41 protein-coding genes and 1 pseudogene are annotated in these 44,661 nt (G+C 56.6%); 32 read left to right on the top strand and 10 right to left on the bottom strand.

Going from position 1 to position 44,661, the window contains the following annotated elements:
• Positions 1 to 165: 165 nt before the first annotated feature.
• Both EXE50_RS17720 and EXE50_RS09270 read right to left on the bottom strand, forming a co-directional pair.
• Positions 166 to 339 carry a DUF5684 domain-containing protein gene (locus EXE50_RS17720; RefSeq protein ID WP_233561725.1) on the bottom strand — a complete coding sequence of 58 codons (174 nt, stop codon included), beginning with the start codon at positions 337 to 339 and terminating at the stop codon, positions 166 to 168.
• A 1,336-nt stretch (positions 340 to 1,675) separates the two neighbouring features.
• Positions 1,676 to 2,647 (bottom strand): DUF3592 domain-containing protein, encoded by a 972-nt coding sequence (locus tag EXE50_RS09270; RefSeq protein WP_137704888.1) that lies wholly within the window; start codon positions 2,645 to 2,647, stop codon positions 1,676 to 1,678.
• Positions 2,648 to 2,880: 233 nt separating this feature from the next.
• Between EXE50_RS09270 and EXE50_RS09265 the strand changes: the two genes are divergently transcribed.
• Positions 2,881 to 4,557, top strand: coding sequence for an ATP-binding protein (locus EXE50_RS09265; RefSeq protein ID WP_137704887.1), 1,677 nt, complete (start codon positions 2,881 to 2,883; stop codon positions 4,555 to 4,557).
• Between the two features lie 139 nt (positions 4,558 to 4,696).
• On the opposite strand, the gene arsN2 is transcribed toward EXE50_RS09265, so the two are convergent.
• Positions 4,697 to 5,140, bottom strand: coding sequence for an arsenic resistance N-acetyltransferase ArsN2 (arsN2, locus tag EXE50_RS09260; protein ID WP_137704886.1), 444 nt, complete (start codon positions 5,138 to 5,140; stop codon positions 4,697 to 4,699).
• Between the two features lie 660 nt (positions 5,141 to 5,800).
• Here arsN2 and EXE50_RS09255 point away from each other — a divergent pair.
• The 6 genes from EXE50_RS09255 (at position 5,801) to EXE50_RS09230 (ending at position 10,878) form a co-directional block, all read left to right on the top strand.
• On the top strand, positions 5,801 to 6,295 hold the full coding sequence (locus EXE50_RS09255) for a DUF3592 domain-containing protein (protein WP_137704885.1): 495 nt from the start codon (positions 5,801 to 5,803) through the stop codon (positions 6,293 to 6,295).
• Between the two features lie 155 nt (positions 6,296 to 6,450).
• Positions 6,451 to 6,678, top strand: coding sequence for a hypothetical protein (locus tag EXE50_RS09250; RefSeq protein WP_121601072.1), 228 nt, complete (start codon positions 6,451 to 6,453; stop codon positions 6,676 to 6,678).
• 200 nt (positions 6,679 to 6,878) lie between these two features.
• A complete protein-coding gene (locus EXE50_RS09245) occupies positions 6,879 to 7,295 on the top strand; it encodes an SHOCT domain-containing protein (protein WP_241982654.1) in 417 nt (138 codons plus the stop codon).
• 418 nt (positions 7,296 to 7,713) lie between these two features.
• Positions 7,714 to 8,565, top strand: a complete 852-nt coding sequence (locus tag EXE50_RS09240; RefSeq protein ID WP_241982653.1) for a hypothetical protein — start codon at positions 7,714 to 7,716, stop codon at positions 8,563 to 8,565.
• A 154-nt stretch (positions 8,566 to 8,719) separates the two neighbouring features.
• Entirely contained in the window at positions 8,720 to 9,835 is a 1,116-nt protein-coding gene (locus EXE50_RS09235) for a S49 family peptidase (RefSeq protein ID WP_137704883.1), read from the top strand.
• Positions 9,832 to 10,878 carry a hypothetical protein gene (locus EXE50_RS09230; RefSeq protein WP_137704882.1) on the top strand — a complete coding sequence of 349 codons (1,047 nt, stop codon included), beginning with the start codon at positions 9,832 to 9,834 and terminating at the stop codon, positions 10,876 to 10,878. Before EXE50_RS09235 ends, EXE50_RS09230 begins: the two co-directional genes overlap by 4 nt.
• A 127-nt stretch (positions 10,879 to 11,005) precedes the next feature.
• Here the strand turns inward: EXE50_RS09230 and EXE50_RS09225 are convergent, their stop codons facing one another.
• Positions 11,006 to 11,734: a DUF6498-containing protein gene (locus EXE50_RS09225; RefSeq protein ID WP_137704881.1), complete on the bottom strand. Its 729-nt coding sequence runs from the start codon at positions 11,732 to 11,734 to the stop codon at positions 11,006 to 11,008.
• Positions 11,735 to 12,487: 753 nt separating this feature from the next.
• Between EXE50_RS09225 and EXE50_RS09220 the strand changes: the two genes are divergently transcribed.
• Positions 12,488 to 13,357 (top strand): ABC transporter ATP-binding protein, encoded by an 870-nt coding sequence (locus tag EXE50_RS09220; RefSeq protein WP_137704880.1) that lies wholly within the window; start codon positions 12,488 to 12,490, stop codon positions 13,355 to 13,357.
• Entirely contained in the window at positions 13,347 to 15,017 is a 1,671-nt protein-coding gene (locus EXE50_RS09215; RefSeq protein ID WP_137704879.1) for a hypothetical protein, read from the top strand. Before EXE50_RS09220 ends, EXE50_RS09215 begins: the two co-directional genes overlap by 11 nt.
• Before the next feature lie 209 nt (positions 15,018 to 15,226).
• Here EXE50_RS09215 and EXE50_RS09210 read toward each other — a convergent pair whose 3' ends face one another.
• On the bottom strand, positions 15,227 to 15,595 hold the full coding sequence (locus EXE50_RS09210) for a hypothetical protein (RefSeq protein WP_137704878.1): 369 nt from the start codon (positions 15,593 to 15,595) through the stop codon (positions 15,227 to 15,229).
• Positions 15,596 to 16,096: 501 nt separating this feature from the next.
• On the opposite strand from EXE50_RS09210, the gene EXE50_RS09205 reads away from it, so the two are divergent.
• The 12 genes and pseudogenes from EXE50_RS09205 to EXE50_RS09155 form a co-directional block, all read left to right on the top strand.
• Positions 16,097 to 19,306, top strand: coding sequence for a PAS domain S-box protein (locus tag EXE50_RS09205; protein WP_137704877.1), 3,210 nt, complete (start codon positions 16,097 to 16,099; stop codon positions 19,304 to 19,306).
• 640 nt (positions 19,307 to 19,946) lie between these two features.
• The gene (locus EXE50_RS17430; protein ID WP_199241419.1) at positions 19,947 to 20,120 is read left to right on the top strand and encodes a hypothetical protein; all 174 of its coding nucleotides are present in this window, start codon (positions 19,947 to 19,949) and stop codon (positions 20,118 to 20,120) included.
• A 204-nt stretch (positions 20,121 to 20,324) separates the two neighbouring features.
• On the top strand, positions 20,325 to 21,080 hold the full coding sequence (locus tag EXE50_RS09200) for a glucose 1-dehydrogenase (protein WP_137704876.1): 756 nt from the start codon (positions 20,325 to 20,327) through the stop codon (positions 21,078 to 21,080).
• Positions 21,081 to 21,925: 845 nt separating this feature from the next.
• Positions 21,926 to 23,005, top strand: coding sequence for a glycerophosphodiester phosphodiesterase (locus EXE50_RS09195; protein ID WP_137704875.1), 1,080 nt, complete (start codon positions 21,926 to 21,928; stop codon positions 23,003 to 23,005).
• Between the two features lie 535 nt (positions 23,006 to 23,540).
• The gene (locus EXE50_RS09190; RefSeq protein ID WP_241982652.1) at positions 23,541 to 24,755 is read left to right on the top strand and encodes an ABC transporter substrate-binding protein; all 1,215 of its coding nucleotides are present in this window, start codon (positions 23,541 to 23,543) and stop codon (positions 24,753 to 24,755) included.
• 1 nt (position 24,756) lies between these two features.
• Positions 24,757 to 25,644 carry a carbohydrate ABC transporter permease gene (locus EXE50_RS09185; protein WP_137704873.1) on the top strand — a complete coding sequence of 296 codons (888 nt, stop codon included), beginning with the start codon at positions 24,757 to 24,759 and terminating at the stop codon, positions 25,642 to 25,644.
• The gene (locus EXE50_RS09180; RefSeq protein ID WP_137704872.1) at positions 25,644 to 26,531 is read left to right on the top strand and encodes a carbohydrate ABC transporter permease; all 888 of its coding nucleotides are present in this window, start codon (positions 25,644 to 25,646) and stop codon (positions 26,529 to 26,531) included. Before EXE50_RS09185 ends, EXE50_RS09180 begins: the two co-directional genes overlap by 1 nt.
• Positions 26,528 to 27,679 carry an ABC transporter ATP-binding protein gene (locus tag EXE50_RS09175; RefSeq protein WP_121601063.1) on the top strand — a complete coding sequence of 384 codons (1,152 nt, stop codon included), beginning with the start codon at positions 26,528 to 26,530 and terminating at the stop codon, positions 27,677 to 27,679. The genes EXE50_RS09180 and EXE50_RS09175 overlap by 4 nt, the downstream gene beginning before the upstream one ends.
• Positions 27,676 to 28,347: an HAD family hydrolase gene (locus EXE50_RS09170; protein WP_121601087.1), complete on the top strand. Its 672-nt coding sequence runs from the start codon at positions 27,676 to 27,678 to the stop codon at positions 28,345 to 28,347. The genes EXE50_RS09175 and EXE50_RS09170 overlap by 4 nt, the downstream gene beginning before the upstream one ends.
• Positions 28,348 to 28,372: 25 nt before the next feature.
• On the top strand, positions 28,373 to 29,149 hold the full coding sequence (locus EXE50_RS09165; protein ID WP_137704871.1) for a sugar phosphate isomerase/epimerase: 777 nt from the start codon (positions 28,373 to 28,375) through the stop codon (positions 29,147 to 29,149).
• A 109-nt stretch (positions 29,150 to 29,258) separates the two neighbouring features.
• A complete protein-coding gene (locus EXE50_RS09160) occupies positions 29,259 to 29,555 on the top strand; it encodes a DUF433 domain-containing protein (protein ID WP_137704870.1) in 297 nt (98 codons plus the stop codon).
• Positions 29,556 to 29,579: 24 nt separating this feature from the next.
• Positions 29,580 to 30,044 (top strand): annotated as a pseudogene (locus tag EXE50_RS09155) (transposase); the annotation flags it as partial.
• A 374-nt stretch (positions 30,045 to 30,418) separates the two neighbouring features.
• On the opposite strand, the gene EXE50_RS09150 reads toward EXE50_RS09155, so the two are convergent.
• The 3 genes from EXE50_RS09150 to EXE50_RS09135 form a co-directional block, all read right to left on the bottom strand.
• The gene (locus EXE50_RS09150) at positions 30,419 to 31,453 is read right to left on the bottom strand and encodes a transcription initiation factor IIB family protein (protein ID WP_241982651.1); all 1,035 of its coding nucleotides are present in this window, start codon (positions 31,451 to 31,453) and stop codon (positions 30,419 to 30,421) included.
• A 591-nt stretch (positions 31,454 to 32,044) separates the two neighbouring features.
• Positions 32,045 to 33,475: a Fe-S cluster assembly protein SufB gene (sufB, locus tag EXE50_RS09140; protein WP_137704868.1), complete on the bottom strand. Its 1,431-nt coding sequence runs from the start codon at positions 33,473 to 33,475 to the stop codon at positions 32,045 to 32,047.
• A 150-nt stretch (positions 33,476 to 33,625) separates the two neighbouring features.
• Positions 33,626 to 34,399 (bottom strand): SDR family oxidoreductase, encoded by a 774-nt coding sequence (locus EXE50_RS09135; RefSeq protein WP_053770095.1) that lies wholly within the window; start codon positions 34,397 to 34,399, stop codon positions 33,626 to 33,628.
• A gap of 511 nt (positions 34,400 to 34,910) precedes the next feature.
• Between EXE50_RS09135 and EXE50_RS09125 the strand changes: the two genes are divergently transcribed.
• The 3 genes from EXE50_RS09125 (at position 34,911) to EXE50_RS09115 (ending at position 37,414) form a co-directional block, all read left to right on the top strand.
• The gene (locus tag EXE50_RS09125) at positions 34,911 to 35,051 is read left to right on the top strand and encodes a DUF2080 family transposase-associated protein (RefSeq protein WP_137704867.1); all 141 of its coding nucleotides are present in this window, start codon (positions 34,911 to 34,913) and stop codon (positions 35,049 to 35,051) included.
• Positions 35,052 to 35,054: 3 nt separating this feature from the next.
• Positions 35,055 to 36,296, top strand: coding sequence for an RNA-guided endonuclease TnpB family protein (locus tag EXE50_RS09120; protein WP_137704866.1), 1,242 nt, complete (start codon positions 35,055 to 35,057; stop codon positions 36,294 to 36,296).
• 308 nt (positions 36,297 to 36,604) lie between these two features.
• A complete protein-coding gene (locus tag EXE50_RS09115; protein ID WP_053770094.1) occupies positions 36,605 to 37,414 on the top strand; it encodes a sulfite exporter TauE/SafE family protein in 810 nt (269 codons plus the stop codon).
• Positions 37,415 to 37,517: 103 nt separating this feature from the next.
• On the opposite strand, the gene EXE50_RS09110 is transcribed toward EXE50_RS09115, so the two are convergent.
• Positions 37,518 to 38,204 (bottom strand): SCO family protein, encoded by a 687-nt coding sequence (locus EXE50_RS09110; RefSeq protein WP_137704865.1) that lies wholly within the window; start codon positions 38,202 to 38,204, stop codon positions 37,518 to 37,520.
• A 96-nt stretch (positions 38,205 to 38,300) separates the two neighbouring features.
• Entirely contained in the window at positions 38,301 to 38,804 is a 504-nt protein-coding gene (locus EXE50_RS09105; protein ID WP_137704864.1) for a helix-turn-helix domain-containing protein, read from the bottom strand.
• Positions 38,805 to 38,918: 114 nt separating this feature from the next.
• On the opposite strand from EXE50_RS09105, the gene EXE50_RS09100 reads away from it, so the two are divergent.
• The 8 genes from EXE50_RS09100 (at position 38,919) to EXE50_RS09065 (ending at position 44,654) form a co-directional block, all read left to right on the top strand.
• Positions 38,919 to 39,278, top strand: coding sequence for a hypothetical protein (locus EXE50_RS09100; protein ID WP_137704863.1), 360 nt, complete (start codon positions 38,919 to 38,921; stop codon positions 39,276 to 39,278).
• A 188-nt stretch (positions 39,279 to 39,466) separates the two neighbouring features.
• Positions 39,467 to 40,096, top strand: a complete 630-nt coding sequence (locus EXE50_RS09095) for a nitrous oxide reductase accessory protein NosL (protein WP_053770091.1) — start codon at positions 39,467 to 39,469, stop codon at positions 40,094 to 40,096.
• Between the two features lie 119 nt (positions 40,097 to 40,215).
• Positions 40,216 to 40,701, top strand: a complete 486-nt coding sequence (locus EXE50_RS09090) for a DoxX family membrane protein (protein WP_053770090.1) — start codon at positions 40,216 to 40,218, stop codon at positions 40,699 to 40,701.
• Between the two features lie 238 nt (positions 40,702 to 40,939).
• A complete protein-coding gene (locus EXE50_RS09085) occupies positions 40,940 to 41,368 on the top strand; it encodes a CopG family ribbon-helix-helix protein (protein ID WP_053770089.1) in 429 nt (142 codons plus the stop codon).
• Positions 41,369 to 41,501: 133 nt separating this feature from the next.
• Positions 41,502 to 42,524 (top strand): ABC transporter substrate-binding protein, encoded by a 1,023-nt coding sequence (locus EXE50_RS09080; RefSeq protein WP_137704862.1) that lies wholly within the window; start codon positions 41,502 to 41,504, stop codon positions 42,522 to 42,524.
• Positions 42,524 to 43,366 (top strand): ABC transporter permease, encoded by an 843-nt coding sequence (locus EXE50_RS09075; protein ID WP_137704861.1) that lies wholly within the window; start codon positions 42,524 to 42,526, stop codon positions 43,364 to 43,366. The genes EXE50_RS09080 and EXE50_RS09075 overlap by 1 nt, the downstream gene beginning before the upstream one ends.
• On the top strand, positions 43,357 to 44,145 hold the full coding sequence (locus tag EXE50_RS09070) for an ABC transporter ATP-binding protein (RefSeq protein WP_053770087.1): 789 nt from the start codon (positions 43,357 to 43,359) through the stop codon (positions 44,143 to 44,145). The genes EXE50_RS09075 and EXE50_RS09070 overlap by 10 nt, the downstream gene beginning before the upstream one ends.
• Positions 44,146 to 44,243: 98 nt before the next feature.
• Positions 44,244 to 44,654, top strand: coding sequence for a CopG family ribbon-helix-helix protein (locus EXE50_RS09065; RefSeq protein ID WP_053770086.1), 411 nt, complete (start codon positions 44,244 to 44,246; stop codon positions 44,652 to 44,654).
• Positions 44,655 to 44,661 lie beyond the last annotated feature (7 nt).

Below are 44,661 nucleotides of genomic sequence, written 5' to 3'. Positions count from 1 at the left end.
GGGGGGGGGTGAGCGATGGGAGAGACTCAGCGACCGGATATTTGTTCAAGACCGCCTCCGGCCGGCGGCTACCTGTATCTAATACTGGGAATAGTATCAAGCCCGTAGCAGCGTTTCATCGGGAGAAACACGGCGCAGTTGGGCCTCAATCGGATTCTTTGAGTGTTAGGCCACGCTCCCAGTTGAGCCAGTGGCATCGTTATACTGGTAGCCACCGAACCCGAGAAGTGGGTAGAAAATGAACGATATGAAGGTGAGTCCGAGACCAAATAGAACCCCCTTATTGAATCTGCCAGCGACATCGATACTAACCTTCAGCGTGGCGAAGAAGTTGATCACCGGGACGAAGAACAAAGCAATACCATGCGTTTCCGCTCACCTTGACCAAGACGTAGAGATTGTATATCGGAACAATCGCAGCCCAGCCCGGTTTACCAGCTTTCTCAAATACTCTCCAAAGTCCGGCAAAAATCAAAATAATGAGTCCTAGTGTAACGAACAATTCAACATTGGTACTACCTGTTCCTTCTATCGAAACGGATGAACTCAATGCTGATCGCATCAATCACCGAATTCTCACACTTAATAAGAAATCCAAGTCACCGTTTCACGCTCTGAATTACGACCGGTAGAACGCTTATAAGCCGAGGTGTGCGTCACGTGTAATAACGGTATACCCCTGAACCGAGAGCACCTCGTCACGATACCGATTCGCGATTAGCTGTTGTGGGACACGTCGTAGTCCGAACCGTCGATTTGAGGTGTATGTCACGTCAATAGTTGTGTATTCACCCGAGCTGCTAATTGTCGACGTATATGTGGCCCATGGTTGGTCATCAACCGTAACTTCTGACTCAATTACACATCCACCACCTGCTGTCGAATCCGTTTTCGTGTGCACAGTCATGTCGACCGATCGAAGTCCAAACAGGTACGAAACGGAATATATTGCTGTGTCACCCTCTGTGAAGACCTTCTCCGCCAGACCCCATTGAATTGCGAGAACAGGCGGTAGGGGGCCGGAGAATTCGTCCATAACAGTATCAAGATCGTCACTAGTTCGAAGTCGGAACGTCCCATTTGACTGCAAAATAGGAAACCGAACCCCAATGATGAGGATGGCTGCGACGAGAACAGCTTGACCCAATGCTGTCACGAGATATGTGCCGACGAATACCAACCACGCGAGAACGACGACAAGTGCGTTGAGTGGACGTTCGCGTCTAAGATATTGCTGTGCGACATCAACCGCTTTTTCTGAGCGCTCAGAATCCGTGGAGGGCATCGTGGAAACCGTTGATGACAAGAAATGTTACTCTTATGTTTTGATACAACTTTTCAATATTAGGAGAGGTTGAAACGGTGAACACAGAACTAAAATAAAGCAAATGGATCTATTACCTAGCACCATCACTAACTGACGAATTAGGCGCCATCGTGGTGATTAGTAGACATGTTTGATGATATCTTTGAGTTCATCTTTGAACTACTGCTAGAATTGGTTCCAAACGTGATCTGGAAGGTTCTACTGAGTATGGTCGGGATCGCGATGACGGTCTTTGGCGCGACAAAAATCACAGAGTCAACACGACTAGGGGCCGCACTGATTGTCGTCGGTACATTTCTGTTTGTAGGCTCTCTCCTCTCGTTGTACCGATCGAGCTAATTCTTTTTATCACGACGCCGTCACGAGAACGAACGCGACGATACCGATGAGGAACACAATGAGTGCGAACACGAAGCCGGTCAGTTTCACTCGACGGCCATAGATATCGAGGTCGTCTCGGGAGTACATGATTGTAACGAGGCGAGACGGATGTCGGAACGGGCTCGGTGGCCGTGGGTCTGGAATGCGTTCACGCAGTCGTCTGTATTCGGTAAATGACCAAATGCCATAGAGTGTGAGCCCAAAGACAAACCCTAAAACCGATAGAAGGGCCGAAAAGAACGCGAATCCGACCGGGTCAGTCACACTGACCTGTAGTGATGATCCCTCCGAATTCAACAGAAGTGCCACTATAGTTACGAGAGAAAGGAAAAACACAGCTGGTGTAAACAACATGAGACGCTTACTAATTCGAGATAGTGTGTCCCGATTGAACCCGAACACCGTGTCATATCGAGTTGGCTCGCGTTCAGTTGTTTGACTGATCCCTACATTTTGGCCAGGGTTACGTGCCCCAATCGCATGAAGTGCTGTCAGGAGCGCCAGAAGACTCCCGAAGCCAATGAATCTGAACGGAGCAAATATCGTTTGTTGCTTGAGAAACCCTCCACTAGGGTTGTCGGGGGTAACGTAGGCTGTCGCTGTCTCGTCCGACTCGTACGGCTCAATAATACGTTGAGCGTCACTTCGTACGGTGTATATCGGCCCCGTTGAGCCTGGGAACACCTGTTCGCTCGTATATTCACGCCCCTGATATTCGTAGGTGTGCTCAACTGAGATGCGGTAGTAGAAGCGACGGCCGTTGGATCTGCTTATACTAGTGTCAACAACAGTTGTTTCGACAGCGACAGCATCGTGAACAGCGTTCGATTGCTGGACATAGTCATAAGCTCCATACCCAGCGATACCGAGTCCGAGAACGAGCGTGAGAAAAATTACCGGCGTGACCGTGACAGCCACTCCACGGACAGTAAACTCCATTTTACCTAAGCCTTTTCAAGAAGACAAACAAGAGTAAATGAAGTGTTTCACCGTTAGCAACAGCGGTCCGCTGCTCGATCGACGTATTTGTGTTTCCGGACCAGTAACAGACATAATCAAATTATGGATGAATCAGTTGAACAACCAGCGTGAGTGACCGCAATGACATCAGTAACTGTCCAGCGGTTCAACGCTGTTCCATCTAAAAATCCGAAAGCGAATGCCCTCCACCAATGCTGCTCTCATTAGGACTCTCAGTTGCCGTTGATGTCGCCGCTGTTGGCCTCCTGGCGTGGGTAACATGGCACACTGCGAAGGATCGATCCCCGCCAAATGCTGTCCCCTTTGCGCTAATGACCAGCAGTCTGTTGCTATGGGCACTGCTCTCGCTGATTTCTGAATTTCCGAACGCGTGGGGGGTCGGATCGAATTTGGCTGCCATCGCACAGGTTGTCCCGGTCGTGTTTCTTCCCGCGATGTGGCTGGTCTATGTCCTTGGATATATCGGCCGAGAGACAGGCTTTACTTCCCTCCGAGGGGCGTTGTTTGTTCTCCTTGCGCTTCCGCTGATTGGGGCAGCAGCCACGTTCGAGGGTGGCCCAACGCGGGAAGAGATCCGTCGCTCACTCGCGTCACTCGTCGGTACTGAACTGTTTTTATTGTTCATAATTTACGTCTACGCAGCGTTTCTCTTCCTCAGGTACGGTTGGAACCACGGGCGTGTTTCAAGGACACAGGTTGGGATCCAGCTGGGAGCAATCTCAGCACCATACATTATCGGGGGCTGGCTGGACGGGAGTTTGATTATCGATGGAGTCACTGGCGGGTTGTTAGTTTCGGGTGTGTTACTTGCCGTTGCGGTTCAACGCTATCCGGTATTGACGGGGTTCCCGAAGGCAGATTATGTCGCGCGGTCACGCGTCGTCGAATCGCTTCAAGAGGCGGTTGTCGTCGTCGACTGGGAAGCAAATATCCTTGATGCCAACGTGACAGCTGAAGGCTTGTTTGGGTGGGCGACACGAGATGTGATCGGGACACCACTCAACGTGGCTGTTGACGGATTCGACGGGATAGATCTGTCTGCTGGTACTACAGAGGTCGTCTCGCTTCAGACGACAAAGGGCCGACGTCAGTTTCAGTACACGGTCTCCGATGTCGAACGCCACGCGGGTGACAGCGACGAGGAACCCGTGGCGTGGACAATTGTTTTTCGAGACGTGACCGATCAGCGAACCCGTGAACAGCGGCTCTCAGTACTCAATCGAGTGCTTCGACACAACGTCCGGAACAAACTCGACGTGATCTTAGCGCATGCGGATCACGTAGAAGACGACACGCACCGGACAGTCATTCAAAATAGTGCCAGCGAACTCGCCTCGGTCAGCCGGAAAGCACGGGAAGCTGAAGCAGTTATGACCGACAGCGTTAGCGCCCCGTCAACGGTCGACATTGCTGCGGTCGCCCACGAAGTCGCCGCAACGGCCCGCGATGACTACCCGGATAGCAGCATCTCAGTCACTGCTCCGGAGCGGCTACAATTGACCTCCTATCGAACTGTTGTGCGACGGCTTATGACAGAACTCGTCGAGAACGCTATTGTTCACTCAGATGACCCCGCACGAGTCGATATCGAGGTCGAAACGACAACCGATGAAATCCCGCAGCTCCGCATCGCAGACAATGGGTCCGGGATTCCGGACCGAGAACGTGAGTTGTTGACCGAATCGAATGAAACGCAACTCGAGCACGGACTTGGTGTCGGACTCTGGTTCGTTAATTGGGCAGTAAGCCAATTAGGCGCTGAACTTGAGTTTCAGTCTACTGGTACCACAGGCACTACGGTAATCGTTCGTTTTCATCGGAACAGCGAGTCGATGCGGCAAGACTCAGACGGTAGTCACAGTAGGTAACAAGCGTATTGAAGCTGGAGTCTTAGCCGACGGTGGCTTTGTTGAAATCCTCAAAGAGTAATATATTGAACCGGGTCCTAGTCCGTACAGAAATCTCAAGAATCGCTCAGTACAGAGGGGCTAGAGAACAAATCTGGTGCTACAGAGTTTTCTTCATACAGGTGGCTGTTGAAGGGCAAAGGTCGTCGAACTCTGTAGTTTGCTGAATAGCTCTTGGAACTGTACTTCGATCTATTTCTACGTATCCTAGCTCGGTAAAGAAACCAGAAGTGTTCGTCGTCAACAGGTACAGCATGTCAACGTCGGCAGATTGCGCTTCCGTTTCCGCAACCGCACAGAGCGCTGTTCCGTATCCCTGGCCTCGCACAGCTTCTTCGACGACGACCGACCGTAGAAGACCGTCAGTGTCATAAATTTCGATACCTGCGGCGCCGATCCGTTCGTCTCCATCGTAACCGATGTAGAAGCAGTCGGGTTTCGACCGTACGTCCTGAGACGGCAAGCCGTTCGCTTCAAGTTTAGTTTCGACATAAGAGAGAGTGGCCTCGTCCGCTCGTCGGAGCTTGAGGGGTGCTCCATTCATACTTCGGAGGAGTATCCGAAGCATCTAATAGTTTCGTCAGGTGTGGTCCTGTTCAATACGCATTTCTCACCAACCGGCTGATTCATCGGTGTATGTGTCTGAATAATAGAATTCCAACAAAGCCGGCTAGCAGTGTTTCAGGACGAGCAACACCCCATCCACGCTGTTCGGATTCAGTCTTGGCGGGTCAACCGACAGGTCCCTGCTCGTGGCGACGATAGCCTGTCAGTTCCGATACCGCACCGCAGTCGTCGACCGTCGGCGTCGGCGGGACGTGACCGCAATCCATGGAGACCCATGCGTTGCCGCATTTCGTCCGGAGACGGTTGGTCCACAACTTCACATTAGCCATTACTCTCACAGATTGGGCTGCTATCCTTAGCGACTCTACATTGACGACGATTGGACAAAATATATCATCTGCCGAATAGCTTTTAACAGAGCCACCATCTTTAGTCACTAGGTGTTTGAAAAACGGCCTGATGTATTCAGTCCTCCAACAGAACGGTCTGACATTCGGACGACGCATACAGCGGGTATCGCTGCTTCGCCTGTTATACCGCTCTCGGTGGTGTGAACAGATCCGTCTACAGTTGGCTGAACCCCGCAGCAACGCCCGACATTCTCCTCATTGTACGCGGCCTCGTGGTGATTGATAGTATGAGCGACGATTCAGGTGTGACTATTAAAGGCCCCGATAGCCTCAAGGGTGCGTTACTGTATATTCTCATTGGGATTGCTATCATCAGTTACGGGGGATACGATTACGTTCAACAGACGGAGGCAGTCCGGGAATCAGTCGAGGTTGATGCGACTATCACCGAACTCGACATCGAGGCTGATAGCGGAACGTCATCAAATCCGGGCGCCGATTTCGATCCGGTGGTTGAGTTTGAGTACACGTATAACGGAACTGAATATACTGGGACAAAAATCTATCCAGCAGATATTGAGCAGAACTACGAAACCCAGTCAAGCGCCGAATCAGCCATTGAGGAGTTCGAACAGGGGACACAAACAACCGCATATGTTTCCCCTGACCAGCCGGGAGATGCGTTTTTGAAAGATCAAACGTCGAACGCACCGATCATTGCGATTGTACTCGGTGGACTATTCACCCTCTTCGCCGCATTTTCTGCCGTAAGGAAACTCTAGCACACTGAAACTGCGCTGAGGGTGATCCGTTGGCGTAGAGCAGAATGTATTCGTTGTTTGTTAGGAATAGTAAGGATAAAAGCTGTGAGCATTCTCTGTTTCTGAGCCAGAGAGTACAGGTAACATCTATACAATTGCCGGATGCTGGCTGAACTATGGACAGAAGCTCGAAGAGCCAGTTGTTGGTCTCCGGGGGAAGTCTTTTACTAGTATTCCAACTAATCGTGTTTCAAGGGGCGTTCAACATCGTCGAAACCCCTGGAGTTTCAGGTAGGCTGAGGGGTGTTCTCAGTGGTGGATTATTGCTCATCGCCACGATCTGTGTCGGTAGCGGAGCATATCTTCGGTATCAGCGCACGCTAGTTACACAGGGTCTACACTGAGCGCCTGAGCGTCGATCGATTTTTGTGAAATGATAGCATACGCTCAGTTGCTGATGCCCTCCGCAGATTACGGGGACGAGCCTCCTTTGAGGACCGGAGGGACAGGGGGCATCAGCCTTTTGTGTGCTGGTAGTACGCCTTTGATGGAGAACATTTAGCCGTATGTATTTCAGCTACGACCGCTAATTGTCGGCATGTATATGCCCTCCATCTTCAACCAACTAGACGATCACCCGGTCTCACTTGTGGCCGGATTTGTGACCGTCGCCGGAGTGTATGTACTCACTCCGGCAGTGTGGTATACGGCGTTGATCGCGGGAATGATCGTATCTGGCGTTCTTGAGTTCGCGATCAAGGAGGTACCGCCCGACACCGACGAGTACGATCCGGAACAGTACCCGCTGTGGGCAGCCGCGGATTCGGGTGATGCTCCAACCGACGGCCGCAACACCGACTCTACGGATGATGCGTTGTCAACACTCCAAGAACGATATGCCAGCGGTGAGCTCAACGATGCGGAATTTGAAGACAAAGTCGAACGACTCCTTGAGTCTGACAGAGATGACGCGCAATCGCATCTGGAAGAAGATTCTGTCATGGAAGAGTTGGAAAAGTAACTGTAGCCGGTTCCCGTACCTTGATTCTACAATTCCTCTCTGTGTTGGTTGATGAACACGCGCCTGACGGTTGTGCTTCCGAACCTGAAACACGTCTCCGAGCATTATCACCGAGCACACGTCTTCTGAAACGATGCCCTCCAAACGGACGTTCGCGAGGCGCTTAGGTGCGCTCGTGGCAACTGGGCTCGGTGTTAGTAGGCCCATTGGAGCACTGACTTCAGAACCCCCGCCCGCTGGAACGCTCGCAGTCAACGGAGCCGGTGAAACAGGACCGGCGTCTGGTAGCTCGGCCAACCACAGCTCTCCGCAGCAACTCCACTCAGCGGTTGCTAACGGGGAGTATAATCCGGCCGCAGTCACATCACGGGGAGTTGACACCGTGGTTACTGCGCGGTTTGATTCGAGCTTAGTAACGATGATGGGGGTCCCCCAGAAGGTTGCGGCTCCGACCCGAGACTTTCTTTCTCGGTACGACAGTGTATCGCTTGACCGACTCCAGCGGGTGGCTGGCGGAACCGCACTCACGACAGACGGCCCTGAGGGCTGTGGTGTCGTTGTCGGAGATATCGACGCACGGACACTCCGTCGAGAACTTGCCCGTGACGCCGATCTCATCCGAGAGCCAGCCACCAAGGCCGGCTTTACGCGGTTCAAATCGAAACGCGCTACCACGGCCCTTGGTGTTCGCGCGGATGAGATTGTCATCGGACACGCATCATCGATCAGCAGTGCGGTGACCCACCGTGACGCCGGTATCAGCGGCCTCGATGCGGGGCACTCACGGACAGAGACAGACTACGGACCGCTCCCGGCACGGCTCCGCGGAGACGCGACGGTCTGTGTTGACCTGGGGACAGAGACGCGGGAGTATCTACGACGTACGCTCTCGGACGCACCGGAAGCGCTCCGGACGGCGGTTGATGCGGCAACCGCAGTTGGCGTCGCTTGTAATGTGACCCAAGACAGCTCAAAGCATACGGAGTCTCTGTCAGCCACGCCTGCGACAAGCCAGCATGGCACTACCGATACTCTAACAACGACGTTTCGGTACGGCGCAGTAGCCGACCCGAAGCGGCTCGACAGAAAAACGGCAGAGGCGATTGCGCGTGCCGCCCACGAGGGAGAGTCTTCGTTTAGTGACGCAACCGTCTCCAGACACGGACGTACCGTGATACTGGAAACTGCCGCCGAGGGGGATATATTCGCGCCACATGCCGAACTAGCGGGGGTGACCGTTGGCGAAATCGAGTCGCTGTCAGACTCATGAACTCCAACATCGCGTCCACTCTCCACACACGGTATCGGTTTCAGTATGCCCCCAACGCAGCTACAGCAAAACGCTATCACCACGCTATCGATTCGACGATGCAAAACCGACACAACCTACAGATACGACCGCGGGACCGAGCGAGGATGGTATAATGAGTTCTGAGAAAGGCCCCGCAGAACCCTCAGATGAATCGACTCCGGATACGGACACGCGAACCGAGCATCACTCGCCGACGACCTCCGACCGCGTTCCGCCACGCTCCGAGTCGAGATCAGTTGTCGACCGGATCACCACTCGACACGCCGTCGGTGTCGCTGTGATGTTGGCGCTTGCTGCGGGGCTGTTCGTCGCTCCCAGCGTGTACGGCGCCGCAACCGATCCGGACGGTACTGTCGCTGTGATAGAAATCGACGGGGCGATAGACTCGTCGACAGCACAGCACGTCGAAGACAACCTCCGTGACGCCCGCATGAACGACTCCATCAAGGCGGTCGTCTTGGAAGTCGACAGCGGTGGCGGCCTGCCAGCTCAGAGCGAACGGATGTACGCCGCGGTTGACCGTACCGCCTCAGTGATGCCGGTATACGCCGCAGTAGATACGCTCGGTGCATCCGGCGCGTATCTTGCGATCGCGCCCGCCGACCGCATCTACGTTGCTCCGTCTGCGCAGGCGGTCGGCAGCGTCGGTGTCGCGGGGGCTGCGCCGGCTCCGAGTGGACCAAACGCAGGGACATCCGGGCCGGACAAGCGAGGGAGTGACCCTGATACGCAGCGAGAGCGGCGAGAAACGCTCGCCAATCTCTTCATCGAGAACGTGATCGAACAGCGTGGCGACGAGATCGAACTTGACCGAGAAGCGATCGCGCACGCCGACGCCTACCTCGGAACCGAAGCCGTTGAAAATGGATTCGCGGACCGGTTTGGGTTTGTTGACGGAGCAGTCGCCGATGCCGCAGCTGAAGCCGGTATCGAGGACTACACGGTCGACACGCGTCGCACCGAAACCCGTGTTCCAGGGAGCATTCCGCTGTTACAACAGGATGACGGCACCGTCGTCGTTGTCGACGACTCTGGAAGTGGTCTTAACGACGACCTCATTCTCGCGGTAGCACCGCAAACGTGGGACGAAACTGTTGGAGAGGGGATAGTTATGACAAGCTACACCGGACCACTGCCCGCGGACCAACTCATTAGTGAGACGAATGCCGACGACACTGGCGCGCAACACGACAATCCCAACGCGACGAACGGGGGTGAGGCCGCATGAGCGTTAATCTCCGAACAGCAATCGGGGTATTCGCGCTCGTATTCCTCGCTGTTGTCGGCGTCGCCGCAGCCGGTGGCGTCCTCTTAGATACGGCCCCACCAGACACTGAGCCCGTCGCAGACGATCACTGGCAGTTGGACGCCGTCGAACCAGAGACCGTCAGTGAGGGCGGTGAGATCGAAATGGAGAGCAACGAGCCGTCGAACACGGTTGTCGTCCATCTCGGAGGTAGCACGACCGGCGCCGGAGGTGGGCTACCAGTACTGCCGGTTGAGGATGGTAACGCCCCTACGGAGGCAGATATTGGGACGCTCGGTGGTGAACGGCGTAGCGTCACACCGCTTACTACAGCACTCATTGAGAACGGCCACGAAGTTCGGTTCTACGGCGGTATAAGAAGCGGTGAGCGGCTCCAGTCGCTGCTCACTGACGCGGACGCGTTCGTGACGACTGCCCCCGGCGCACTCTCGGGACCGGACGCTGATACCGTCAACTCATTCGTTGATGCGGGTGGTCGAACCCTCGTGACGAGCGACCCGGGCAACGCCGGGGCATTAACCGACTTCGGCTCCCCGTTCGGCGTCTACGGTGACGCCGGCTATGTGTACGACATGGAGCACAACGATGCGAGCTACCTCAGCGTCCTCGTTGAACCACCTGAGTCGACACCGCTCACTGACGGGGTTGAGCAGGTTGTCCTTCGTGGTGCTGCGTCTGTGGGCTCCGCTGATGACTCGGCAGCGCTCACGACGGCGGAGACGTCGCGGCGTTCCACCACTCGGGAGCCCGGCTCATACACGGTCGCAGTACGGAGCGAGTCACTCGCTGTGGTCGGAGACTCGAGTTTCCTCGCGCCCGAAAATGCCCATCGCGCCGATAACGGTGTCTTCATCGGGAACCTCGCTGACTTCCTCGTGAGCGGTGACGCCCCCGATGTGTCGTTCGGACCCCCGACCGGGCCGGGTGGGGGAACCCCACCAGGCGGAGGTGTGCCTCCCGGTGGCCCGGCCCCGCCTGAGCCGCCGGAGAACGCGACGGCCTAGCATCGACTCATCACCTCGACTGGGTGAATATTTGAACTACTCTTAGTCGCAACTATCCTGTTTTCCCCATCTACGAAGTTGGTCGATTCGACCGCTGATCAACATAATACCTCCTACGGTTTCGTCGTCAGGAGAAACTTATCTCAAGATCGTCTGTTTGAGGATCTAAGCTCCCTATCCATGCCCGAATCGTTCCCATTGGTACGAGATACAACAACAATACGAGTCGTGAGGTGACTTCAGTATCTAATGCGATTGCGGTACCCACAACCACAAAGGTGACAGGGACAACCACGTAGAGAATCATAAACAGCAACTCAGTAACTGGAGCAAACGCAAACTGTATCGCGTCCATTGGTGACTTATTTTGATATGATTGATCCGCAATGAAGTATCGCCAGACCCGCCTCAGTTGGAACAACACGATGCCAGCAATCGCGACTCCAACCGAGGAGGGTAGTTCCGAAATCACTTCAGAGTTAAAAACGATGGTTCTCATGAGCATTCCGATGAGGATCCCAGTAAAAACAACCTTGCCCCCGATGAACTTGATATTCCGCCAGTAAATTGGTGGAAGAAAAGGGACTAGCTGAACTGGAGTAGGCTCCGTGTTCCACGCGTCTCCATCACGGTCATCTACTGGTTGTGGAGTGAACAACGCGACGATAAGAAAGAGAGAACTGATAATTGCTACTTCAATAATATATATAACAACGATTTCAACGAGGCTCCACTCAAATACGATTACTCCAATAATGAGTGCGAAGTTCAGGATGAGGCCCGACACGAACTCACGAGACTCTGTGAGTACTCTGAGGACCGTATCAGTAGCTGACTTCCAACCGTACTCTCTCATACACACTTAGCTGTTCGAAACTTGCTCATTTTGCTCTGTTGAATAGCGACCTCCAAGTTACTGAAACGCACTTGATTTTGAGACCGCTAACGGTAGCCATAAATAGGTCTGCGGCCGCGGCACGCCGACAAGATATCTCGGTAACAGCATCGGCGACTGTATAATACCTGCCAAATGATCCTGAAAACGAGACTGACCCTCCGGTCTCATGTGCTGTCCGCAAGCAACGCCAACTGTTCAAAAATGGCCTTCAACGACGCTAATAACACCGTTTCCATTTTCGATCTTGGCACACTTGTTCGGATCGCTGCCGAGAAGACAGTCTGCGCGGTCACCCACACCGTTATACAGTTGGACGTTTACTCTGTAGATTGAGCGTTCGAGACGAGTCTGCATGCTGACGGTGTCTTGTGGACCGACAGAGACGGTTCGAGTGAAGACGGTTTTGCCCTTGTCGTCGGTGACTGTAATGTGAACATCGTGGATACTATCGTCGTAATTCCTGAGTACCAGACTCTCACCACTAACCCGACGTGTATCTGGGTTTCCTGAGTGGTCGGTGTGCGATGCGCAGCGTGATAAGCCTCTTTTGCGGGCATGTACAGACGGTGGAAATCCAGTCGGTAATAAGTGGAGTCACCGTTACGGGACGTGAAACACCGATTCTACGGCTTTGCTGACCTGTGCCGGCTCTGTCACTGGCCCAGAAACACCGGACCCATGTATATGTCATCTCGATACACTGGGGCACACATGCGACTTGAGATAGAATCGCTCGGTAAGCAGTACTCGGAGGGTTTTTGGGGAGTTCGAGACACTACGCTTCGACTCGGTGCTGGTGTACACGGCCTCGTCGGTCCGAACGGTGCTGGGAAGTCCACCCTCATGCGCATGCTCACGACGGTGACGCCGCCGACAGAGGGAGCGATCTACTGGGACGGAACTCGAGTGAGCGAATCGCCGGACGCCGTCCGAAGCGTACTTGGATATCTCCCCCAGGATTTTGACACCTACCCAACATTAACGCTTGAAGAGTATCTCGAGTACGTGGCGGCGCTACGAGGGCTTGACTCCGAAACGGCGAGCGCGCGGATCGAGAGGCTGCTCGATCTCGTGAACCTCACCGACGTGCGTGAACGGCGGCTGGACACCTTCTCCGGCGGAATGCACCAACGAACTGGAATTGCCCAAGCGTTACTTAATGACCCTGAGCTGTTAGTCGTCGACGAACCAACTGTCGGCCTTGATCCGGAGGAGCGCGTTCGCATGCGGAACGCGCTGGCTGACACCGCTGATGATCGCGTCGTGATCTTTTCGACACACGTCGTCGCCGACATTGAGGCGACGGCTGACACGGTTACCGTCTTGGAAGACGGACAGGTACTCACACACGCACCGACCGAGTCGCTGATCAAGTCCGTCGACGGTGATGTCTACGAGTGTCGAGTCTCCCAGTCAACATTGGAGCAACTTCAACAAGAGTTCCCCATCTGTAACACCGTCCAACGGGCAGATGGCGTCGATGTTCGGCTTGTCGCGGAGGACCCACCAATCACCGACGCCGAGCAGGTCACCGCATCGCTGGAAGACGCATATCTCCAAACTGTTACTCATGCGCACTGACGTTCGCCGAGCCTATCATATTGCTCGCGCTGATATTATCGCTCGTGTTCGGTCGCGAAAACTACTCATATTTTTTGCTGTTGTCATTTACGTCGGATACCTGATCAACTCGGGCTCGTTTGGAGTCTTCTATACGATTTCCAACGGGCCGAACGTCAACGGCGCGCTGACCTCTCACCTTGTCGGGCTCAACGCGGGGATGGCCGGATCAGCGGTCATGCTTCTGGCCGGATTCTACGTGCTTCGCGGGTCGATTGAACGCGATGAACGCCACGGGCACCTCCCGCTGTTAACCAGTTCACAGACCAGTAAACCGGTGTATCTTCTCGGCAAACTACTGAGCAACATCGCCGTCGGCGTTCTCGCCGCAGCGGTACTCGCAGGCGCAGCGGTTGTCAACCACTCGATATACGGCGTCGGCGCTACCGACCCAATTGCCACCAGCTGGCCAGTCTTTGTGATGGTTGTTCCACTAACCATCTTTGTTGGCGCGGTTGCGATGCTGTTCGGCACGATCAATGTGCTCGCTGGGACCCTCGGTCGAATAGCCTACTTTTTTGGAGCCATTTTCTTGCTCTCCGCCCAGTCAATGCGTCCGGAAACGGCAGTCCCATCTGCCGTCCCGACGACTGTAAAAGCGCTCGATATTGTCGGGCTCACTCTCGCGTACGATCTCACTTTCGAGTCAATACAGGCTGCTGTGCCGGGGTTCGAGAGTAGCTTCGCGAACTTCGGAACGGGTGGATCCAACGCGCAAACGTTCCGGTACGAGGGAGGCCCGTGGCCGGCGTGGTTCTTCGCTCAGCGACTAGGCACCGTCGTCGTCGGACTGGCTGTGACGCTGGTCGCAGCACTGCCCTTTAATTGGTTCCAAGCCACGGACGGGGTAGTGGGAAAGGTACGTCAGCGCCTCCCCCTCGACGAGGCTCGCCCTGAGACTGCGTCCAATCCACCGACTCCAACGGACACGACCGATTCGGCTGTGTCTACTCCGTCTGTTGGTGATGATGTCACGATTCCCCCGGTTACCCGTCGTGGTGCCGGTGGGTTTCGGCGCGTCCTCACGATGGAAATTCGTCGTCTTCTGCGTGGGCAACCGCGTTGGTGGTATCTCGGTGCCGGTCTGTTGATACTTGTGCCAACTGTGATTGCTCTCACTAGTGGCGGCACTGAGGGAGCTGCCCGGGGACTGCTTTCGCTGGTCGCGGTCTGGCCACTCTTTGTCTGGTCACAGATCGGCTCACAGACCGCTCGTCATGGGATCCGCCCCCAAGTTCTCACGTCCGAATACCCGGTTGGTCAGCTCGTCGGCGAGTGGATTGCCGGCTGTTTAATCACCATGGTCGTCGGGGCCGGAGCGTTTGCGATCGCTGTGGCCACAGGGGGCCCCACCGCACTCATCGGAGTGACGGGCCTCATCATCTTCCCGCCGTCGCTCGCACTCGCTGCTGGGTTATGGACTGGATCGCCTCGGCTGTTCGAAGCGTTGTATCTCGGACTTTGGTATATCGGTCCACTCAACGGCGGATTCGTAGCTGACTTTGCCGGCGTCACCGCTCGGGGCACGTCGTTGGGAGTCCCGGTTGTCTTCGCCGCCGTTGGTATTGGTCTTGTTGTAGTCGCCGCACAGACACGGCGGGTGTACATGAATCTGGGCTAGCTTCCTTCGAAAATTCGCCGCGAGTTATCCTAGGCTCCACTCCTCTGATTACAAATGCTCGGCCCTGTTGAAATACTTAGAAACTGATGGGACTGGTGTGCGAGATACAGAGGACGTAGTTAGCTCTACGAATTTCTGTTTCGGTTGGTTTGTGCTCAATCAGATTGGCTATCAACGGGCCTCTACACCAGTCACTTCCATAACTCGCCTTAGCGGCCCATCGTGATCTCACCGTCTCTGATCGTGAACCGAGGCTCGAAGCCGTCATCCAACTGTTTTGTTTCTGAATATTTCACCACACCGTTGAGCACGATCTCGATGACAAAATCGGGAGCGTAGTCGATAGTCGGGATTAGTGCTTCAAAAGTCGCCTCAAACCCCGGAGAGAGATGCTGCGTCCCCGCATGACCACCGATGTCATCACCAATCACCGAGACAATAGTTCGATAGCCGGTACTGTCGAGGTTGTGTACGATAACGTCTACACCTTCACTACCTTGATTAGACATACAGCCTGCTCCCAGAATCATCGTGCCCGTGGTAGCGAGGGCTGTCCGACGGTTCACCTTGTTACTCATAATCGGTAGTCATTATGTGCGGCTATACACCTTCTGATCTTACAGGTAATTGCTATTCGCGGATTCTAATACAGTTCTCTCGGAGATTCGCGCCCTGTATTCATCACTGAATGTTCTATCAATCTGCGGATAGTAGTGTTTCATTGAGTTCGGGAAGAGCCTTATAGATTTGATTTTACTGTTCAGAAAACCCTGTTTCCTGTACGGTCGCTCTTCTGTAGGGGATTGTTGGTACAGTCGTCGCTAATTGAGCCGGCGGACTATTCGATTTTCTAATATTCGCTACTATGAACTCTCAATTTGATTCACGCACCGTAAGCCAAAAGACCAGAGTCCATCAATAATGTGATACACAAAATCTAACGGAGCCAGCGAGTGTCAGCTGTACCACCGAGTATCTGTCGTTATCCCGGCGAACTGCCACTTGCCAGCAACCCTCTGGATTTCTGTCTTGAGAAATGCTTGAATAGTATTATTATCTAGCACCGGCTGTGTTTGCTCATGCATAGTGAGGCAAGCATCCACGTGCTTCATGTCGACGATGAACCAGACTTCGCTGAGTTAACTGCGGAGTTTCTGAAACGCAAGGATGATAGCTTCACCGTCACGACGGTGACGAGTGCCAGTGAGGGGCTAGAACACCTCCCCTGTGACGACTTCGACTGTATCGTTTCTGATTACGATATGCCTTCACAGAACGGTATCGAGTTTCTCAAATCTGTCCGAGAGAACTATCCTGACCTGCCATTCGTGCTGTTTACTGGCAAGGGTTCTGAGGAGGTTGCCGGTGAAGCTATCTCCGCTGGCGTGACTGACTATCTCCAAAAAAGGCGTGTAGCTGACCAGTATACTATATTGGCGAACCGACTGCGAAACGCCGTTGAACGGTATCGTGCGGAGAAAGAGCGCAAACGGCAGCGCAAAGCCATTGAAACGGCCCAAGAAGGCATTAGCATCCTTAATGAAGGCGGTAAGTATATCTACGTCAATCAGGCTTACGCAGACATCTACGGATATGACCCCGACGAGATGGAGGGCGAACACTGGGAACTGATCTATCCCGACAGCGACACAGCGATGGTGCGGGACGTTATTTTGCCGACTGTCGCCGAGGACGGCTACTGGAGCGGGGAGACAACTGGGCTCCGGGCCGACGGAACGACCTTCATCGAGGATCATACCGTTGCCCAGACGGACACTAGTGAGCTAGTCTGTTCGGTACGGGATCGCTCTGTGAAACAGGAACAGGAGATGGCACTCGCTCAATTTCGAACCCTCGTCGAGACTCTCAACGACGCGGTCTACGTACTTGATGAAACAGGACAGTTCGAATACGTGAACGACGCGTTCATCGAACTGGTTGGGTACGACCGTGAGAGAATTGTTGGAGCGTCACCAGCACTGATTAAGTCACCAGAAGCGGTTGACCGCTCAGAAGACCACCTTGGGCAGATTCTCTCGTCGGACGGGCCCGACAGCGTGCAGTTCGAGATCGAGATTCTGCCCAACCAAGGTGAGCCAATTCCCTGTGAGGACCATATGGGCGTCTTGCCGTACGAAGGGGAGTCATTCGAGGGGTCTGTTGGGATTTTGCGCGATATTAGCCAGCGGAAAGAGCGGGAAGCGATGCTGCAAAAGTACCAGTATGCGTATGATTCTGCTCTTAATGGAATTGCGATCGTAAACCTCGACGGCGAAATAACGGACGTCAATGCTGCGTTTATCGACATGTGGGGGTACGAAAGTGAAGACGATGTACTCGGACGCCCGGCCACAAGTATGTGGAGCGATCCCGAGCGAGCGCAGTCCGTGCTAGAGACAGTTACTGACCAAGGCAGGCGAGAAGACGAACTCGAAGCGGTCCGAGCGGATGGGTCAACATTCTACGCCAGGGGAGTAAACAGCTACCTGCGCGATGAGGAAGGGAATCCGATCGGTGTAATAGCGTCCTTTTTTGATACCACCGAACGCAGAGAACGGGAAGCTAAACTCGAGACACAGACCGCCGCAATGGAGGCGTCAATGGACGGAATCGCGATTCTGAATCCCGCCGGTGAGTACACCTATATGAACCAAGCTCACGCTGACGTGTTCGACTACGACGCTGATACACTCATCGGCAGTTCGTGGCAGCGACTGTGCGACGACGATGAGGTCGCTCGAATCGAGCAGAAGGTGCTTCCTACGCTCAGAGATGAGGGGACGTGGCGCGGCGAGGTCGTGGGTACGCGCCGTGACGGGAGTAACGTGTCTCAAGAGGTCACCCTCTCGCTGCTTGACGACGGCAAGGTAATCTACACGAACCGAGACATCACTGAGCGAAAGAAGCGTGAACAAGAGCTTGAGCAGACAAATGCCGTGCTTCGCACAATTGTTGAAACACTGCCGATGGGCGTACTCGTTGAAGACACCAAACGCGATGTACTCATAGCAAACGACCACTTGGGCGAAACGCTTGGCGTCCCGATCGACAGCGAGGAACTTATGGGGCGCGACTGCGCCACGGCAGCTGAAGAAATTAAATCCCGATTCACTGATCCAGAGGAGTTCATCGAAGTGATTTCTGATCGACTTGAACAGCGGGAGCTGGTTCAAAATGAAGAACTCCACCTCACAGATGGTCGCGTGATAGAGCGCGATTACGTGCCGTACACTCTGCCCGACGGTGAAGCGAACTTATGGCTGTACCGTGACATCACAACACGTAAGCAGCAAAGTCAAGAACTTGAGCAGGCCAACGAGTTCCTTTCACAGACCCAAACCGTCGCAAACGTCGGTGGCTGGGAGCTTGACCGCCGAACAGAGTCGCTCCGTTGGACCGATGAAGTCTATGAGATCCACGGCGTCGACATGGAGTTCGAGCCAACAGTTGAGGATGCGGTCGGGTTCTACCACCCGGAGGATCAGGCGACGATCCAGGATGCCGTCGAGCGGGTGACGGCTGAGGGCGAACCGTTCGACTTGGAGTTGCGCATTGTCACGACGGACGGGGAGGTGCGATGGATTCGCACCCGCGGCGAGCCTTGGCATGTGGACGGCGAAATTGTCGGTGTGCGCGGCACGTTTCAGGATATCACCGGGCGGATAGAACGCCAACAGAGACTCGAAGAGTTCGCCAGCGTTGTGTCACACGACCTGCGGAACCCGCTAAACGTTGCTACCGGGCATCTCGACTTGGTGGCCGACGAGTGTGACAGCGACCATCTCGACAGCGTTCGCCAAGCACTAGAGCGGATGGAGGCACTAATTGAGAATCTCCTCACTTTGGCTCAAAATGGTAAAGAGATGAGTGACACTCAGCCGGTTGATCTCGCGACGATAGCTGACAGGTGTTGGGAGAACGTTCAGATGGAGCAGGGACGCGTGATTACTGCCGTCGATCGAACCGTGTGGGCAGATAGCAGTCGTCTCAAGCAAGTATTTGAGAACCTGTTTCGGAACGCGGTTGAACACGGTGGGTCAGAGGTGACAGTGACGGTCGGAGAACTAGCCGACGGGTTCTATATTGAAGACGATGGGACAGGCATTCCGCTTGACGAGCGCAACGCTGTCTTTGAGGTGGGCTACTCGCAGTCGGCAAATGGAACTGGGTTCGGACTGAATATTGTCAAACAGATTGTCGATGCTCACGACTGGCAGATTCGCGTTACGGACGGGGGAGACGGTGGAGCACGGTTTGAGATCACGAACGTTAATTTCGTGGATACGTAGACACTATTGATATCTTGCCCAATCTAGACAGTAGTTGCCGAACCTGACTGAGGCTCTTCATCCTGGGCTTTGTTAGTCGACAGACGGTCCAGGCAGCTGAAGCGAAACAGGTTTCCTGTGGTTCGTCGACGGTGTTGTTTCCAGAACTCGAATTCGGCGTGAAACCGTATAAGAGGTACACGAGAGAGGATTTCCAAGAAATTCTCTCCCGAATCGCTTTTGATTAGGAATTCACAAGTACGGGTGAGAAAACGCTCCAACTGGCTCTGTTGAACTTCTCAGCAAGTGATACATTCTGCTCCGGCTTACGATCAATGCAGGGCGCGTACACGACAGATCGATACACGTCGCCATGCATGCGAAATCAAGGGGCCGGTGAGGGCGCCCGAAACAGTTTGATCGGCTCACAGTTCAAATAACTGCTAGATAGCGTTGAGGCAGATAGAGCAGTACAGCATTCTATTGAGCACAACGTGGTATGTTTCTCGTGGAGATCTCGGAGGGCTGTCTGAATGCTCTGCGGCGATTCACTTGTGTATTCAGAGCTCTCATCGACCGGCTGTTTCAGGTGAGAATATATCTGAAGAATAGGATTTCAACAGAGCCAAAATATTTATTCGATATAGTATAGTCTGCAAGGATGTCCTCCATGCTTGAACGACCGATGTTCTACTATGGAGCTCCGTTCGTCAACGCTGTGATTATCGCCATTATTGGGCTTACTCTGTTCAGTGGCGTAGCGCGGCTGTTCGCACTCGCACTCGCCAGTATGGAGATTGTGGTGGTCCCGCAGAGACTGAAACGCGCAGCGTAGCTTCACATATCGGACGCCGTGTGTGAGCTGAGCTTGAAACGGACGAAGATACCTAGTTTCTTAACCTACAACAGCTGGCAGCACCACCAGTTGTTGGTTAATATTGATAGACAAGCACTACTGGACAAACTCTCGCCGGCAGATATATTACGGTTGTTTGTTAATGTTTAACACTCCACGTAAAACAGCGTGGTGGGAAATACTATGAACGGAATACAAGACGGAGTTGCGGTCGTCACTGGCAGTGGATCGGGAATTGGTCGACAGTCGTCGCTACGGTTCGCCGAGGCAGGAGCAAAGGTCGTTGTCGCCGATATCGACGAAGATGGCGGCCATGAGACGGTCGAGATGATCACGAGTGACGGCGGCGAAGCGACGTTCGTCAAGACAAACGTGACCGACTCTGACGATGTTGACGCCATGGTACAGACGGCGCTCGACGAGTACGGCGGGCTTGACTTCGCACACAACAACGCTGGCATCGCGGATGAGGGTACCCGCCTTGCTGAATACGACGAAACACAGTGGGATCGGATGATCGATGTGAATCTGAAAGGCGTTTGGCGATGTCTGAAAGCCGAGATCCCAGAGATGATCGAACGAGGTGGTGGCGCCGTCGTCAACACTTCCTCAGTCGCTGGTGTGAGTGCGAACGGAAGCGCGCACTACGCGGCCAGTAAACACGGCGTTATTGGACTAACTCGGCGGGCAACGGTTGACTATGCTGAGGATGGAATCCGGTTCAACGCTGTCTGTCCAGGTGTCATCGACACGCCAATGGTCCAACAGGCGGGAGTGGACAACAGTGAAGAGATGGACCGCATTACTGCGGGTATCCCAGTAGGACGCCTCGGTGAGCCCCAAGAGATAGCCGATACAGTCGTTTGGCTTTGTTCTGAGGATTCCTCCTACGTGATGGGCCAGCCAATTATTGTCGACGGAGGGTTGCTTGCTCAGTAGCTGAATAGATACCGCAGCGGTGGCTTTCATTTCGGCGGCAACATGGTGTCTCCGTACACCGCAGTGCTGCCGCGATGAAGATTTCGTAGAAGACATCTCACACCCAACACCAATCGCTCAAGGCAAAGCGTTGCGTAGGAAGTTCAGCTAATCTGAGGGCAGAGCGAGTGCGAGACATCAACCAGCTCGTCAAGTTCGATGCCGAGACGCTCTAGATGTTCGTGGAGTTCGTCTAGCTGCCGAGAGACACCTTCGTCTGATGTCGAAACACGGGCGTAGATTGCTGTGTCTGAGGGTCCGTTTCTGAGTGCGCGCTCTTGTATTAAACAAGTGGGACACAGTTTCGGAGGGTAGGCCAGTTTTGGATCGAATCGCCATCAAGCCGTGGTGATAGAGATACGAGCGCATACCCCCGCCTTGCCGTGAGTGACGAGTGTTCCGACAGAGTGTCGCAACCGAGGAACGAACAGGCGGGGGTCAAGCGGACATCATTCTCAGCAGTCGGGGGTCGATTTTGAATCCTTACTCTCGAATTACGGTCGTGGGTGCGCTCGGACCTTCCTAGACATCGGCTTCGCTACAATGCCGGCCACCGCGACGGCCCCGGTAGCTTCCAGCCTTACCGTCGGAATGCGCCTCAACGAACGCGTGAACGTACGAGCCCAGCGCGAGGTCTTTCACGCCCTTTTCGCGATCATCGGGAGCCAGCTGATCTTCGGTAGCGCAAGAGCCGCGTAGCCGGTACCGCTGGTCGCCGACGACCCCTATCGACACGTACACAATAATATAGACGCCTCATGATACCACATACCAGCCGCTATATCCGATTCGCGAGAAGGGAATATATGGCTCGCCGTCTTCCGGAACTGTCTGCAGTCGAGACGCGACAACCGACGCACCGCCGCCGGGTGCTCAAGGGCACCGTCGGTATCACAACGGCGGGTGCGCTCGGGGCTGTGTACACCGACGGTGGGCTGGAACCCGAGGACGCTAACGAGACGAGTGACGCAGCAGCCGCGCAACGTCGGGACAGCGAGGTCGGTCCGGTAGACGCCACTCCAACCGGTGAACTCACCCTCATCGCGCACCGTGGCTTCGCGGGAGAGAACCCAGAAAACACCGTCACCGCTGCTCAGGCGGCCGCAAGCGAGAGCGGATCGACGGATGACGAGGGAACGACGACCCGCCAAGCCGACGTCATCGAGATCGACGTCGTTCCGACAGCCGACGACGACGTGGTCGTGTTCCACGACAACAACTTAGCAGGACGCGGTGGCGGCGAGCGCGGACTCACGGACGAGACGGGCGTCGTCTGGGAAACCGAGACGACGGCTGTCACCAGTGCGGAGGTACTCCAGAGCGGCGACACGGTACCGCGCCTGTCAACGCTCCTTGAAGCCGTCCCTCCCGAGGTCGGGGTCAACGTGGAATTGAAAAACCCCGGCCGGTACGACCTGCGGTTCGACGAGAAACTCTCTCCAGACGCACTTGCTGACCGCAGAGCTGCTTGGCAGCCATTTGTGGACCGAGTTGTCGACATACTCGACGCTCACGACAACGAGTTTCTTTGTTCGTCATTCTGTGAGGGTGCGCTGGCCGCGACGCGCGACACGTCATCGTATCCGGTCGCTCCTATCGTCTACGAGTCGGTTGGCGACGGACTCGCCATCGCTCGGGCACACGACGCCGCAGCGGTCCACGCCCCGATGAAGGTAATATTCGGAACTCCGTTTCACGATCCGGCGATCACCGCCGGCGTGGACCTCGTCGCCGAGGCGCACGCCGACGGACGTGAAGTAAACGTGTGGACAGTCGACACGTGGTATCAGGCCAGTCGGCTTGCTGCCGCCGGCGTTGACGGCATCGCCGCCGACTACTCCGGTCTGCTCCCCGCTGCCGGTGAGACGTCTGCCGGAGACACGTAGTCCTGAGCACGACGCGAGCGGCCGGTCGACGGAGATCAGGTGTGAGCGCGCCGACGCGGCCCCAGCTCTGTTAGTGGCGCCCTTCGATCGACTCTTCTTCCTCCGCCGTCGATTCTCGTCGATTAACTCTTCGTGGTCACGACGGGTTGCTGAGCGACGGTGTCGATGGGGTTGTCTCAGCGATGTTTCGCAAAATACCCCAGAACCCTCTAGATCGGTATGTACAGGTACGTATCAAGGGGGGAGTAATAGTAGCGGTGATTACCACCTACTACTAATCATTTCAAATATTATAAAATGTTAAAATGAAACTAATATACCTCAAGATGTGGTGGACGCAAACGACTCACACAGTGGTCGGCGTAGATTTCTTCAAACAACCGGTGCGGCCGCCGTCGGTCTTGCTTCCGCTGGATGTTTAGGAGCAACATCAGGAGGTTCGGACGGCGCTGATGGCTCGGACGGCTCTTCCAGTTCCACGAACAGTGCGAACTCCGAAAGCAGCGGTGAGACGACTATTAATTGGTGGCACGCGATGGGGGGAAACCTCGGCGAAACGGTCGACGCGCTCGCGGCCGACTTCAACGAACAGTCCTCCGGCGTGACGGTCGAAACGAGCTACAAGGGAAGCTATGACGAGACGCTGAACGCGGTCACCTCAGCAATCGGTGCGGGCGAAGCACCGGAACTGGCACAGATCGTCGACCTCGGGAGTCGCCTCGCGATCGACAGCGGTGCGTTCGTCCCGATGGAGGAGGCGCTTCCGAGCGACCGGATCGACTGGTCCGACTTCCAAGACCCGGTCATCGATTACTACTCGTTCGACGGCACGGTGTACTCAATGCCGTTCAACTCCTCGAATCCGATTTTCTATTACAACAAGGACATGTTCGAGGAGGCCGGGCTGGACCCCGAATCACCGCCGTCGACGCTCGCGGAGGTCCGCGAAGCGAGCGAAACCGTCGTCGACCAAGGGGTCGCGGAACAAGGAATCACGTTCGCCAACGTCTCGTGGTTCCCTGAGCAGTGGTTCGCGGAAGCGAACGTCCCACTCGTGAACGAAGAGAACGGTCGTGCGGGGGACCCAACCGAGGTCAATCTGGACACCGAGACGGCCGACCGGGTTTTTAATTGGTGGGCGGACATGTACGCCGACGGCCTGTACAACCACGCCGGTGTCGGCGCCTGGGGCGCCGCACAGCAGGCGTTCCTCAACGGACAGACCGCGATGTGGATCTCGTCTACGGCCGGCGTCGCTTCGGCGACTGCGGGAGCCGAGGAGAACGGCTTCGAACTCGGGACGGGGTACTACCCGACGGCCGGCAACACCCGCACCGGCGTCGTCATCGGCGGCGCGTCGCTGTGGATGACTCGTGGCCTGTCCGACGAGAAGAAGCAGGGACTCACCGACTTCCTCCTCTGGCTGGCCGAGGCGGAACAGCAGGCGTTCTGGCACCAGAACACCGGGTACTTCCCGGTCAGCGACAGCGCCGTCGAGTACCTCGAAGAAGACGGATGGTTCGAGGAAAACCCCAATTTCCAGACCGCGTTCGACCAGCTTCAGGAGACGGAACAGACCGTTGCGACGCAGGGGTGGCAGGCCGGACCGGCGTCGAAGGTTCGGACGATCATTCAGGACGGCTACGTTAGCATGATCAACTCCGATGTCACCGTCGATTCGAAGCTCGCGGAAATGAAGTCGGAGGCTGACGACGCCCTACAGAGTTACATCCAGAGCAAAGGCAACTGAAATGGGCGTACACGAGAACACATACGATAGTTCGCTGGGGGCGTACCTCCTGCTGCTGCCGACACTAGCGGCGATCATCGCGTTCCTGTACTACCCGTCGCTACAGACGCTCCGGTTCAGCTTCTTCCAGACGTTTTTGTTCGGTCAGAACACCCGGTTCGTTGGACTGGCGAACTTCACCGACCTGTTGGGGTCGCAAGTGTACCTCACGAGCGTCGGGCTAACAATGGCGTTCGCGGTGATCGTCGTGGTCGGATCGCTCGCCGTCGGCCTCCTCGTCGCGTTCTTGTTGTACGAGGTCAGCGACGGGAAGGCCGCGTACCTGATCGCCGCAATTTGGCCGTACGCACTGCCGACAGCCGTCGCAGGAACGGTCCTGTTGTTCCTTGCGCACCCGAGTGTCGGTATTTACACGCACTACCTCGAGGCGTGGTTCGGAATCGAACTCGACTGGTTCACCGTCGGGTGGCAGGGGTTCGCCGTCGTCACGGTGGCGGCGATCTGGAAACAGGTCGGGTACAACGTGATATTCATGCTCGCCGCGTTGAACAACGTGCCTGAGTCGCTCAACGAGGCGTGTCGGCTCGACGGAATCGAAACGTGGCGCCGACTGGTGCGTGTGTACCTTCCGCTCATGTCGCCCACGTTGGTGTTCTTGGTTGTGATCAACACGATCTACGCGTTTTTCGGCAGTTTCGCCCTGATCGACTTAATGACGCAGGGGGGACCGACAAATGCCACCAACTTGATGATATATCAGTTGTACCGTGACGCCTTCCAGTTCAACAACCTCGGTCTCGCATCCGCGCAGTCCGTGATCCTGTTCGTACTCGTGGCGGGACTCACGTTTGTCCAACTGCGCGTTTCCGACCGTTACGCACACTACTAATGTCACTCGACACTAACAACATCGCGACCGACGTTCGAGAGCGCGGACCGCTGTCGGCGATAGCCGACACACAGGTACTCCCGGCGCAGTGGCGCGTCCACATCGGACTCATCACTTCTGTCTTAGTGATGGCCTCGCCGCTCCTGCTTGCGTTCGTAATGAGCACCCAGACTGTTCCCGAAGTGTACGATATCACGGACATTGGCGTTGGCAGCGACGGGCTGTCAAACTACGCCGAGGTGTTCACAAAGTACGGAATGGCATCGTACATGTTCAACTCTTTAGTGATGTCTATCGTCGTCACCGTCGCGAAGATCGCCGTGAGCCTCCTCGCCGCGGTCGCGCTCGTTTTCTACAACTTCCGGTTCAAGAACGCGATCTTCTTTCTGATCCTGTTCACGCTGATGTTCCCTGTCCCGGTACGAATCGTCCCCTTGTACGAGATGATGGCCGCACTAGGATGGACGAACACGCTGCTGGCGCTCACCGGTCCGTACGTCGCGAGCGCGACCGCTGTGTTCCTCCTCCGCCAGCACTTCATGTCGATCCCCGATTCGCTCGTCGAGTCGGCCAAAGTCGACGGCGTCGGTCCGCTCCGCTTCCTTTGGAAGGTGCTGATCCCGATGTCTCGGGGGATGATAAGCGGTCTCAGCGTGATCACGTTCATCTACGCGTGGAACCAGTACCTGTGGCCGCTGATCGTCGTCTCTGACCAGAGCAAACAGGTTGTACAGGTCGGTATGAAATACCTCCAATCGGTCGGTAACGCTGGCCAAACCGACTGGGGGCTCATCATGGCGGGCGCCGTGTTGACGCTGCTGCCGCCGCTGCTGGCGCTCATCGTCTTCCGAGGCCCGCTGCTGGAAACCTTCGGACTATCAGAATGACCGGAATCACAACGACAGACCTGGTGAAGCGCTTCGAAGATGTCACTGCCGTTGGCGGCGTCGACCTCAACGTCAAAGACGGCGAGTTCCTCGTCTTGGTCGGTCCGTCGGGGTGCGGGAAATCAACTACGCTCCGACTCCTCGCGGGCCTTGAGTCTCCGACGGAAGGTTCCATCGAGATCGCTGACGAGGTCGTGACGACTGTATCGCCCGCCGCGCGCGACGTCGCAATGGTGTTCCAGAATTACGCGCTGTACCCACATATGACTGCTCGGGAGAACATGACGTTCGGTCTCGGAACGGCCACCGATTTCACCGACGATGAGGTGGCAGAGCGGGTCGCAGACGCGGCTGAGATCCTTGACATCGAAGACCTCCTTGATAGGACTCCGTCAGCGCTTTCCGGGGGCGAACAACAACGCGTGGCCATCGGGCGGGCGCTCGTTCGCGATCCGGAGGTGTTCCTAATGGACGAGCCGCTCAGCAACCTCGATGCGAAACTCCGCGTCCAGATGCGTGCCGAACTCGCCGAGCTCCACGAGCAGCTTCGCACGACGACGCTGTACGTCACGCACGATCAGGTCGAAGCGATGACGCTCGGCGATCGGGTCGCGGTCATGTACGACGGCGAGATTCAGCAGGTCGCACCGCCACAGCGGTTGTACGATGCGCCGGCGACTCAGTTTGTCGCCGAGTTCATCGGTAGTCCGGGTATGAACACCGTCGAGGGGCTGCTCGAACAGCGTGGGGACTCTGTCCGCGTGACGTGGGGCGAGAACAGCGTTCCGTTGCCGAGTCCGGTCCCCGACTCTGTGACATCTCACGCGGGAGACCGTGTGGTTCTGGGTGTCCGTCCCGAAGACCTGTCACAGGACATGAACGGCCCGCTCAGCATGGATGTCACCGTCACCGAACCGCTCGGTGATTCGCTGTTGACCCGGGGCACGGTCGGTGACATTGAGATGGAAGTCAGCCTTCCGCCGCGGTCGGCGGTCGAAGTCGGTGACGTGCTGTCGTTAACCACCGATCCCGAACGGCTCCACTTGTTTGACCCCGAGGCCGGGGGCGCGTTCTATCACTCCGCCGAGAACGTCGCCTCAGAGTCGACCGACCAGCCCGCGCACGAGGCGCAGTGGAACACGACATGAGTCGGATCGAAACACAGTACAACGCGATCGTCTTCGACAACGATGGCGTCCTCACCTATCCGACGGACGAGTCGGTCCTGACGGAAGCGTCGCGGCGGGCGTTCGCGGCGTTCGACGTCGACCCGACACCGAGCGATGTCCGGTCGCTCGTCGACGATCTCTCGGTGGAAACGGTGCGCACGCTTGCCGAGCGGTACGAAGTTGCCGCTGACGCGTTCTGGCGTCGTCACGAGACGGAACGCACGGCCCGCCAGTTGGCGGCGATCCGAGACGGTGAGAAGCCGCTCTACGACGACGTCGAGATGCTCGCCGACCTCGCGGTCCCGACAGCGATCGTGAGCAACAACCAGCACGCGACAATCGAACACATTGTCGCGGAGTTCGGTCTGGAGGGGATGTTCGAAGCGTACTACGGTCGAGAGCCGTCGCTTCGCGGACTGGAACGTCGCAAGCCGGACCCGTCGTATCTTGAGGCGGCGCTCGACGAGTTGGGCGTCGAATCGGCGTTGTACGTTGGTGACAGCCGTGTCGACGTGGCGGCGGCTCGTGCGGCCGGCGTCGACGCCGCGTTCGTGAACCGACCGCATCGCCGCGGGTATCGTCTCGATATCCGACCGACGTATCGCCTCGATAGCCTCGCCGAGCTCGCGAACCTTCCCACGAAGTAATCCACGGTCCGCTACCCAAATCAATATGAATCCACGAATCGGTTTCGTCACCGCAGTCGCATCGGAGCTGGAACCGCAGTTGCGCTTCGCCGGGGACGGGGAGTTCGACTACGTCGAGATACTCATGGACGGGCCTCACAGCCACGAGCATCTCACGTCGAATCGCGGGACGATTCGGCAGATACTGGACGATCACGGCCTCGACCTACTCGTTCACCTTCCGTTCCCAACAGACATCGGATCGCCTTACGAGTCCGTCCGCAGCGGTGCCGTCGAAACGCAGTCGGCCTGTATCGATGCCGCGGCCGAACTGGGGGCAGAAAAGGCCGTTCTCCACCCAGAGTCCTCCGCATGGTCAGTCGCGTGGGACGACGCGGAGCTCCGCAGGTACATCGACGAATCAGTCAGCAAACTGAACGCGTACGGTAACTCACGTCACGTCGAAATCTGTGCCGAGAACATATTCGGAAGCCCGTACACTATCGAACACATCGACGGATTGCTCGCCGCGACGGACACTTCGCTGACGCTCGATACGGGCCACGCTCGGGTAACCGGTCACGACCCGACGGAGACAGCCGCGTTCGTCGCTGACCACGCCGACCGCATCTCGCACGTTCACCTGAACGACACCCGTCGGCCGGCGGACGAACACCTCCCGTTCGGTGCCGGGAACCTCGACTTCGGGCCTATCTTCGACGCGTTCCCCACCAACTGGCACGGGACGCTCTCGCTGGAAGTCGGGACGCAGTCGCTTGACTACCTCCGTGAGTCACGCTCTCAGTTGGAGCGGTATCTCTAGAGATCGTTGAGAATGATTGACCGCCGGCAATCGTGCGGGAGAGGTCGAGTAAAGGAAGCGGGGACCGCTGGAGCGATGTTTTATGAATTCTTGGCTGATACGCACAGGTATGGCACAGTCGTCGGTTCGGATCGTGACCGAGGTTCACGACGAGCCACATATCGAGGGGCGGCGCGTGACCGTCCGGCGGATTCAGGGGCTCGTCGAGGGGGCTGGAAAGTCGGCCGACGAGGTGGCCGACCAGCTCGACCTTGACGTCGCGAACGTGTACGGCGCGCTCCAGTACTACCACAGTCACCCCGACGAGATGGCGGCGGTCGAGCGCCAGCGGGCGGACCGCGAGGCCGTGGCGCGGGAGCCGGGAGCGGTGTCGCTGTCGGAGCTGAACGACGACGAGAGCGCGTAACCGGATGGAGTATCGGGTCCTCGTCGACGAGGGGACGAGAAGGGTCCACATGGGGACACGCATCTACGGACGGTAAAGCAGTTCTCCCCGGAATCTCTCATCGAAGGGTTCCACGAAGCCTCTGGCCGATTATTGTCACTTTTCGGGGCCGAGTCCGGGTTCCGAGAACCTGCGACGGTTGCGATCGACATTACAAACGTTCCCTACTATGGCCAAGTTGAAGGAATGCCGATGGTGAGCGGCGATACTGATGGAGAAGGGCTCGTCTTCAAGTACGCGACCCTCACGATCGTCGGACGAAATATTCCCATCATCCTCGAGGTAGAACCCGTTCGCGAGAGTTCTGCGTGGGACGAGAACTCGTCAAATCGGATTCACAGAACGGTACGCCGGCTGATTCAGCGGGCGCGTGAACACGTCAATATTGAGATGGTCCTCTGTGACGCGGAGTTTGATTCGAAACATGTCTTCCAGACGCTGTCGAACCTGAAGGACTTACCATAATCTCGGAGGATAGATTTGATGCGTGCCTTCTATTTTCTACTTAAGTATCTGGAATAATATACTCACTCTAGCTTCTCTTTCTGTTTTTCATTAAATCCGCAGAATGTGTTAGGACTAGGTGAAAACAAGATCGAAACTGTATCGCCGTTGAGGGCTTCTGAAACACACATTTGGAAGAGAAGTAAGGCAGCAGATGTCGTAGGAGGTTGATCTATGCTGTCGACGGCGAAAAATGATTTTTCCGCCTTTTGTGATATCTTGGTCCGGACACAGTTATGCGATCCAACAGAGCAAAACAATCCTTGATCGATACTGTCCAATTCGAACCTACTCAAGCAAAAGTCAACTACTCACTGTGCCTATCCATCCTCGGTATCTGTTGCGGCCAAAATCTCAGGATACCGGTTCCGTATCGTCATCTCGCTTACGTCCGTAGCATGAGCGATATCTGCTTGTCGGATAGACTCATCGCACTGTTTGGCAGCCGCGTACAGTGCCCCTGCGGCGATGCCTACCGGATGTTTCCCGCTGTGAACACCGCTTTCAACCGCTATTCCGGCGAGACGTCGTGCCTCTCGCTCTGTCGCGTCCGTACACTCCACGTCCGACGCAATCCGCCCGATGAACGAACGAGGATCTGTTGGTGGAATTTCTAACCCGAGTTCACGTGAGACGTGTCGATATGCCCGCTCAACGCGAATTTGTTCGACGCGGCTCACTGTTGAGACTTCGTCGATAGAGCGTGGGACACCGTTCATGCGACTCGCCGCGTATAGCGCCGCAGTGGCGACGCTTTCAACGGCTCGACCCCTAACGAGTCCGTCCGCAAGTGCGCGACGATAGATGACGCCTGCTGTCTCTCGAGTGCTGTCGGGCACGCCAAGCGCGGAAGCCATGCGATTGATCTCACCGAGTGCATGCATAAGATTCCTATCCGCAGATGAGCGTCGTCGGAAGCGCTCATCCCACCGTCGGAGGCGACGCATCTGTTGTCGCTGTTCTCCTGACAGCGCGTTCCCCTTCGCATCGGTGTCTTGCCACCCAATCACCGTCGATAATCCCTTATCATGTAAGAGGTTCGTGCTCGATGGCCCGACGCGAGAGTCCTGACCACCGGTGCCATCCGGCGTGTACAGTTTGATGTTCGTATCAAGCGTCGCGTCTGAAACGACGAGTCCACAGTCGTCACAGACCGCACCAACGTCATCATCGGCTCGACGAAGTCGTCCGTGACACTCCGGACACGTAGTCTGACTGTGCCATTCGTCCTCATTCTCCTCCGAAACGGAGTCGGTAACAGACTGTCCGTCGCCGGTTTCGCTTGACGAGGGCACATCAGTACCGTTTTTGCGGGAAACTGTGTCCGGTCGCTCTTGGTTAGTGCGCTCGTTCATCACGTGTCATCACCTCTCGTGACCGGGACAGAACAGACGCGTCCCACCGTGTGTCTGGCCAGTACCGTTCATTGTGGGCCCTGAGCCGGCGTCGAGTCGCTGATCCTGATACCGTGCGCGGTGACTCTCGTAGCAACGGCAGATGGAACTGACCACACTGTCTCGGTGGGTACTGTCACTCCGTCGATCGCGAGACAGACGAGTTTCCCTCGTCCCCGCCGCGCCGCAACGACAAATTCAAACCGGCGTGATCGGTCGTCAGTCGCTGTCACGTGGATCGTTGAGAGCCCGTTCACACTCTCCCACGTTGTCGTGTCGACGACCCTGAGGTCGCCCGCAGGAGTGACAGCAGTCGAGCCACAGGCCGGGCAGGACCCCTCATGTGGACTTGCCCCGAGATACCCATAATCGGTGTCACACGCAAAGCAGTGTTCCATGGTCAGAGACTAGTATCGATCCACGATCGTCTCTGCGATGTGTGCCCGACCGGAACATGCTGGACAGGCAACTACGTCACCACCGTCTAACCCGAACACGGTCACAAATTGTTGTGAGACGTGTGCTCCGCAGTGGGCGCACTCAGGCATCGGATTACCCCAGCGAGCCCTCCATTTCGAGTTCGACGAGCCGGTTGAGCTCGACGGCGTACTCGATCGGCAGCTCCTCCGTGATCGGCTCGATGAAGCCTGAGACGATCATCTGCTTGGCGTCGTCGTCGTCGAGCCCGCGCGACTGGAGGTAGAAGATATCCTCGTCGCCGATCTTGCCGACGGTCGCCTCGTGGGCGACGTCGACCTTCGACTCGTTGATCTCCATGTACGGCATCGTGTCCGACGTCGACTCGTTGTCGAACATCAGCGCGTCGCACTCGACGGCCGTCGAGGAGTTCTCCGCGCCGTCCGCGATGTGGACGAGGCCGCGGTAGTTGGTGCGGCCGCCGTCCTTCGCGATCGACTTCGACTCGACGGTGGACTTCGTGTTCGGCGCGTTGTGGTACACCTTCGCGCCGGTGTCGATGTCCTGGCCCTCGCCCGCGAAGGCGATGGTGATGTGGTTGTCGGAGGCGCCGCGCCCCTTCAGGATCGTCGAGGGGTACAGCATCGTCGCCTTCGACCCCATCGACCCCGAAATCCACTCCATGCGCCCGCCCTTCTCGGCGATGGCGCGCTTCGTGTTCAGGTTGTACGTGTTCTTCGACCAGTTCTGCACGGTCGAGTACTGGACGTGGGCGTCCTCGCCGACAAACACTTCGACGCCGCCACAGTGGAGATTGAACTTCGAGTACTTCGGCGCTGAACAGCCCTCGATGTAGTGGACCTCGGAGCCCTCCTCGGCGATGATGAGCGTGTGCTCAAACTGGCCCATGCCCTCGGAGTTCATCCGGAAGTACGCCTGTACGGGCATGTCGACGGTGGTGTTTTCAGGGACGTAGACGAATGAGCCGCCCGACCAGATGGCGCCGTGAAGCGCCGCGAACTTGTTGTCGCTCGGAGGGACGCACTTCGTCATGAAGTGCTCGCGGACGAGCTCCTCGTGTTCTTGTACGGCCTCATCCATGTTACAGAAGATGACGCCCTTCTCCTCCCAGCGCTCCTGCATGTTCTGGTAGACGACCTCCGACTCGTACTGGGCGCCGACGCCCGAGAGCGCGTTCTTCTCGGCCTCCGGGATGCCCAGCTTGTCGAAGGTGTCTTTGATGTCGTCTGGAAGTTCGGTCCAGTCGTCGACGCCGGCACGGACGTCGACGTCGGGTCGGATGTACGGAACGATCTCGTCGACGTCGACCTCGCTCAAATCCGGCTGTCCGGGCCAGTCGGTCGGCATCGGCATCTCCTGGAACTGTTTGAGCGCGCGCAGGCGGCGCTCTAACATCCACTCCGGCTCGTCTTTGTCCTTTGAGATGACGCGGACTGTCTCTTCGGTGAGACCCTTGTCGGTCTTGAAGGCAGACTTCTCCTCCTTCTTGAACTCGAAGCGGGCCTCGGTGTTCGTCTCTTTGAGGTCGTCTTGTTTTGAACTCATCAAAGTATTCTTTAGAGACTGCGAATATAAATGTGGGGAGCTGAAGCGCTCGTTAGTAACTTATACTGGTTTCTTTGAGAAAGTTAGATAACCTTATGGCATTTAATTCGGTTGCTCTAATTAATAGAATTTAATACATAAAGCAATAATTTACTGTGTATTCGCCATTCCGCCGTCAACGATGAGCGATTCACCATTTACGTAGTCCGAGAGATCACTTGCGAGGTACAGCGCTGTATCTGCAACATCTTCAGGCTGGCCCGCCCGCCGGGACGGAATCGACTGAAGGAAGTCTTCTTCAGCATCTGTACCCATAATCGGATAGTCCTCAGTCGTCATCGTCGTCTCGATCAGTCCCGGATGGATAGCGTTCACTCGAACGCCGTCGGGCCCCAACTTCGCCGCCATCGCATATGTGAGTAGTCGTACGGCACCTTTTGTCCCACAGTACGTGATGAACTCCCCTGACCCCTCAAGACCGGCGACCGAGGAGATGTTGATGATCCGCCCGCCACCAGCTTCGACCATCCGTTTCGCCGCCGCTTGCGCGCCAAAATAGACACCTTTGACGTTGATGTCCATCATCCGATCAAACGCATCTTCGTCGACTTCGAGAAACTCCTCACCATGGAAGATCCCCGCGTTGTTCACCATCACGGTGACACCACCGAACTCCTCGGCAGTCTCAACCGCAGTCTCAAGATCGCCGACGTTTGTGACATCACACTCGACGAACGTTGCCCTTGCCTCCGTTTCGGCCTCGATCAGTTCGTGGGTTGGATCTCCTCCCTCGCGAGGAGACTCCTGGATGTCAGCGATAACGATGTCTGCCCCTTCGGAAGCGAACCGGCGGGCAATAGCGCGTCCATTTCCGCTGGAGCCACCGGTAATGACTGCCACGTTGTCTGTGAGTAGTGTGGACATACCTCATGATCTATGGTGAGTGAGAACATAGTTATATCGCGCTTGTGCGGTTGGAACACCATATCGTGAGCCTAATTGATAGAGCTGACGAGTGGGATACTGTGATAATTCGAATCAGAATCACTCATTAGCGAGAACGACTTGACAGCACTCGATCGCTGCTTCGATGTGGCGGTCGGCGACCACGTCGCCCGTTTCGTCAGCCGACTCAAGCAGTGTGGCAACTTGCCGAACCCGTTTCCGTCTGGTTTGCGTGTCAAGACCGTCACTGGTCGCATCGCGGGCGACGGCTTCAGCCTCTCCGAGCCATCGGTTCGTCGCTGGCGGAACTGGGCGGTCTGCGGTCGCAGTTAGCAGAATACAGGCGGTAAGCCCCCTTCCTCAAGGAGCGACCAGCGGGAGCGAGTAGGGAGGGGATACACCGCCGTCATCATGTCTCAAACACGTTCGTACTCGCTGCCCAACCACCCCACCGATAGAGTTACGTTGAAATAATGTGTAAACACACATGATGGATAGACACGAAGTAGAAGGCCACGAAGTCATTAAGGGAGAGGTGAAGCCGACCGGCAACGGCGCACACGTTCTCGTTCCGAAGCGATGGCGTGGTGCAGACGTGAAAATCGTCCGAACCTCAGCCCCCGACGAATAGTCAATGCGCTACACCTACAGATTCCGGCTTGATCCCACGCCTGAACAGCGTGAGCTGTTGGATCATCACCGAGATACCTGTAGGCAACTCTACAATCACGCACTCAACGAATTTGAGAAAATCCCCGAATCGGCGGGAACACTCACCCAACGAGTACGCCAAGTACGCGATCAGCTCACCGATCTTAAACTCTGGTGGGATGAACTAAATGACCTCTATTCAACGGTCGCACAAGCCGCTGTCATGCGTATCGAAGACAGCATCAAAGCCCTCTCCCAGTTGAAACAGAACGGCTACAACGTCGGAAGCCTCAACTGGAAGGCTCCCAAGGACTTCCGCAGTTTCACCTACGTACAGTCTGGCTTCGAGTTCGATAGTAAGAACGGTCAGACCGTATTGTCGCTGTCGAAACTTGCGGATGTTCCACTCATCAAACACCGCACAATCCCCGACACCGAGACGATCAAACAAGTCACGATTAAGAAGGAGCCAACTGGGGACTGGTTCGCTTCATTCGTTGTCGACGGGAAAGAGACACCTGAGAAACCAACCGATCCAGATCGGTGCGTTGGTATCGACGTGGGGATTCTCAAGTATGCCCACGACACCGATGGGTACGCCATCGAAAGTCCCGACTTCAGCGACGAGCGCGAACGATTGGAACGCGCCCAACGCGACCTTTCGCGGAAGGAACACGGCTCTACGAATTGGGAGACGCAACGACAAATCGTGGCGGAACGCCACGCTGATCTCAAGCGAAAGCGCCGCGACTTTCTCCACAAGCTGTCGAACTACTACGCCACAGAGTACGACTTGGTGGCTGTTGAGGACTTGGATGTAAAAGGGCTGGTCGAACGCCCCAGAAACTCACGAAATCGGGCGGGAGCGGCGTGGGGAACGTTCCTGGGGATGCTCGAATACAAGTGTGAACGTGAAGGGACGCACTTCGTCGCCGTGAACCCGCGCGGGACGACAAAGGAGTGCGCTTCCTGTGGTGTGAAGACTGAGAAACCGCTGTGGATGCGCGAACACTCCTGCCCGGCGTGTGGATTTGAAGCGGATAGGGATGCGAACGCGGCGTGGAACATCCTTTCTCGTGGTCTTGAAGACGTAGGAGTGGGATACTCCGAATCAACGCCTGTGGAGACTGCGCTCCCTGTGGATACGCCTGTATCTGCAAAGCGCGTCGTAGAAACAGGAAGCCCCACCCTCAAGGAGCGAACGGCGTCATCCGTGAGCGAGTAGGGTGGGGTAGTTCACATGAGTCGCCAGTGCGTTGACCGCAGCCCGCGGCTCGGTTGGGATGTCGATTTCGTCCGTCATCGTCGGTGTATTGGCACCCACTGTGAAGAATTGTTGCGGCAAGCTACACTCCAGATGCTTGCGAACGTCTCCAGCCGAGCACGACCTCTTGTTCGCCTATTTTGACATCCTCCCCGCGCTGAAGCGCGAGGATTTCTCCTCGATTCTCCGTAACACCTCCACGGTATCTGTCTGGGCTTGTTCGAGAGACACACCAGACAACACAAGCCCATACACAACTGAGAGCGACTATGCTCGAGTCGCTCCTCCGGATTGACGTCGTACTCTTCGTTCTCATCGGCGTGCTGGGCGGCGCACACTGTATCGGGATGTGTGGGCCGTTGGTGACGATGTACTCGAAGCAGATGAACCCACAGCCCGATGGCGGAACGGTGACAGCCAACGACGGGCGTGCCGGTCATCTCACGACCTACGAGGTTCGCCAGCACTTCTTGTTCAACGTCGGCCGGGCGACGACGTACGCGATTCTCGGGGCCGTCTTCGGTGCGCTCGGAAGCGTCGTGTTCGTCACCGCTGACCAGTTGACACCGATCGCCGACCTCCTGCGAGGTGTTGTCGGTCTTGCGGTCGGAGGGTTCATTGTGGCGACGGGCGTTCGGTACGTTATCGGCGGAAGCGGAGGCGATATTCGAATACCCGGCGTCCAGCGCGTTACGTCGTGGCTCGCAACGAGAGTCCATCGGCACGTCAACAGTCCGAGTATTGTCGGGCTGGGAGCCGTCCACGCGTTTCTTCCCTGTCCGATGCTGTACCCCGCGTATCTGTTCGCCTTCGCGAGCGGCTCCCCGACCACCGGGGGAATCGCTCTCGGCGCCCTCGGCATTGGGACGATTCCAGCCGTCTTCCTCTATGGGACGATTATCCAGTCGATCGATGTCGCCCACCGGCGTCGTGTTCACCGGCTGCTCGGCGTGGTGTTCGTCGTGCTGGGGTACGTGCTGCTCGCGCACGGGCTGATGGCGCTCGGTGTTCACCTCCCGCATCCGATGCTCCCGCATTACCAACCCCTCGGCGGCGGGATGGGACATATGGGGCATTGACCGAGACCGACTCCCCTCCGGCGCGCTCGACACGCAAGGGGGTCTCTCCGGTGTCACCTCGGCCGGGAAACGACGAAGGCGATCTGCCGGTGCCCGGGAGTGATCACGCGGTGGTCACTCGTTCGAGGTCGTCGACGAGCTGCTCGATGTCGGTTCGCGGGCCTCGTGGGTACGCCCGCTCGATGATTCCCTGCTTATTAGCGAGAATGATGAGCCCGTAGTGCGGGAAGCGATACGCCAAGTTCTTGAGGTCATCTGCTGGTTGCTTTTCGATCTTTAGACCGAAGTGCTCGTCGTGTATCTCTTGGGCCCGCTCGTAGGTCTCTGGGCGGAGGAAGTGCCAGTTACCCGCGTCAAGATCAACCCCTTGCTGGCCGGCGTACTCACGGAGAGCCTTAGGGGTATCACGCTCGGGATCGAACGTGATGGGGAGAAACGCGACTTGGTCGCTGTACCCCGCCTCAGCGGCGGCCTCCTGTCCGCGACGAAGCCGGAAAATAAGTGCGGGACACACCCCATCCGGACAGTTGGTGTAAAATGATGTCCACAGCACCGCGCGCTCGCCCTCGAATTGGGCCGTCGATATCTCCTCACCGTGGATCGGATCGGGGACAGTGAACTCGGGCATGTTGTCACCGTAGCTCGGGAATGATGCCTCGCTGAGATCTTGCTCCGGCGGTCCGAGAATAGTTCCTTCGGCGCCACTACTACCAAGGACACCAAGACAACCGGCAGTGCCGGCGGTGACTCCCGCGACGCCGACCGTTTTACAGAAAATCCGTCGGTCCATACGTTTGCGTATCGGTCCCGCGGCTTTGAGGTATCTGGTGTGACCTTCGAATGCGCCACTTGCGTCCGATCTGGGCGAGTCCAGCTAGTCGGTTCCTTATTCGAAGAGGGTGTCGACAGTCCGGATGAACCGGTCGACGAGCCGGTCTGGCAGCGAGGGCGACACCACATCAAGCAACTCAGCTGTGTGTTCCGGGCGGGTTAGCGTGATTGTCATCGGACGGTCGTCGGACTTCGTCACGATTCCAGCGTCGCCGAGAGTCGAGACGTGCCACGAGACCGTGCTTCGTGAGAGATCCAATTCTGTGGCAAGTGTCTCTGGACGACGAGGGCCGTCCGCATGGAGTCGCAACACGATCTCGCGGGCGGTCTCGCGTCGAAGGAACGCGAGCGCGTGTCGTTCCCACTGGTCGAAGGTGGGATCGAAGTAGTGAGCCCGACCAGAGATCCGCTCGACGATCAACTCCCCGTCGTTCACTAGTCGTCGGAGATGATACTGCGCCTGTCCGGTGGCGATGTCCAGATCGCGTTCCACCTGGTTGAAGTGGACACCAGGTGTCTCGCGGACGTGTCGTCGCACCCGATCTCTGGTCGTCGCCATCGTGAGTATTCGCCTGTAATCGGCTGAGAGATAAAACCTGTCGGGGGCTTTCTTCCCATGAGAGCGTTTCGCCCCGTGTCTTCTTATCACTCCCAACGCATACTGGCCAGTGTCGTGATCGCGTCGCTCATCGTTCGGGCCGTCTTCTCGGCTCTCGTGCCATTGACCGTTCAGGGGTCGCCCGTACTGCTGGCCGTCATCGCGTGTGCCGGAATCGGAACCAGCGCGCTCTTCGTCGTGAGCCTCGTCGCGTATCGACGCCGCCAGACCGGCCAGTACCGACTGATCAGCGCCGCGGTTGGGGTGCTTGTCCTACGGTCACTGATTGGCGCTGGGACTGTTCTGGGAGCGGTTCCGATGCCGGTTCACCACTTCGTCGAACACAGCTTTGACTTCCTGATCGCTGCGATGATCCTCTACGCCGCGTACGCTCACGCCCCGGGTTCGCTTGGTGAGGATGTCACAAGCGACTAGCTTGGTTGAGTCCTAGCCAGCTCGACCCCAGTACATACCAATCAGCGCCAGACATCGTCCACTCCAGACCGATCTGTACGCTCGTTGATCCGGAGCGAACGCCTCCTGTGAGTGGTTTATGTCCTCTGGCAAACGCCGTTCGACAGTCACACCAGAACCGTATTGACTCTATATGAAGAACTATAGCTATGAAATCTGAACCTGACTCGCATTTGGTATCGCGTCGACAGGTCGTTCATACAGTCGGCTTGGGAGTCGTAATTGGAACGGCTGGCTGCGTTGGGGGATCCTCTGGCTCAAGTCCTGAACCGGTGGATTTGTCGGGTCAAAAGACTGACTACCAAGGTGGAATGGTCATTGGAGACCATGGAGGCCCTAATGGGCAGGTGTTCTACGCCGATACAGAACCCGAACCCAGACAGGGGCCCGTCCAAGGCTCTGAAGGAACTGAGAACCTTGCTTGGTTTCACACGCTCGCACATGGTCTCTTCCCGTACCATCTTAACCTGGTAGCTGACGGCGCGGAGGCGACCGCGGTCTACGTCACGGACTACTCCCGTGTTGATTGGGAGATCCCTGAAGACACTGAGCGAAAGAAGATGCCAGCACCGACCGCCCCCGATACATTCGCCGATGCCACGGGCCTCACATACGTCATCGAATCGGATGTAATGGGTGGTATGGGGCCAGATCTCATGCCGTTCTCGGAACCCAGCGAAGCTGAATCGTTCGCTGATAATTACGGCGGACGGACGATCGGGTACGACGACATCGATCGGTCACTCGTTGATGGAATCCAGATGACTGGGATGAACTAATTGACTTTTCTCATAGTGGAGATAATGAGAACCACACAGGTTCTACTCAAAGAATCTAACACGGTTGATCAGGAGCTAGAAGCCTTTTGTCCGGCAAAATCGTAGCTATTACACACGCGATGGCAACCTCAGAAAACGAATCGAAAGACACGCTAACCGTGTATCAAGAGCGGTTGGACGCACTCGATGCGACACTGGCATCGAAAATGGATCGTTGGAGCGTTCCAGCGTTGCGAGCCGCTGTCGGAGCGGTGTTCATTTGGTTCGGCGCACTCAAAGTACTCGGTGTCTCGCCAGCCGGTGACCTCGTCGCCTCTACGGTGTACGTTCTTCCGCCTGAGTTTTTCGTCCCGGTACTTGGCGTGTGGGAAGTGATCATCGGGATCTGTCTGCTCTACCCGCCGCTTACACGTGTTGGATTGCTGCTGTTGGCACTCCAACTTCCGGGTACGTTCCTCCCGATGGTACTGCTCCCTGAAGTCGTCTATACCACGTTCCCGTACGGGTTAACGGTCGAGGGTCAGTATATCGTAAAGAATCTCGTAATCATTGCCGGCGCACTCGTTCTGGGAAGTACCGTCAGGGACGAATCTGCGTCGGCGTGAGTCAGAAAATTAACTGCTCGTGCTGAACTGCGAATTTTGAGCCAGAACTGATGATGTCGAGACGTTCTGCTTCTCTATCTTTCTACGAGGAGAGAATCCCGGCGTTTACGCCGGGAGTGAATCCAACAACGGTGACACAGTCTCCCACTGATTACGACGGGGAGGATGAGGAACCTCGATCGACGACCAGCGAGTAAGAATAATAAATCTTAATATATTCTGCCGGCTATATTGATATATGACCGTGGTAAGCGTCTCAATGCCTGAAGACTTGCTTGAGCGGATTGATCAGTTTGCCGACGATCACGGATACACTGGTCGGAGTGAGGTGCTTCGGGAGGCGAGTCGGAACCTCATGGGTGAATTCGAGGACAAGAAACTCGAAGGGCGCGAACTGATGGGAGTGGTCACCGTGTTATTCGACTACGAAACAACGACTGTCGAAGAGAAAATGATGCACCTTCGCCACGAATACGAGGATATCGTCGCTTCGAATTTCCATAGTCACGTTGGCGGACACCACTGTATGGAACTGTTTGTGCTCGAAGGGTCTCTCGAAGAGATCTCGGCGTTTGTTGGGAAGATTCGAGCGACTAAGGATACTCTCACAATTGATTACTCCGTATCTCCAGTAGATGATTTCAGCCCGCTGGCCGATCTGAGCTGATTCTGCTTTTCCTCCCTCGCTGAATTCACCCCCATCAATACCAATATCTCCGAACCCCATCCAGCAAAAGTATTAATATTGTTTAGAAGAATCACAGGTATTATTATGATTGCCTTTAGTGTTAACAACACTGATGATTCACATCTCGCGCCGAAGACTACTCCAGACGGGCGCAACCACGATTGCTGCGACGGGAGTCGCTGGCTGTCTCGGTCAGGGAGGCGGGTCCCTCGATTCTGTCACGGTCGCGTACGTCCCGATTTACCCGAACATGCAACACTACGTGATGGAACAAGAGGGGTACTACGAGGACGTTCCGACGGATCTCACAATAGAGCGGTTCAGCTCCGGCCCCAGTGTCGTCAAGGCATTCGCGAGTGGGGACGTCGATGTCGCGCTCTTCGGCATCACCCCGGCAATGGTCCTCGTGGACAAGGGCACCGAGGCTGGTGTCCTCGCGGCGAATTCGAGAAACGGCTTCAAGATCATGGGGACGACCGAACTCGCCGATCTCTACGAACAGGAAGGGGCTGCCACGTTTGAGCGCTTCGAAGAAGAGCACGGGCGGAAGGTCCGGTTTGGAGCACCGCCGGACGGGAGCGTTCCCGACATCGTTCTCCGGTACTGGATTCAGGAGGACCTTGACGTCGATGAGATGGACTCCACCATCAACAAGTCCAAGGTCCCGCCCGCGAAGGCGGTCCAGACCATCCAGTCGGGCGACATCGACGCGACGATCATCCAGGAACCGTTCGCGACGATTATCAGCCAAGCTGACGGGTTCGAGGAACTCGCCTGGTCCGGGAACATCCTGGACAACCACCCCGTCACGGTGCTGTTCGCGAACCAGCGAGTGCTCGACGACGATGAGGTCGCCCAATCGCTCGTCGAACAGCACGTCGCGGCGACCGAGTTCACGGGGAAATCCCCGGATGCCGCCGCCAGCCACGCTGCCTCGGTCATCGGCTCCGGCGTGAGTGAAGACCTCGCGACGGCCGCCATTGATTCGAAGGCGTCGGAGTTCATGTCGGATCCCCACGCGATCACTGATCAGGCCGCGACGATGGGAGAGTTCGTCGCCAACGTCGGCAACATCGAGGAGCCAGTCGCGACCGAGGACCTGTTCGCGTTCGACCCCTACGACGCAATACAGTAATGAGCACGCAGACCGACACCAGTTCGAACGCGCTGACGGCCAAAACCTTCGAGGGGGACCTGCAGCGGTATCTTCGCGGCCTCGGCGGTCTCGTCGTGTTCCTGCTCGTCTGGTGGGTTGGCGCGATGACGACCCAGCCGTCGTATCTGGTGCCGGGCCCCCTCGATTCGGTGCGCGCGTTTATCGACCTGTTCGCGACCTCGACGGCGATTGTGGTCCCTATTCTGGGATCGAGTCTCGTACTCCCAACCGGGCTTGCACATCTCGCGCAGACGCTGTTCCACTACGTTCCTGGGCTCCTTCTCGGTGCGACCTGTGGGATCGGTCTCGGACTGGCGATGGGCTGGAACGGTGCGTTCGACGACTGGCTGCGGCCGCTCGTCCGGGTCCTGCGACCGATCCCGCCGCTGGCGTGGATCGTCTTCGCGATCGTCTGGTTCGGCATCCACCACACCGGCGCGGCGTTCATCGTCTTCGTCGGTGCATTTTGGATCAACTTCTACGGCGCGTATGGCGGCGTCGAGGGCGTTTCGACCGACCTGACCGACGCCGCGTCGACGCTCGGTGTCGAGCGCGACCTCTCGATGTTGAAACTCGTCGCGCTCCCGAGTGCGGCTCCCCAAGTGCTGACCGGATTCCGGACGAGCATCGGTCGCTGCTGGATGATCGTCGTCGGTGCCGAGCTGTTCGGCGCACCAGGCGTCGGCTACGAGATCATCAACGCCTCGAACAACCTCGCGATGGCGACCAGCGTCGCGTACATGTTCCTGATCAGCTTGGCGTTCCTCTGTATGGACGTCGGGTTCCGCCTGCTCGAACGGAGGGTCCTCGCATGGCGCTGAGTACGGACTCGTCCACCGACCGGGACTCCCGTGAGAAGATCACTATCCAGAACGTGAGCCGCTCGTACGAGTCGACGCAGGCGCTCGATGACGTCTCGTTCTCGGTGTCGGAGGGCGAGTTTTGCTGTGTCGTCGGTCCCTCGGGGTGTGGGAAGACGACGCTGTTGCGAGCGATCGCCGGGCTCGACGATCCCGATGGTGGTTCGATACTGGTCGGTGGAGACCCGGTTACCGGTCCTGGGCTGGACAGGGGAATGGTCTTTCAGGAGTACGCGCTGTTCCCGTGGCGAACCGTCCGCGGAAATATCCGGTTTGGCCTTGACCGGCCCGCCTGTGACTGTCCCGACTGCGAGGGACGAGTCCGGGAGTTAATCGACCTGGTAGGGCTCGACGGCTTCGAAGACGCGTACCCAAAGGAGCTGTCCGGTGGCATGAAACAGCGCGTCGGTATCGCTCGCGCGCTCGCCCCCGATCCGGAGATCCTCTTGATGGACGAACCGTTCGGTAGTGTCGACGCTCGAACGCGTGACCGCTTACACGCGGAACTGCTCGACATCTGGACGCAGACCGGACAGACCGTCGTGTTCGTCACCCACGACATCGACGAGGCAGTGACCCTCGCTGACCGCGTGATCGTCATGGGTTCCGACCCGGGAACTGTACAATCAACATTCTCCATTGATCTAGAACGCCCACGTGGACGGACCGCCCGCGACTTCGTGGACCACGTCGCACAGATTAGGGATGAGCTCGGGAGTCCTGCCGACACTAGCCACTGAGACGCTCTCACAGCAGAGTTATTAATTCATTTTCTTTAGACCGCCATATCTATTATGTTAGAATCGAATTTTAACATATGCCTATCGTGAGCTCCTCGATGACAGAGCGACTCCGAGAAGATCTCGATACGTTTGCGGAAGAACACGGCTACACCGGCCGGAGTGAGGTGATTCGTGAGGCCTGTCAGTCACTGCTCGAAGAGTATCAAGAGAGCGATTACGAGGACCGGCGGGTGTTGACGACGGTCACTGCAGTCTTCGGATACGACGAGCCGGAGATTGAACGCCGAATGATGGATATCCGCCATGAGTTCGAAGGGTCCATCCGGTCGAACTCGCATAACTGCCTCCGAGAGAACGCCGGCTGTGTCGAGACGTTCGTCGTCGAAGCCGCGTATCAAGACGTTCTCCATTTTATCGGCACCGTTCGAGGAGCGGACGAGTCTGTCTCGGTGGAATACACTGTCGTGCCCGTCGACAGAAACGGCACAGAAGTGAGCGATACGTAGGCTCGGT

Source organism: Halorubrum sp. ARQ200 (assembly GCF_005435115.1).
Lineage (GTDB): Archaea > Halobacteriota > Halobacteria > Halobacteriales > Haloferacaceae > Halorubrum > Halorubrum tropicale.
Note: the sequence above shows the minus strand (reverse complement) of the source record. Positions and strands in the feature narration are given on the sequence as shown.

Excerpts from the sequence above, each read along its gene's own strand:
- EXE50_RS09120 (WP_137704866.1), top strand. The coding sequence starts at position 35,055 with ATGCGCTACACCTACAGATTCCGGCTTGATCCCACGCCTGAACAGCGT.
- EXE50_RS09250 (WP_121601072.1), top strand. The coding sequence starts at position 6,451 with ATGGACAGAAGCTCGAAGAGCCAGTTGTTGGTCTCCGGGGGAAGTCTT.
- EXE50_RS09125 (WP_137704867.1), top strand. The coding sequence starts at position 34,911 with ATGGATAGACACGAAGTAGAAGGCCACGAAGTCATTAAGGGAGAGGTG.
- EXE50_RS09220 (WP_137704880.1), top strand. The coding sequence starts at position 12,488 with ATGCGACTTGAGATAGAATCGCTCGGTAAGCAGTACTCGGAGGGTTTT.
- EXE50_RS09170 (WP_121601087.1), top strand. The coding sequence starts at position 27,676 with ATGAGTCGGATCGAAACACAGTACAACGCGATCGTCTTCGACAACGAT.
- EXE50_RS09070 (WP_053770087.1), top strand. The coding sequence starts at position 43,357 with ATGGCGCTGAGTACGGACTCGTCCACCGACCGGGACTCCCGTGAGAAG.
- EXE50_RS09185 (WP_137704873.1), top strand. The coding sequence starts at position 24,757 with ATGGGCGTACACGAGAACACATACGATAGTTCGCTGGGGGCGTACCTC.
- EXE50_RS09245 (WP_241982654.1), top strand. The coding sequence starts at position 6,879 with ATGCCCTCCATCTTCAACCAACTAGACGATCACCCGGTCTCACTTGTG.
- EXE50_RS09190 (WP_241982652.1), top strand. The coding sequence starts at position 23,541 with ATGGGGGGAAACCTCGGCGAAACGGTCGACGCGCTCGCGGCCGACTTC.
- EXE50_RS09095 (WP_053770091.1), top strand. The coding sequence starts at position 39,467 with ATGAAATCTGAACCTGACTCGCATTTGGTATCGCGTCGACAGGTCGTT.
- EXE50_RS09150 (WP_241982651.1), bottom strand. The coding sequence starts at position 31,453 with ATGAACGAGCGCACTAACCAAGAGCGACCGGACACAGTTTCCCGCAAA.
- EXE50_RS09210 (WP_137704878.1), bottom strand. The coding sequence starts at position 15,595 with ATGAGTAACAAGGTGAACCGTCGGACAGCCCTCGCTACCACGGGCACG.
- EXE50_RS09115 (WP_053770094.1), top strand. The coding sequence starts at position 36,605 with ATGCTCGAGTCGCTCCTCCGGATTGACGTCGTACTCTTCGTTCTCATC.
- EXE50_RS09165 (WP_137704871.1), top strand. The coding sequence starts at position 28,373 with ATGAATCCACGAATCGGTTTCGTCACCGCAGTCGCATCGGAGCTGGAA.
- arsN2 (WP_137704886.1), bottom strand. The coding sequence starts at position 5,140 with ATGAATGGAGCACCCCTCAAGCTCCGACGAGCGGACGAGGCCACTCTC.
- EXE50_RS09265 (WP_137704887.1), top strand. The coding sequence starts at position 2,881 with ATGCTGCTCTCATTAGGACTCTCAGTTGCCGTTGATGTCGCCGCTGTT.
- EXE50_RS09160 (WP_137704870.1), top strand. The coding sequence starts at position 29,259 with ATGGCACAGTCGTCGGTTCGGATCGTGACCGAGGTTCACGACGAGCCA.
- EXE50_RS09225 (WP_137704881.1), bottom strand. The coding sequence starts at position 11,734 with ATGAGAGAGTACGGTTGGAAGTCAGCTACTGATACGGTCCTCAGAGTA.
- EXE50_RS09255 (WP_137704885.1), top strand. The coding sequence starts at position 5,801 with ATGAGCGACGATTCAGGTGTGACTATTAAAGGCCCCGATAGCCTCAAG.
- EXE50_RS09090 (WP_053770090.1), top strand. The coding sequence starts at position 40,216 with ATGGCAACCTCAGAAAACGAATCGAAAGACACGCTAACCGTGTATCAA.
- sufB (WP_137704868.1), bottom strand. The coding sequence starts at position 33,475 with ATGAGTTCAAAACAAGACGACCTCAAAGAGACGAACACCGAGGCCCGC.
- EXE50_RS09235 (WP_137704883.1), top strand. The coding sequence starts at position 8,720 with ATGAGTTCTGAGAAAGGCCCCGCAGAACCCTCAGATGAATCGACTCCG.
- EXE50_RS09180 (WP_137704872.1), top strand. The coding sequence starts at position 25,644 with ATGTCACTCGACACTAACAACATCGCGACCGACGTTCGAGAGCGCGGA.
- EXE50_RS09105 (WP_137704864.1), bottom strand. The coding sequence starts at position 38,804 with ATGGCGACGACCAGAGATCGGGTGCGACGACACGTCCGCGAGACACCT.
- EXE50_RS09075 (WP_137704861.1), top strand. The coding sequence starts at position 42,524 with ATGAGCACGCAGACCGACACCAGTTCGAACGCGCTGACGGCCAAAACC.
- EXE50_RS09205 (WP_137704877.1), top strand. The coding sequence starts at position 16,097 with ATGCATAGTGAGGCAAGCATCCACGTGCTTCATGTCGACGATGAACCA.
- EXE50_RS09195 (WP_137704875.1), top strand. The coding sequence starts at position 21,926 with ATGGCTCGCCGTCTTCCGGAACTGTCTGCAGTCGAGACGCGACAACCG.
- EXE50_RS09200 (WP_137704876.1), top strand. The coding sequence starts at position 20,325 with ATGAACGGAATACAAGACGGAGTTGCGGTCGTCACTGGCAGTGGATCG.
- EXE50_RS09175 (WP_121601063.1), top strand. The coding sequence starts at position 26,528 with ATGACCGGAATCACAACGACAGACCTGGTGAAGCGCTTCGAAGATGTC.
- EXE50_RS09110 (WP_137704865.1), bottom strand. The coding sequence starts at position 38,204 with ATGGACCGACGGATTTTCTGTAAAACGGTCGGCGTCGCGGGAGTCACC.
- EXE50_RS09230 (WP_137704882.1), top strand. The coding sequence starts at position 9,832 with ATGAGCGTTAATCTCCGAACAGCAATCGGGGTATTCGCGCTCGTATTC.
- EXE50_RS09085 (WP_053770089.1), top strand. The coding sequence starts at position 40,940 with ATGACCGTGGTAAGCGTCTCAATGCCTGAAGACTTGCTTGAGCGGATT.
- EXE50_RS09215 (WP_137704879.1), top strand. The coding sequence starts at position 13,347 with ATGCGCACTGACGTTCGCCGAGCCTATCATATTGCTCGCGCTGATATT.
- EXE50_RS09240 (WP_241982653.1), top strand. The coding sequence starts at position 7,714 with ATGATGGGGGTCCCCCAGAAGGTTGCGGCTCCGACCCGAGACTTTCTT.
- EXE50_RS09080 (WP_137704862.1), top strand. The coding sequence starts at position 41,502 with ATGATTCACATCTCGCGCCGAAGACTACTCCAGACGGGCGCAACCACG.
- EXE50_RS17430 (WP_199241419.1), top strand. The coding sequence starts at position 19,947 with ATGTCCTCCATGCTTGAACGACCGATGTTCTACTATGGAGCTCCGTTC.
- EXE50_RS09065 (WP_053770086.1), top strand. The coding sequence starts at position 44,244 with ATGACAGAGCGACTCCGAGAAGATCTCGATACGTTTGCGGAAGAACAC.
- EXE50_RS09270 (WP_137704888.1), bottom strand. The coding sequence starts at position 2,647 with ATGGAGTTTACTGTCCGTGGAGTGGCTGTCACGGTCACGCCGGTAATT.
- EXE50_RS09135 (WP_053770095.1), bottom strand. The coding sequence starts at position 34,399 with ATGTCCACACTACTCACAGACAACGTGGCAGTCATTACCGGTGGCTCC.